We start from the raw sequence: 57671 nt of genomic DNA, 5'->3' as shown, positions 1-57671 counted from the left end.
AGCGTCGTCCGGCATTGGCCTGGATCGAGTCGATCCTGATAAGTTCCGGAGAAAAGGTTGATCTCAAGTGGAATGCCTAATTAAGGCGGAAAGACCAACACGATGACAAGCGAGTTCAAGTCTGAAGCCGTTCTCTCAGATTTCAAACGCAATAGCCAGACGGCTGTTATGACCGTACAGAAGGTTCCACCCGCGAGCCTCACGATGGCGGATTGGAAAAAGACGGGATGGGAGCCTCCGAAAAGCTTTGGGCCGTTCCCGCTTCGAGCGGTCAGCCCCGATGTCGTCGACTTCCTCGTGGCAGCCAAGCATTTCTCTGTGCGCGACCTGCGCTCTCTCGTCGACTACCTTCAGATAGACGTAGACCCCAAGGAACCTGCGGCCGTCTACGATGCGCTTCTCGACCGCGTCGAGCCCGCACCATGGACCTTGCCGATCATCGAGGTCGCGGTCAGCGAACGTCGCCTGAAAGCCAATGGGCTTCCGAGCCCCCGCCGTCGCGAAAAGGCAAAGCATATCCTTACCAAGCTCCCTCTCTCCAAGCTACGACTGAAGAACAACCCCACCCTACAGGATCGGGTTCTTGAGTTAAGAGCTGAGGGACAGATGGCGGCCGACATTGCTGTCGCCGCCTTCTGCGAATATGCGATCGAGGCCTATTTCCGCCGTGTCGACACGCATGACGGCGACAAAGTCGTCGCGATGGCCTACGCGCATCTGACCCAGGCGAATACCCGGCAGGAATCCGCCCAAGAGATACTTGGCGATCTCGATGACGTGGACAACTGGCCGGCTCACGGGCACAAACTCATTGCCACCGCCACGGAACATCCAGACCTGGCATCATCCTTGGTGCAACAGCACTTGGTCTCAACGCTTCACAGCCTGGCCGCCGACCTCGATATCTCCAGCGGACCGGACGAATTCGATCTCGTTTCCAATCTTGCTTTGCTTGCGTCCGACCAGGCTGCGAAAACTTCCCAAGTATCCATTGATGCTCTCCTATTTCAACTAAACGCGATCGGAATCGATGCTGAAGCGATTCAGGTCAACGATCAGACTGCGTCCATTCTTCGCAAATTGAATGCCAGCGGAGTGCTCAGAGAAATCGAGTACGTAGCGAAATACATCATCGATCTTGAGCAAGCATCGGGAGAGTTGCGGGGCCGGATCAAGGAAGCTAACGAAACTGAGAACTTCGAATTGCTGGCAGAACTCGCGACGCAGGCCCGCGAGACAAAGGCGAGGCTTTCGGAACTGCGCGACAACCACGAACGTCGCATGAGAGGGGTTCGATCGGTCGTTGAAGGAGAGATCGCGGCAATCGACGTCCTGCCCGAAGGCATGCGAATGGAGATCGAGTCAACCGCACACGACGCCGAAGACATCGAAGCGCCAATAGCCGAAAGGATCGACAGCCAAGTAAACCGAGTTGCGGACCAACCGACAGCTGAGGCGGCAATCGCAGCTCTGGAAGCGAGCTATAAGGCTGACAGCGACACAGACCACGAAGATGCCCAGCCGCAGGATAGCGGTGAGATAAATGAAGAAGCTCACGGGGTGCCGGTGAAAACTGGTGGCATTGACTGCGCAGCCTCTGAATCGACGGATGATGTCTCCGTTAAGAAGGAGGGAGTGCACGCAGACGCAGTGGGGCACGAAACGGAAACTGTGACGGTTGAGGCGCTGACCGAGGCACCCCAAACCCAGCAACAGGAGACCCTCGCATCCGGTCTCTCTCGCTATGTCATCGCGGAAAACGGCGATAGCCAACCTCCGCAAGGCGGCGCGTCGCCGGCTCCGGTCGGCTCGGACGTTCTCGCCGCCTTGATCTCGCGCGACTTGGTCGGTATTGCCGCGGATGCAGCTGAGGCCTTCGAGGCAGAAGGGTTCGTATGGCCGATCGAGGCTCCCGTTCTTCGCGCGGCGGCTGGCTGCCGAGGTCCTCATCGGGAATATGGCCAAGATTCGCAGCGCTTCCTGACGATCACCTCTCGCGCAACCTCGCTCCAACTTGGCGACCTCGGCTCGGTCATGCTACTGGGCGCGCTTGTCCGTCCTGCCATTCTCGAACAATCCTCGGCTTACCGGGCGGGACTGCTTCAGCGCGCGCGCGGGGCTTTGGGAAAACATCTCCAGGAAGCGGCCGGTGCGATTGCTGCGCTCGACTATGACTTCCCGCCCGCCGCCGACGAACTCGCCCGGATTTCCGGAGCACAGAGCGTTCCGCAGAGAAAACGGATCTCGGACCAGCTCGACGAGTGGTGCCTGCTATTCTCTCAAAAGACCTCTCGCTGGCATTTCGCGACGTATTTCTTGCATCATGTGGTTTCCGATAACGGGCTGATCGGAGCTGCGCGGGCCGCAATCGCAGCAAACTCCAAGGATGCAGTTCGCTTGGCCCGCAAAGCCATATCTCAGCTCAAGACGCAGTCCGAAATCGAGGCTCGCTCGATTGAATTCGCAACCGAAACCGGACACGGCGGTGCACGCCTTTATCCTAAGGGAATCGAGTACCTTGATCGTCAATTCGACGAACCCCTTGGGCTGCTCGACAGTTGGGTCAGGGCTGCCGAGCGCGAAGGCACGCATAGCCAAAAGTCCGAGGCCCGCCTACGCAGAACCATTAGTAATCTTCAATCCCGCTTCGAAAAGGCTGCGCGCGCGTTGCGCGAGGATGCAGACCAGGGGGGAGACCCGCTACGCTGCGCCGTCGCCCACTGGATTGCGCTCCAGATCGATGAGGCGCGTCACGCCCTGGAAGGAGCCGATACCGGCACCTTCACGACCCTCGAAGAGGCCCTCAGCGCCGAGCGCGACCTGCTCCCTGCAGCGACCCGCGGAGCACTGGACGACCCCGAGGAGCGCTTCGATGCACTCACCGAGGTTTTACTCGGCTCCGGAATTCCGGAGCCGGAAACAGCTCTTCTTCGCTCCCGGGAAGAAGCGGCTTTCGATACGGCGGCCCGCCTTGCGGCTAGGTTCGGCATCGATGCGAGCGAGGATATCCGGCAGGACATGGCTGCATTCTCCGATATCTGGCGCGTCGAGGTGGAACGGCGCGAACGCCGCCTCAAGACGCTCGCCAAAGTGGACCACAAGCATCAGGAGAAAATCGCGAGAAACCTGAATTGGTGCAGCATCGCTCTCGATCGCCTCACCGCGATCAGGGACGGGGCCGAGGTTCATGATCTTGCCGATATCCCCGCTCACATCCGCGAACTTGATGAGGTTTCGGGGGCGATTGAAGCCAACATCCGGCTCGATCAGGCTGAACGGATAAACCAATATTGCACGGAGCAAAACGTCGACGAGGCGAATGCGCTTCTCTCCGCCATCGACGATCTTACGATCGAAGCGGTCGAGGATCGCATCGCCCAGCTCCGCGATGGCCGTTCCGCGGCGACTTTCGAAACCGAACTGGAAGGGCTTTTGAAGGAATTCACTCCCGGTTTCGTCAGCCAGGCCATCGGACCGGATTGGCCAAAATCAATCGACGCCTACAAGGCGGCATTTGAGATCATGGGCCCGCTTTTCCTCGAAGAAGACCGTCGCGCTGCAGGTACCGATTTTGTCGGCCTGTACCTCGACATTGCGCGCTCGATACGTCTTAAAAAACCGTTGGTATCGAAAGTCCGCGAATTCTTCGAGGAAATTGGCTTCGAGAACTTCAAAACCCACAACCTGCAATCGCTTGGCCGCACTAATTCCTGGCATGCAACGATTTCCGCAAAGATCGAGTCCAAGTCGGGCAACTGGTTCCTCCCTCCGGTCTTCGGATCGAAGGCGACCGCAGGCTACCATCTTCTTATCATCGGACCCGAAACACTGCCTGAAGCCATCTTAAAAGCAGTCTCTTCCGAGATGCCGGCCATCCTGCTGTTCTTGGGCGTTGCGGATCTCGCCAGGCGTCACGAATATGCAAAACGCCTGCGCGCAAATGCCATCCCGGCGCTTCTGATCGACGAGGCCCTCGTTGCCTTTACTGCCACCCAGCGCGACACTCGGGCGAAAACGATCTTCGAGTGCGGCCTGCCCTACGGCCGTGTGGAGCCGTACGTCACCGACGCTGCGACCGTGCCGGAGGAGATGTTCTTCGGGCGCGAGGAAGAGATCCGTAATATCATGTCGAAGACCGCCGATGGTTGCCTGGTCTACGGTGGCCGCCAACTCGGCAAGTCAGCACTTCTCAACCACATTTCGACTACCTGCAACGCGCCCGCGCAGAGCCGCATTGTGCTCAAGCGCGAGGTCAAGTCTCTCGGCAACGCCGAAAGAACCTTCGAGATCTGGTCCCATCTCAGCGCGATGCTCTCGCCCTACGATGTGGTCAAACCCGCCAGCCGAACAGCCGATGCCATCAGCCACGATATCCGAGCATGGATTATGACCCATCCGCAGGGGCAAATCGTGTGCATGTTCGACGAGACCGATCATTTCATGGCCGCTGACACGAAGGACGACTATCCCGAGTTGAGCCGTCTCAAGGAGTTGATGGAAGACACCGGACGCGCGTTCAAGGTGGTCTTCGCAGGACTTCACAACGTGCAACGGATGGATAAGCAGCCGAACTCGCCGCTTGCTCACCTTGGTCAGCCTATCTGTATTGGCCCATTGAACCGGACGGAGGATGACAAGCGCGTGGCCCACGACCTCGTGGTGGAGCCGATGCGGGCAGCAGGTTTCCGCTTCGAGTCATTGGAGGCGGTCGAGGCGATCCTCGCCTGGGCGAATTACTACCCGAGCCTCGTCCAGGAATATTCCAAGGGGCTCCTCGCCACGCTCCACGGTGCGGGCAGTGGCAAGCCCTATCGCCTCTCCGATGACGGGCCGCTTTGGGTTATCCTGACCGAAAGCCTCTTCGCTCATCGCGGCTTCCATGCCATCGAGACCCGCATTCGGCAAAAGTTCCACTGGACACTCGAGCTCGATCCTCGCTACGCTCTTGTCGCATACACGCTGGCCCGCCTGAACATAGAAGGCAACGAACAGCAGTCACTGGTAACCGGCTTTAGGCCAAGCGAGCTTCTCCTTGAGACCCTGACGTTCTGGCCCAAAACCGCCGAGCATCCGTCTCAGGCGTCGTTCGACGCGCTGCTCCAGGAACTCTTCGACCTCGGTGTGCTTGGACGAGTGCCTATCCCGAACACAAACCGCCACACCTACCTGCTCCGCACCCGACAGGTTGCGGCGATGCTCGGCTCCGAGGAAGATATCGATCATGCGCTGCTCGAAATCGTAGAGCGTGACCCGACCATCTCCTACGATAGGGCGATCCACCGTCGGCGTTATGCGCCTGCCGGCCACCACGGGTACAACCAGCAGGAATGGCCCTATGCTCCGCTCACTGATCTCCAGATCGAACGCATTGTTGACCCTAATGCGGTCCCGATGCAAATCGTATGCGGGCTCGAAATTCTCGGCTTGTCAAAAGTCGGCGCGGCCCTGAAACAGATTGCCGCGATCGGCCGGCTACCCGGAGCGCCGAAGGACGATATCACCGTCCATGTCGTGACATCGCGCAAGGAGTTGGGCACGCTGATTGGTGGCCCGGCGGCTGTTGATCGATGCATGTCCCTAGTGGTTCACACACCTGCATCACCGCAGGAGGCGGCTGAGGAATTGGCTTGGATCGAACGCCAGCCCCGGGTTGTTGAAAACCAAGTCCGTCCGGTGGTCATTCTCGATGCCGCCGATGAGGACATGCGCGGGCTCGCCAGTCGCCGCAAGGACCAAGCCCAGTTCCTTTCGGCTTGGGGCGGGGAGATGGTCCGGGCTCATTTGCAGCAAATCGAAAAAACCGATCTTGACACTCCCGCTTTTCGAAAAGCCATCCTCGAAACCACCGGCGGGTTGCCGACCGAAACGATCAAGCTCATTCGGGCGATGTCTCTGGCGAGCGATCCTACCGAAGTTGTCAGGACCTGGGCCATCTCGGAGAAGCTCCCTGTTTCCTTCTTCAAAGGAGCGCTTGGTCAGGCGCTGCGCTTGATTGAGGTTGCGGAAAAAGATGATTATCAGGCGCTTGATGAACTCATGTGCGAGGAGATCGGGCAGGATCTGGAGACGATCGGCCCTGACCTTTTGGCGATCGGTCTCGTGGTCGATTGGAACGCAAAAGCACGCCGCATCCGTCGCTCTGCGCTGGGCGATCTCATCGCGCAGACCTTGGAGACACAATACCCATGAGTTCCAGCAACAAACCACCAGTATCGCTCATGATTGGCTCAGGCGCATCCGGTCCGTTTTGAGCTAATATCCCGGGAAATTTCTCAGCCCGGCGGTCCAAAAACGGGTTCAACGTCAACAAGTTGCCTGAGTCTGGCCTGCTGCCGGTTTTGAGGACACCGAGTTAAGGTGTTTTTGGAACTGGAGAGTTGGAATGCAGAGACGGAAGTTCAGCCGCGAGTTCAAGCTCGAAGCAGTGAATCTGGTCAAGGATCGGGGCGTTTCTGTCGCCCAGGCGGCGCGTGACCTGGACCTTCATGAGAACGTTTTGCGCAAATGGATCAGGGAGCAGGCTGCCGATCCGCAGCAGGCCTTCCCGGGCAACGGGCAGATGAAGCCCGAGCAATTGGAGATCAACCGGCTCCGCAAGGAGGTCGCCAAGCTCAAGGCAGAGCGCGACATCCTAAAAAACCATCCCGGGCAGGCGCCCGCCTGTGCGGGATAGAAACGGTGCGTGCTACGCTCGGCTCGCGAGGGCAGCGGCCGTCAGCTTATTGGTGGGTTCGACCCCGTTAAAAAACGTGGCCCATGGGTTCATGCGCACTTGAGAGTGGTGACGCCGGCTGTCCGCGCGATCCCGATTAGGAAGATGAAGAACTGGCATAACCCACGCCCTCCGCCCGAACGGAGGAGATGCCATGAAGAGAACGAAGACCGGCGACCACCCGGACATGAAGCTGGTCAACCCTGGCGCCGCCGTAGTCGACATCGGGTCTAGGTGACCGACTCATAAGTTCGCAACCATATGCGGATTGAAGCGAGTTGGACTGACGCGAGAAAATTGTCGTCGCGCTTGTCGTATCGTGTGGCAATGGCCCTGAAGTGTTTGAGTTTGCTAAAGAAGCGCTCGACGGCGTTGCGTTGCCGATAAACCCAGGCGCTGAAGGGGAAGGTTTTGACGCGGTTCGGCATGGCGCGGATGTTGGCCCATGCGCCCCGCGCGGCCATTTCGGCGCGCAAGGCATCGCTGTCGTAGGCGCGGTCGGCGAGCAGGATGTGACCGGCCTTGAGCGTTTCGAACATGTCGGCGGCCGAGCGTCCGTCGTGGGCCTGGCCCTCGGTCAGCTTGAGGCGGATCGGCCGGCCCTCGGCGTCGACGAGCGCATGGATCTTGGTGGTCAGGCCGCCGCGCGAGCGACCCATGCAACGGGATCGCTCCTCTTTTTTTGGCCGTTGGCGGCATGCTGGTGAACGCGGATCGATGACGAGTCGATCATCTGCACGTCACCGTCGTAAGCATCTGATACCGCTTCAAGAATGCGTGCCCAATGGCCAGCCTTGCGCCAGCGGTTGAAGCGGTTGATGCAGGTCGTGTACGGGCCATAGCGCGCCGGAATGTCGGCCCAAGGCGCTCCCGTGCGCAGCCGCCAGAAGATGCCGTTCAGCACCTTGCGGTCATCGGCGCGCGGGACCCCACGCACCTTTGTCGGCAGAAGCGGCTGTATCACAGACCACTCGAAATCCGTCAGATCGAAGCGAGCCATCCTGACCTCCATTGATGGTGGTCAGTGAATCAGAACCCTCGCGCCAAGGGAATCCCGTTTATGAGTATGTGACCTAGGATGCACATGGCAGCCGTCAATCCCGATATTTGCGACACGTCCGTGCGTGCATTTGGCACGTTCACGCAGGATTTGCACGGCTTGGCCGCGTGGTTCCGGTCCTGCGGCGTGACGAGCGTCGCAATGGAATCCACCGGTGTCTACTGGATACCCGCCTTCGAGGTCCTCGAGCAGTATGGGTTCGAGGTCATCCTGGTGAACGCGCGCTACGCCAAGAATGTGCCGGAACGGAAGACCGACGTGAGTGATGCCAGCTGGTTGCGGCAGCTTCACTCCTACGGCCTGCTGCGCGGCAGCTTCCGCCAGGAGGCGGAGATTGCCACACTGCGATCCTATCTCCGGCAACGGGAGCGGCTCGTAGAATACGCGGCGGCGCATATCCAGCACATGCAAAAGGCGCTCATGGAGATGAACCTCCAACTCCATCATGTCGTCTCCGACACCACCTGATAGCGCGAGCAATCGTCAATCGCGGTGTATTGATAGAGGCTTGGAGCAATCTTGCAGACGTCCATCTGCACACGATCGCCGGGGATGGGTCGAGAATAGCGCTTGCCGCCAGTCTTCCTGATCAGCCTGGGCCGTTTGAGGCGGTTGAGCCCATGTCGGCACAGGACCTTGTGTATTGTATCGACGGCAAGGTGCAGACCGTCGAGGCGGAGAAGCTCGTTCATGAGACGCTTGATCCCCAGCTTCCGGCTTCGTCGCAGCGAAATGATGCGCTCCTCCTCAGCCTGACCCACCTTCATGGCCGGTGAGCACAGGGGCCGTCGGCTACGGTCGAGCAATCCAGATTCACCCTCGCTCAGATAGCGCCGCCACCATTTCCGGAGCGTCGGCCGCGATACGCCGCATCGCCGGCATGTCAGCCCGGCATCCCCCGTCCGCTCGTACGTCGTCACCCAGATCAAACGCGCTGCCGGCGTCATCCCGTCCCTCCCTTCCTCAGAACCTCAGGGAAGGTTACCTACGCGCGACGTTGAAACGATGTCTCCGAACTTCACACATCATCGGCTGCAGCCTCCCAAATCGCTTGGAAACTGAATCAGTGTTGCCCCGTCATGGCAAGACGCGTTTTTCAACACAATCGGCCCGAAGCGGCCTAAACTTGAGTCAATCAAGTTGCGTCGCAACATCCCGTTAGCTGCCTTTTGGCTAGATGACTATTTTTCATTCTCCCACTTGGTAAGGATTTTCTCGTATTCGACGAGTCTGACGTAGTCGAATGTGAAGGGATCGATGGATCGTCTGCGCTCGGCGGCTATAGCCTGTTTCAAATAGGATGTTGATAATGTTATGTTGCCCATACGTCGGTACAGGACAGCAGCAGCATAAAAGGCATATGGATCGTCAACTGAGTTTTTAGATTCTGCAATAGCAAGCAAAACTGCTTTCTCCGCCTCATCCAATTCAGCTTTATCAGCAGAAGCCGAAAGAGTTGTGGCTTCCGCCAAACCGCTACCAACAAAAATAGTATCAGTCGTTTCTGTCTGTATTCTATGGAGTTTCTGAAATAGAACTTTCGAAGCCTCAATTTTGTCTTGTCGTGAATGGTACTTTCCAAACTCAAGCTTTATGGCGGCAAGGTCTTCTTTAGCTCTTTCGTATTTTGGATATTCAGCGACGATTTTATCTGCTGATGCTTCAGCTTCTGGATACCGTTCCCACTGCCAATATAGCGCCACGCGAGCGGATAGTGCATTTAGATATCGTTTGTTTTCAACTGATCTTTCGCCCGAAAGATTAATCATTGCATTGATATGTTCACGGGTTTTTTCAAACAAGGGTTGGGCTGCTTCTTCTCTGTCCGCTTCGAAGAGAAAGGCCGCTCGGCGGCGAGTAACATTCTGAAGGCCGTTTAGGACATCATAGTTATTTGGTGAAATTTTTAACGCTCTTTCATAAGCTTGTTCTGCCTCTTCATATTGATTAATTGCTCTCAGTGATCGTCCAAGTTTGGTTAGGACCTCAATATCAGCCTCCCCAACCTCATCGAAAATTCGGTATGCCACAGCAGCGCGCCCCCAGATTTTTCGGTCATAAGCCATATGGCCTCGCTCCCGAAAAACGTGCCGGATGTCCAGTGGCAACCCCTCAGTCGGAATCTTAAGTACTTTTGAAAATAACTCGTCTGCCTTCTCAATTTCCTTAGCGTCTTTGGCTCTCAAAGCTTCCTCAAAAGTAGCTCTAGCTTCCATGAAGTATTTCTGCTCCGGTGCCAAACCGCTTGTAAAAATGAAAAAACCTGATGCGACTATTTCAAGAATCAGCACAATAAACAACCGATCAAGGTATTTCTTATCGGCGATTTTAACGAGTCCAGCCAAAGCAAGAATAGTTAACGTAGTAGTTGCGATAAAAGCCACAACTATTGTCCACCCAATGAACTGAAACATAATATTTATTCCTTCAAAAAGTTTAGTTCTCTGATAAAATCAAAAATAATAAATTTAAATATAATTATATCTCAAATGAATTGGAGGCAAATCTCTCCGAGATTCTTTCTCGCGCCTCGTTCACAATATCTATTATTTTCTTACTGACTAAGCGCCTAATCACTCCCGAGCTTCAGTAGTCGAGGGGAGACCTTCAGGGCAAGCGCCGCAGCACCCAAAACACGAAAGGAAAAACCCGCCCCTTGACCGCCCCCGCGTCGCGGGAAACTATCGTCCAACCGGGTCAGTTCCTGGCGACAATCAACAGCAGCACGCCAAACTCATGCCGGAACACCTGCGATCCAAAGCGGCCATCACGCCGCCGGCGATCAGCCCGGCGCCACGGCCACGCGGAAGACCGCCAAAAAATCCGCAGCTCCCCGCGACGAGCTGAGCGGCCGAACTGGGGAATTTTACTTCGGCACTTTTGGGGAAAGTTCACGCGGCATTGACAATCGTAGCCTCCGAGCGGGTGCACCTATCGAATCACAGCATCGCCCACAAGGGAATCGCACAGCCTCCGAAATCGCAAGAAATCCACGCCTGATTGCCCAGTTTCTTGCAATTTCGAATACGTCCCCGCAGCAGAAATTAAAAGCCTTTCAGGGAGCTAGCGGCTTTAACGGGCGACAAATTAACTTATCGGAAAAATACAACTTTTTGATATCGTGTACCTTTCAAGCGATAGCTCAAAAAATGCGTTTGCGCGAGTCCTACTTGCGTAAAAGGGATAATCCCCCAATATTATATATGTATAGTAATATATAATTTGTTTTAAACTCATATGTATGCTTAACTAGACGAAATTTAGGCGCAACTCTTAATTGTATATAAAATTGAAATAAATGTATTGGCATACTAGGTGGTGAAATGATTTTTCATTCATTGATTCCGTCAAAATTTAGTACTCCCAGTATGGTTATGGCAATTTCTAATGTAACTCTGGCGATAGTTGCAATCACTCTGCTTTCAGTTTGCACGGGCAATGCGCAAAATGCCAGTGACCGAATCGAGAATCCAAGAGAATTGGTGTTGGCGCCCATCGTTCGACCCGTCGACACATTGATGTCCCTCGCGCCGACGGCGACCGCCCTGTCGCGCGAAGTTGAGCTCGAGATGAACATCCTTTACGCTGACCGGAAGATCTACAATCCGTCAAAAGGCGGCAAGGGCGGATACGATGCCGTCAGCCTACGCACCTATGAGGACGCCCGAGCGGGCAGCCGACCTGGCCCGGACGCGCCACTGGTCGGGCCGACCATCCCGGTTCATCCTGGCCAGACGGTGCGGTTGACGCTTAACAACCAGCTTCCCGCCGACTCAACCTGCGGCATTGGCTCCGGCGGCAGTGTCAACGTCCCGCACTGCTTCAACGGCACCAACATGCATACCCATGGTCTGTGGGTGAACCCGTCGGGTAATGGCGACAACGTGCTGATCTCGATTCGGCCGGGCGTTTCGTTCCAGTACGAATACAACATCCCGCCAGATCATCCCGCCGGCACCTTCTGGTATCACCCGCATCTACACGGCTCGACGGCGCTGCAGGTTTCCAACGGAATGGCGGGTGCGCTGATCATCCGGGCGGACCGCAAGCCGACCCTGGAGCAGAATGGAGACCTCGACAGCCTGCTGGTGGAAGACGGCGGGCAGCCGGTTCCTGAGCGCGTCCTGGTTCTGCAGCAGATCCAGTACGCCTGCCGGGGCGAAGACGGCAAGATCCAATACAAGGATCCGGAAAATGAGATCGGGTATGTCTGCGAGCCGGGCCAAGTCGGCACGATCGAGGGCTACGACCAGTTCGGTCCCGGTTCCTGGCCAAAATCCGGACGCTATACCAGCATCAACGGCGTGGTGCTGGGCGAAATGACCCCGGCACGGGTCGGCGTGCCCGAGCGCTGGCGCTGGATCCACGCCGGCGTGCGCGACACCATCAACGTCGAATTGCGCCACAAGACCGGCGGCGAGGCCTACCGCACGCTCGCCGCCGAAGACAGTGACAGCTGGATCGAGCGCAACTGCGGCGAGGCGATCGACTACAATGTGGTTGCCCAGGACGGCCTGACCATGGCGGCGGTCCAGCGCCGTTCCCAGGCGGTGCTGCAGCCGGGTTACAGGGTCGATGCGCTGGTGGTGCTGCCCGAGGCCGGTGAATATTGCGTCGTCGACGCTGCCGCACCGTCCGCCGGCACCGTCAACCAGGCGGTGCCCAGCCGTAAGCTGCTCGGCGTGGTCACGGCGGCCGGCGGCGGACCGGCCGATTCCGGTTCCGAGGATTATATCAAAGACTGGCTGATTGAGGCCGCGCAGCGGACCATGCCGGCCGGCATCGTTGACGAGGTCGTCCGCGATCTGGAGGACGGCCTTCAGCTGTCCCGGTTCGTGCCGCACCCGAGCGTCGAGGAAGGCGAGGTGACGGGCACGCAGACGCTGGTCTTCAATATCGACGTCTCTCAGCCGGACGGTGTCTTCTTCGAGATCGACGGCAAGCCCTACGATCCCAACCGGATCGACCGAACGCTGCCGGTGGGCGGCGTGGACGAATGGACGCTGACCTCCGATTTCGTCAGTCATCCGTACCATATCCACGTCAATCCGTTCCAGATCGTCTCGATCATCGGGCCCGACGGCGTCGACGTCAGTGAACTCGATGCGAAGGATCCATCCCCCGACGGGCCACCCGATCAGCAGTATCCGGGTCTCAAGGGTGTGTGGAAGGACACGCTCTGGGTGAAGAATTCGGGCAGCGCGCCGGGCGGCAAGTACACGATCACCATGCGCACGCGGTACCAGCGCTACATCGGCGACTTCGTCCTGCACTGCCACATCCTGGACCATGAGGACCAGGGCATGATGCAGAACATCCGTATCGCGCTGCCGGACGGCGCGGGAGGCACCGCCTATGGTCACCACTAAGCGGGCGCCGGCTGTGGCCGACGCGGTTGCGGACTATGCGACCATCCAGACGTTGCTGCGCCGGCTCGCCGCTGGAAGCCGGTCGGATCAGGGCGGCGCAGGCGCATTCTGGAACCTGCCGCTCGACCAGTTCCTCAAGGTGGAGATCGCCGGAGAACCGCTGGTCGCGCCGGATGGCGGGACCCGCTGCTGCGGCGGCGGGTCGGCTGTGCCGCCCGGCGGGCGCGCGGAGCGCTCGGGTCTCGTGAAGGGGGTGCGCGGGCTGCCGCCATTCGACGGAAGGCGGTATCCGCGCCTGCCGTTTGGTGGCAAGGCGGCGTCGGCGGAGGACATCGCCGTGGTCGAAGGCTGGATCGAGGCCGGCTGTCCGGGCGACAGCCTCGCCGAGCTTGAGGTTTCTGGCAAGCTCGAGGCACTGGGCACGATCGAGGTCGGCGGCGCGGCGGGACCGGTCTTCGATGTGCTGGCCGATGCGAGCGGCTATTCATACGCGGCAGGCGAAATGCGCCAGCGCATGGACATCGACTGCATGACAGCGGGGCAGCTGGACCGCCTGCGCCTGGCCTTCCGCGAGCTCTACGCGCTCAACAAGTGGCCGGAGGATGCGCGCAGCTACAACAACATGGCGCTGATCCACCAGAACCATTGCCAGCACGGCTGGGAGCGGTTCCTGCCGTGGCACCGGGTCTATCTCTATGAATTCGAGCAGCAGCTGCAGAGCTTCTGCCCGGATGTCACCATGCCTTACTGGGCGTTCTCGTCCGAACCCTATGGTCCGGGTCCCGACGGCAAGATGGACGAGACGCGCAAGGCGATGCCCGAGGCGCTCAACGCCTTCCTGACCCGGGACAGCCTGGAAACGCTTCTGGCGAGCGGTGTCCCGGCAAACGAAGTGAAAAAGCTCGAACCGCTGGTCGGCATGCCATTCGCCGCCCAGACCGCCTTCTTCGCCGCCGTCCGCGAGGCGCTCGGCATCGACAAGGATGCGGTCTTCAAGGCCTATCTGGCCAGGTACCGCAGCCGCTACATCGACGCGCTGCTGCAGTCCAATTCGCTGTGGTACCCGCTTCGCTATCCCGGGCAGTTCGGCAAAGGCACGATCAATTCGACCATCAATTATCACTACCCCGCGCCGCAGGACATCGAGCAGATCCAGGCCCTGCGGACGTTCCGCGATTTCGGCGGAGGCAGCCTCTACAACGACAGTTTCGGCTTCCTCGACCAGAATCCGCACAACACGATGCATATCTGGACGGGCGGCGTGAACCCGGACCACACGTCGCTTCCGGCACCTCAGGATCGCAACGCCGCTGTCAACGTGTCGGGACGCCGCTTCCATCGCCGCGACGACTTGCACAGCCAGCCGAAGTTCGGCGACATGTTCTCCAACCTGACGGCGAGCTACGATCCGGTGTTCTGGCCGGTGCACGCCAATGTCGACCGGCTCTGGTGGACCTGGCAACAGGCCAATCCGCACGGGTTGCCGGCCGGTCTGGACGGCGTGCTGACGCCCTGGGCCTACGCCGTGCGCGACACGCTCGACATGCACCGCTTCGGCTACGAATACGTGAAGAAGACCTACGTAGCGCCGGTTCCCGGTACCGCGGCGGTGGGCCGGTTCGCGTCCCGGCCGATCGATCTTCCGGCGCGGGTGCGCAAGCGTTTCGCCAAGGCGGAGGTCCGCCTGCACCGCGTGCCCCAGCTGATGCGCTCGTGCTTCATCCGCGTGTTTCTCAATGAGCCGAAGGCCGACGCCGACACGCCGCTCGACCGCGAGACCTACGCCGGCTACGCGGCCATATTCGGCCATGGTCCCTGCATCGGCGGTCCCGGCCATTGCGAGCCGCAAGCCGCCCGGCTGGGCAAGCCTCGCGACATGAACGCGCCGCGCAATCACCGTGTCGACGTGACGGCGTGCGCCCGGCGGCTGATCGATCAGGGCGCCAAGGCGCTGTCGGTCACGCTTGTCGTCATCGGTGCCGACTACAGGGAGGATACGGAGCTGCTTCGGCTCGACGGTGTCTCCCTGAATTTCCTCGACTGAGCGTACAACCCGCCCGCCAATCGACTGGGGGACTGCAATGGCATCGACACCGCGCTATCGCATTCATCCGGGCATCGGAATCGCCCGTGTCGGCGACAGTCCCGACAGCTTTTACCTCTCGCCAGAAACGCCGGGCGCCTTGCCGGTCGACTGCGATGCGAGCGGCAATCCGCGACTGTCTGCGGACGGCGAGAGCGAAGTGCCGATCCGGACGTTCAAGGATGGCGAGGGGCGCATTCGCCGCCAGGCCGCGCGATTCCAGATCTATGTCTATGATGAGCAAAGCTCCGAGGGGCGGGTCTTGCGCCGCGGTGATCCCGTCGAAGGCGGCGGCAACCGAGGTGTGCTCGTCGACATGCAGTGGCGGGTTCATCTCGCCAACAAGAAGGCGGCCTGGTTCGCCTTCGATCAGCTCGAGGGCGAGCACGGCTATTCCGCGAGCCATCCGCTGCGCAACCCCGACGTCACCGGATCGCAGGCGCGGCAGCAGTTGATCATCGATCCCGGCCCGCAGGTGGTGAACGGCACGGACCGCCGCCGCGCCGCGTTCAGCCGGGACGGCAACCCGATGTATGCGGCGACCTTCCCGCCGAAGGGGCTGGTGCCGCATGACGTCGACACCCTTGGCGAGATCCTCACCGATGACGCGGGCCGCCTGGTGGTCCTTGGCGGTCACGGCCGCTCGGGAAGCTGCAACAGCGGGCTCGGCCAGCCGCGCATCGACACATACGCCAACAACGACGGCTGGTTCGACGACATCTCGGACGGGCCTGTCATGGCGCGCCTGGTGATGTATTCGGAAGAAGTCGGCCGGCTCCGCTTCATCGACGTCGACTACCCGGCCTGGGCGCTCGTCGGCTATCCCCGCTATGCTCCGCAGGTCCTCGACATGGTGACGCTCGACGACGTGGTCGCGGACCTTGCCATCCGGGAACAGGCGGACCGGACCGACCTCTACGGCACGGCCGGCACGTTCGACGATCCCGAAAAGGTCGATACCGCCGATGAAGGCGCCTTGCTGCACTGGAAAGCGGGACGCCTGCGCTACAATCCCGATTACTGGCCCTGGTTCTGGCGCGACATTTGGCCGATCCTCTTCCGGCCCGACGAATTCACCTATTTCACCAACGTGCTGCAGCAATCCAATTTTCCACACAATCAGCAGCCGCGCGGCAATTTCGATCCGCTGAAGCTCTGCGTGCCACCACGCACCGCGCCGCGTCTGCTTCGCGCCAAGCGCCTGGAGGCTATCGAGCGCAACGGCTCGGGCGCGCTCGTCGCTCAGGCGCTGGAACCCGCGGTGATGATGCTTGACGACAGCGAGCGGCGAACGGGCGACGGCATCGATGCTGCGATTGCGCAGCTGGCGGCGGCGGCGTCGAATTTTGCCGAAACCGTCTGTCCGCGCGTGGACGGCGAGTCACCGGAAGACTACGCCAGCCGCTGGCGTGAGATCGCCGGGACGAATAAATCAGCGCCGTCAAATGACTACGCCGCGGCCGAGGCTGAGTTGCGCGATGCGGCGGATACGGCCGCGGCACGCCTCAGCGACGTGGAGAGCGACGGCTACGAGGAGGCGGACGCGAGACTGCTTCAACTTGTTGCCGCGCGCAGGCCGGGTCAGGGCGAGGCGGAGCCGCCGCGCAACATCGATCCCGACACGCCGGTCTCGGCGACGGTGGACCGGATCATCGGCGACTTCGTCGACGGCGTGTTGCTCGACAGGGCACTGAAGGCGGCATCGAAGCGTGCGACTACCGATCCCTATGGCCCCAACCGGCGCTACCTTTACGACCTCCTGCGGTTGCCGGGGGAGGAAAACACCCTCCAGATGACAGGAAGCCCGACGGCGCGCACCTATCATCTGCCACTGATGCCTCTGCTGGCGGGCGACAACCCGCTCAGCAACGTTGTGCCGTCGAAATTCCTCCGCCTCACCGACACGCAACTCTTCCTGTTGCGGCAATGGGCGGAGGGGCGCTTTTACAACGAAGTGCAGGAGGGATGGGTCGATGCCAAGGCGATCGATCCCTGGCAGCCCTACAAGTCCTGGGTGGCGGGAGATGGCCGGGCGCTTGATCGCGGCGTGCTTAGCAACCTGCTCGGCGGCGCCTTTTGTCCCGGCGGTGAAGTCTGCTGGATCATCCGCAACCCGGCGATCTGGCACGAACCCTATCGGCTCAAGGCGGATCCGGCCTTCTACACCTTCCGCCAGACCGCGGCGCAGGCAAACGCCGGCAGCGGCAGCACCACGACCAGTGCCGAGGATTACGTCTCCTATGCCGCCCAACCGCTGGCGCAGGACAGCGACTATGGTCTGGGACTGCAACCAGGCGATCTGACCAAGCAATCGGGCCTGCCGTGGCAGGCGGATTTCAACGAGTGTTCGACCCAGCAGATCAACGTCACCTATGACGAGTGGAACTCCATTGATCCGACGAACCCGAATGATCCCCTGATGGCCAGGGAAGCGCGGGTCTGGGAAACGCTGTGGTGGCCTGCGCACCGGCCGATGCAGGCGTGGGAAATTGTGTCCATGACGGGCGGTTCGCCCGGCTATCAGTTCCTCAATTGGGCGCGCGGCGTCCCGCAGACCAATACGGGCGACTACAAGATGGTCACCGAATGGTCCCGGCTCGGGTTCATCATACGAAATCCCTATGCGTCGGCTCCAAGTCTGGACCAGCCATCGCCGGACCAGAAATACATCAGTGTCGAACGTGCGGAGGATTGAGCAATGGCGAAAAGCGGACAGAACGCGAATTCCTTCGTCGGCAGGTGGAGCTATCGGAGCTTCCTCAACAATGCCGACTTGAAAGCGGAGCCGAACGATTTGCTTTTCGGTTCCGGAACAATCCACCTCAAGGAGGAGGCCCAGGACCGGATGGGCGGGACCATTGGCGGTCCAGGCTGGTCTCTCGATCTGCACGGCTCACTCGCCTACGGTTCTCCGATGGAGGCGCGGTTTCAGGGACAGGGTATCGTCAGCGGCGCGGAATGGATTTACGCCTACGTTGGATGGCTGGTTCCGGTCTGGCCAAACAGCACCAATGCGCTGCAGACCGCGGCGATGGTCGGTTCGGTGACCCGTGTCATCGCGCACCCGTCGGGAAATGGCGGCGCGTCGCCAGCCGGCGTCGTGGCGTCCTTCTATGCCGTTCGTCAATCCTGACGCGTGGCTCCCTTGAGCACGGTTGCGACATCATGTGATGTAGCTATCGTTGGCGGCGGACCGGCGGGGAGCGCGGCGGCATTAGCGTTACGCCGGCATGCCCCAGATCTGGGCGTCGCGCTCTTTGAGGCCGGCACCTATGACTGCTATCGCGCCGGCGAGATCGTCGCCTCCACCGCGGGTGCGATCTTTAGCGAACTCAGCGTGCTGTCCGCCATTGGGGAGGCCGGATTTCCCTCGCTACCGACCGTACGGGCAGCCTGGGAGAGGCCGCAAGCCCTCGAAGAACATGCCCTGTTCTCTGCGCGAGGCTCTGGCTGGATTGTCGAGCGGAGCTACTTCGATCAGCTGTTGTCCTCCCTCGCGGCCGAGCGCGGCGCGTCGGTCGCAGTCGGCTGCCGGGTCGCGACGCTCGCCCGCTCAAGCAAGGGCTGGCTGCTCCGTTTGCGCGGCGGGGCCAGATGCGAAGCGCGTTTTCTCATCCTGGCGACCGGCCGCGATTGGGGGCTGATACGGAATCTGGGCGGCCGGCTGCAGGTCAGCGACAGGCTGGTTGGCCGGGTACGGGTGCTGCGCGGCGATGAAGGGGCGGATCGCGGCTTGATGATCGAGGCCGCCGAGGACGGTTGGTGGTATTCGGCGCCAATCGGGCGCGGAGTGCGCGTGATGGCATGGATGACCGATGCCGACCTCTCCGACCCGAGCGACGAGGCGGACTGGGCGATGGCGCTAGCAAAGACCCAGCTGATGCGCGAAATGGCCAAATCGGTTGGGGCGTGCGCCCACGCAGCCCTTTTCCCCGCCATGACCACGAGGATGAGATCGGCGGCTGGTGCTGGCTGGGTCGCTGCGGGGGATGTGGCTGCGGCCTTCGACCCACTGTCGGCTCAGGGCGTGACGAAAGCGCTCCGCGCCGGCCTTTTCGCGGCCTATGCGGCGGCGGATGCGCTGGCGGGCCGCGCGGAGGCCTGTGACCGTTTCGCATTCCTCGTCGAGCGCGAGTGCGAAGCCTATGCGAAAGCATATCGCGCGGCCTACCAGAGCGTCTACCGGTGGCCGGAAAGCCCATTCTGGAGCAGGCGCGCCCAGTAACCCCGTCTTCGCGATCCCGGCGCGGGTCGAGAGCCAGCCCTTGCCGCGGAGCGGATTTTGACCCGCCGCGCCGATTGCCGCAGCGGCCGGGCAGCGTTCCGGGGCGTGCCTGCGGCGTTCACCGAATGCCGAGATGGCAACGATCGTCGCGGCGGCGGAGACAGAAAGCCGCGTCCATGGCCCCGACGCATATCACCCCAATCCGACATGCGGACCGATTAGTGGCGTTAAAAAATTGCTAAACTTTCTCGAGATTTTCAGAGCGTTGCGTTCGAGCCAAGCGCCGATACACGTCTACTGAAATCCAGCGGAAAAGTGCCCCTCGAAGTCCGTCTCCGCGTGTTGGACGCATGAACGCAAATAGCGGAAGTTCTTACAAGGTATTGCCGTGTCCCGCTGCAGTATTCTGATGAATGGATGGCAATCAAGCCGCCGATCTGGTTCTGCGCGACAAATACGCGGGTTCGTGAAAACGCCACAGGCGCGTCTGCAATCATGCGGTTCCACCACCCAACAGAGCAGACAGAACGCCGGAACCGAACTCACAACTGGATAAAACTTGGGGGCAACGTCAATGCCGTCACCTGCGGGAATTTGCTGTGCTCGCGGCCGGCGAACAAGACCGGACGTCCGCCCGGATGCCGCCCGGACACCTCGGAACAAACCGGCATGTTCCCGCGCTGTTCCGAATTAAAATCGGCTGTTTTCTGCGAAATTTGATGCGGCAAAGCTCGTTCTGGACAAAGCGGCAAGCCCCCACAAATCGGGGTGTGAAAGGTTGCAGTTGGCTTTCTAACTTTTTGAAATTTTTGATGCTTGTTTCGGGGAAAATTGCAGCCAAGCTGTTGATATTGCTCAGTTGCCAGCTGATCAAAAGTCAGTCGCCAATATGGCTTGTTTGGTACCTTGGAACCAAGGTGCACTTTACTGCACGAATGCCGACCATTGATCTTAAAGAGAAAAATGGTCGGAGCGGCGGGATTCGAACCCACGACCCCTTGACCCCCAGTCAAGTGCGCTACCAGGCTGCGCTACGCTCCGACACAGCCGGTTTCCTAGCCCGTTCGCGGGTCCTGCGCAAGGACGTTCGCGCCATGTGGATGAATTTCGCATCGTCCAGCATTTCCCCGCGATGCGCCTCCAGCGCGATCAGCCCCCAGGCGAGGCCGTAGAGCAGAAAAAGGTGGCGCCAGTGGTCCATGTCGATCACCAGCCCCATGATGTCGTGGCCGAACAGGGTGACGAAGGTGGCGATGGCGATGGGTGTCCAGGGGCGCGGCTTGAAGATCAGCGGAAACAGCGCCGCCAGCGTCCAGAACGTCAAGACGATGAAGCTGATGCCGCCCAGCCAGCCGTAGGCGATGAACGCCTTCAGATAGACGTTGTGCGGATCCTCGGTAAAAATCTTGTAGAACTCCAGCGGCCCGATGCCGAGCGGGTGTTTCGCCGCCAGCAGGAAGCCGGCCGCGTGCCGCGCGAAGCGGCCCATGCGCGAACTGTCGTAATCCTGCAGCAGCGAGGCGCGCTCGGTGAACAGGCTGCTGACGCTGTCCAGCGACAGGGCGGCGGCGAGCGCCAGCGCCAGCACGAAGATGCCGGTCATGGCGAGGCCGGTCAGGCGCAGGCGTTTCAGAGCACTGCGTTCGTTGATGAAGACGATCAAACCGGTGGCCGCCATGACGAAGGCGGCCAGCGCCCAGGTGGCGCGCGAGAACGACAGCAGCACGCCGATCAGCAGCACCAGCAGGATCATGGCCGCAGCGGCCCTGGTCGCCATCCGCGCGGTCAGGACCGTGTAGGTGAGGGTGGCGAGGGGAAAGACCAGGAACGGACCGAATACGTTGGGATCCTCGAAGGTGCCGCGGGCGCGGCCGTAGAGCGTGAAGGTTTCCGCGCCCGGAAGCAGTCCGAAATAGCCGATGATGCCGGCAAGCGCCGCGATCACCGCGGCCGCGGTGTAGCCGCGCACGATGGGGCGCAGGTGGTCGGGCGACTGGGCGACGACGCCGGCGTAAAACACCGCGCCGGATGCGAGAAAGAACGACACGGCCATGTACATCGGTCCGCGGTCGTAGGTGGTGAGCTGCGTGATCGACAGCAGCCCGCCGGCCATGAACAGCAGGATCAGCAGGACCAGGGGCGAGAATCCCTGCTTCAGCTCCAGCCCGAAAATGCCCCAGCCGACCATCGCACAGACGAGCAGGATATCGTAAGGCGCCGGTTCGCTGGTGACAAAGAAGCCGGAGAAGGCGCACAACCACAGCATCGCCCGCGCAAACGTTCGCACGGGCAACAGCACAGGTGTCTGAGACGACGTTTGGGCCGGCGACTCGCTCAATACGCATGCTCCGTGTTGAGCAGGCGGAAGGGGGTGAGAAACAGGATGTAGAGGTCGAGCGGCAACGACCAGTTCTCGATGTAGTAGAGGTCGTTTTCGATGCGGTTGCGGATCTTGTCCGGCGTGTCGCATTCGCCGCGCCAGCCGTTGATCTGCGCCCAGCCGGTCACGCCCGGTTTGACCTTATGACGGGCGAAATAGCCGTCAATCACCTGGTCCCACAGCTTGTTGTCGGTGTTGGCGCCCAGCGCGTGCGGACGCGGGCCGACCAACGACAGTTCGCCGCGCAGCACGTTGAACAGCTGCGGCAGTTCGTCGATCGACGACTTGCGGATGAAGCGACCGATCGGCGTGACGCGCGGATCGCCGCGGGTGACGGCCACCCGGGCATCCGCGTCGGACATCTCGTTGTACATCGAGCGGAATTTCAGCACGTCGATGACTTCATTGTTGAAGCCGTAGCGCTTCTGGCGGAACAAGGCAGGGCCCGGGCTGGTGGCGCGGATGGCGATTGCCGTGCCGATCATCAGCGGTGACAGGACCACAAGCGCCAGCGTGGCGAAGAACAGATCGAACACCCGCTTGGCGATGGAATCCCAGTCGGCGATCGGGCGCTTGAACATGTCGAGCAACGGCACCGAACCGATGTAGGAATACGACCGCGGCCGGAAGCGCATCTTGTCCGCATGCGCGGACAGGCGGATGTCGAGCGGCAGCACCCAGAGTTTTTTCAGCAGCTGCAGCAGGCGCTTTTCCGCCCTGAGCGGAATCGAGACGATCAGCAGTTCGAGCTTGGTCAGGCGGGCGAATTCGACGAGTTCGTTGATGGTGCCGAGCTTGGGGTACCCCGCGACCACGGGCGGCGAACGCTCGTCGTCGCGGTCATCAAAGATGCCGCAGATGCGGATGTCGTTGTCGCGCTGGGCTTCCAGTTCGATGATCAGCTCGGCCGCCGCCATGCCGCCGCCGACGATGACCGCGCGCCGCTCCAGCCGGCCTTCCGCCGTCCAGCGCTGGACAAAACGCGCAAGGATGACGCGGAACAGGGTGAAGAACGCCAGCCCGCCCGCGTACCAGCTTGCGAACCAGACGCGGGAGAACTGATCTCCGATCTTGGCGAAGAAAATCGCCAGGGCGAAGAACCCGAAGACGATCGTCCAGGCGGTAAAGATGCGCCCGAGCTGGGAGACATAGGTGCGGAAGGCCGCGACCTGGTAGCCGTCGGAAGCCTGAATCAGGGCAACTGCCAGGATCGGGGCCAGCACGAGCGCCGCCGCGTAGTGCAGGTCGAAGGCCTCGCTGGGAAAGACATAGATGTAGAAGGTCGCCAGCCCGATGACGATGATGGCCGCGGCATCGGCAAGGCGCACGAAGCCCGAAAGGACCGCGCGCGACATGGGACGGCTCGACAGGCGCGCGGCGATCTCGAGCGCGCGTTCGCCAAGCTTGGTGCCGCCGTGCGACATGGCGCCGTCCTGCGCCATGTCGCCGACTCCGGCGTGCAGCGCATCGCGAAAGCGGGACTGAAACTCAGCATCCAGGTTGGTCATGATGGAACCGTCGGTTTCCGTCTTGGTGTCACTGTCGCGATTGGCTTTCAGGACCATGGGTTACCCATTGATCCGGCGATTGGTGCGGTTTCCCGTATGCGCCTCGCTCAGTTCGTGAAGCGGGTGGATGTGGGAGATATCCTCGACTTGCTGCGGCCGATCTTCGGCAGCGGGACGTGAGGCGCCACCGTAGAAGGCGAAAACGGCGCGTGCCATGTGGTCGAGCGAGAAGCCGGCGCTGAGGATGTTCTGATGCAGCACCGCGATCGCGCGCGCGTGCTCCGGCGCCTGCATTTTCTCGCGCATGGCGGCGGCGAGCGCGAAATCGTCGTCCGGCTCCACGAGGTCTCCTTCGCGGCCTTCGAAAATCTCCGGAATGCCTCCCACGCGTGTGGTGATCAGCGGCATGGCGGCGGCCACCGTTTCCAGGACGATGTAGGGCATGGATTCCGCGCGCGACGGGATCGCCACGCAGCGGGCCATGGCAAAGGCCTGACGGGCGGGCATTGGCGGATGGAAGGACACATGCTCGCCGAGCCCGAGCTGGTCCGCCTGTTCCTTGTACTCGCCCACCTGCGCGCCGGGGCCGACCAGATGGGCGGTCGGACAACGGCCGGTCTGCTCATGAATCATCGCCAGCGCCCGCAGGAACACATCAGGTCCCTTCAAATGGCGCATTTCGCCGATGAACAGGAAATCGGCGGCATCCGCGGCCGGGATGACGGGCTGAAACTCGTCGGGACGCAGGCCGTTGTGGATCACGCGGTTGGGCACCTTTGGCGCGTGGATTTTCTCGCGGTACTGCGTTTCCTCGTAGCGGGACACGAAAATCAGTCCGTCGGTCATCCGCTCCATGGTGCGTTCCAGCGTGAAGAATACCTTGCCTGCGGCGCTGTCCTTGGCGAAATGCAAGCTGCCGCCGTGCGGGCTGTAGAAGCGTTTCACCGACGCGCCGCGCGCCCGCATGGCGGTGCCGATCAGCCGCGCGTAGGCGCCGCCCTTGGCGCCATGCCCATGCAGGATGTCCGGCGCCAGGCCATGCAACTGGCGCAGCACCCGCCAGATGGCGGAAAGATCGCCGAGTGACAGGCTGCGGCGCATCGGCATGCGGATCAGGCCGAGCTTGAGGTCGCTTTCCAGGCGGGCGAGCTTTTCCTCGGCAAAAGCGTCGTCGGTGTCGCTCGCGCAGATCAAGCCGACGCTGTGTCCGGCGGCGTTCTGTGCGCGCACCAGGTCACAGACGTGGCGAAAGGCGCCTCCGACAGGCGCACGAATGCAGTGCACGATCCTGTATGGCGTCGTGTTCATTGGGGGTCGGCTCCCGCTTGCTTGACAGCGCCGCCTTGCCGGTCTTTGCGCTGTCTGACGTGTTTCCCTTGTGCGGAAAACCTACGGGAAAGAGATGAGTCCTCAGTTAATACGGCGGCTTGTGCGGAGCGCGCCCATGTTCACGATTGTGTGGGGCGGGCGCGCCGCGTGCCATTCTAAAAGAGCCGTTCGCGCACGTAGATGGTGTCGCCGGGGCGCAGCGGGTCGCTCAATGGCACGCGGGCGTTGAGGATCTCGCCGTTGATCTGCCGGGTGATGTCGACATTGCCCTGCTTGGCGCGGGCGTTGAATCCGCCCGCGATGGCGATCGCCGTCTGCGCCGTCATGCCGGCCACGTAGGGGTACTGACCGGCGTTGCGAACCTCGCCCATGACAAAGAACGGACGGTACTGCTCGACTTCCACAGATACGTCGGGATCCCGCAAAAAGCCTTGGGAAAGCTGCGTTTCCAGGGTTGTCTGCAACTGCTTTGTGGTGCTGCCGCGGGCCGCGACTTCGCCAATCAACGGAACGGAAATGAAGCCGGCCTGGTCGACCGTGTAGGAGTTGGTGATGTTGTCCTGGCCATAGACGACGATGCGCAGCCGGTCGCCGGAATCCAGGTGGTACGGCTGGGTGAGCACTTCGTGAAATGCGGTCGGCGGACGGCGGTATCCACTGCAGCCAGCCATCAGCAGGGACAGCAGTATCGAGGCGACGATTGTCGTGCGCATCGGGTTTACTCCAAACTCTTCGTTGCGGCGATAATCTCCAAACAGGGTTAAGACGGTGTAAATTTGCCAAGGACATTGCCTTAATTTTAAACTTCGCAGAAATAAGTATTTACATGTTGTTAATGTCTTGATCGCGGTTTGCGCGGCTATTAACGGTCTGCTTACCTTAATGAATTACATACAATGCGAGTTTCGTACGGCGTATTGGATGGGTATGGTCATGAACAGCACGATGGACGACGATGTGGCGCTGGACCTTGTTGCACTGGGGCGGGCGCTCTGGCGCGCCAAATTCCGGATTGCGATTTTGGTGATCGGCGCCGCCGTGCTGACGTTCGCGGGATTGCAATTCGTTTCGCCCAAATACAAGGGAGAGGCGAAGCTCCTCATCGAGAGCCGGCATTCGCTCTATCCGGGCGCCGAACGCGCCGTGGAGTCAGAGCGCGCATTGCTGGACCAGGAGGGTGTCGCCAGCCAGGTGCAACTGTTGCGCTCTTATGATCTCGGCCGCCGGGTGGCGGTGAAGCTGAAGCTTGCGGAACGCAAGGAGTTCAACAGTGCCGCGGGTGGTGGATCGCTGTTGTCGCGAGTCCCGGTCATGTTGGGCTTTGCCTCCGACCCGTCGCGCGCCTCAGTGGAAGAGAAGGTGCTGGACACCTACTTCAAGCGACTGAAGGTCTATCAGGTTGAAAAGACCCGGGTGATTACCGTCGAGTTTTCCTCCGTTGACCGCGAACTGGCGGCTCTCGCGGCCAACACCGTTGTCGAGGAGTATCTGGAGCAGCAGGCGTCGGCCAAGCGCGATGTGACGGCGGATGCCGCGGATCAGCTCGAGCCGGAAATCGCCCGGGTGCGCGCCGATGTGGAAGCGGCGGAACGTAAGGTCGAGGAGTACCGCGGCGGCGCCGATCTGCTGCTGGGCGCCAACAATGTGACGCTGGTGCAGCAGCAATTGGTGGAATTGAACACGCAGCTTGCGGTCGCGCGGGCCGCGCGCTCCGAAATTCAGGCGAAGGCGACGCTGCTGCGCAAGCTGCTGGATTCCGGCGGCTCGCTGGAATCCGTCTCCGATGTTCTCAATTCGCCGCTGATCCAGCGTTTGCGCGAGAGCCAGGTGGCGCTTCAGGCGCGCATCGCGGAGCTGTCGACCTCGCTTCTGCCGAACCATCCGCAGTTCCGGGCGCTGCGGCGCCAGCTTGCCAATCTCGACAGTCAGATTCGCGGCGAGGCGGGCAAGATCCTCTCCGGCATGGAAAGCGACGCCCGGATTTCCCAGGCGCGTGTGGAATCACTGCTCGCCAGCCTGAACGAACTGAAGGCCGCGGTCACCCAGAGCAACGAGAAGCGCATCGCGCTGCGCGATCTGGAGCGCGATTCCAAGATCAAGACGGCGCAGCTTGAATCGCTTCTGACGCGGTATCGCGATCAGGGCGTGCGCGGCAGTGCGGGCAATCTGCCCGATGCCCGGGTGATCTCACGCGCCAGCATGCCGCTTGATCCCTATACCCCAAGGTCATGGCGATCACGGTCATCGTGGCCATCGTCACCTTCATCCTGTCGCTGGGCTTCGTGCTGTTGCGCGCGTTCATCTCCGGGGATGCCTTGTCGCGGACCTCGAGCGTGACGGCTGCGAGCGTCGGCAGGGTTCGCGCATCCGCGCCGATGGCGCAGCCCGAGGTCCCTGTGCTGCCGGTCTCCACCCTCATGATGTCCCCGGCGGCCCTGTGGCGGGACCTGCTGGCCTCCGACGTGCCGGCGCGCTGCATCGCGGTTGTCACCATGGACGATGATACGGTTGCCCAGGACGTGGCGCTGGCCTTGTTGCGCACGGCCGTCCACGGCGACATCTGCCCGATTCTCATCGATACGCTGGCGCATCATTCGATCGTCGGCGACGATCCGGAAATCAAGGGCTTGAGTGAGTTGCTCAGCGGTGAGGCGTCGTTCTCGCAGGTGATCCAGCGCGACCCGGCGTCCCGTGCCCATGTAATCGAGGCTGGCCGCATCGGGCTTTCCGAGGATCTGGTGTCGCAGTCCGCCTTCGACACGATCATGGAAGCGCTCAACCACACCTATGATCATGTGGTGGTGGATTTGGGCAAGCTTGATGGGTCCGCCGTTTCCGAACGTTTTCTCGAACACGCGGATCATGTCGTCATCGCCAGCGGCGGCAGCAGCGATGGTCCGTCGATCGACCGTGCGCGGAGCATGCTCGCCCGGCACGACCTGAAGGGCGTTTCGGTTCTGGGGCGCGAGAAATCCGCCGATGCGGCCGCTCATGCCATGAGCGACATGGCAGCCTGAACCTGGCCGCTCCGCTTCATCCACACGAATGAAAACACCCGCTTTCGGTTCTGATCCGAAAGCGGGTGTTCGTTTGATGGTCTCCGAACCAGGGGAGTGCGGAACCGCAGGCCGTGGAAGCGGTTCTATCCCCGCTTGGCGCGCAGTTTGCGCAGGCGCAACACCATTTGCCACAGCACGGGATTGCCCTTGATGAGGCGTTTGGCGGTCTGGACCCAGGATCGGGCTGTGGCGTGGAACCGGCCGGCGAGGGTCACGGGCACGAAGCAGTCGATCAGCGGATCGGCTTCGCACCAGGCGGTCTTGTATCGCATCTCGCCGATGCCGAGATCGAGCTGTGTCAGGCCGCGCTCGCAGCAGTTGCGGATGACTTCCGTCAACAGCAGGTCGCCGGGGCTCATGGCAGTGAGGTCGTCGTCCCGGAACGAGTTTAGCGAACAGGAGTAGCGGCCGTTCTTCACGCCGCCGACATAGGTGGCGCGGACGATGCCGTCGACCGCGAGATAATGTGTGTCGAGTACGGGCTCTGCTTGGCCGGCAGCGCTTATCGCGGTGTCACGGATCAGGTCCGCGACGCCCGAATTCGCGAAAACGCTTGGAATGCCGGCTTCGAGCGCGCGTTCGTTGCGCAGTTCGATCGTGGCGTCGGCAGCGATCCGCGCTTGTTCGGGGGTGATCGCATGAACGATGTCCACGTGCCCGGCTTCCTGCAGCCGGTCATATTTCTTGCGCAGGCTGCGGCGGCTCTTGGAGCTGCGCGCCTTCCCATACAGGGTGTCGAAATCGCTCTCGAGATCCATCACGTAGGAGGCACTCGGGCTCGGTGTGTGGGCGAGGCCGAGGAACGGCGACCGCAGACCGGACCAGATTTCCGGAATGTTGTGCAGTTCGAAGGAATCGATGCGCGCCTGCGCGGCGACGTCCTTCAGGCTCTTGCGCAGGGTGTCAGGGGCGAGGGTCGTATAGACGTCCGCTCGCCAGAGCCCGAAATTGTAGTTGTTGAGTTTGCCGCCGAGCCAGCTTGCGACCCGAAGCGGTCCGCTGCGCCAGATGCCAAGCGGAAGGATGAAGGCGGTGGCGCCGTCGATTTCGCCGACGACCAGGGCCAGGTCCGCGCATTCGTGCCGGCCAACGTGGGCGTGCCAGTTCTTCAGCCAGTCGAAACAATGATAGACCGACATGACACAATCGGCTTCCAGTGCGCGCCATTCCGCTTCGATGACGTCAAAGTCCGATACGACGCGGATGCGTGCCGCGACCGTACGGGGGAGGCTCGACGGGACGGTGCTCGCGCCATCCGAGAGGGCGTAACGGGGATCGGAAAGGGCATTCGCCATGAGGTGCCGGTCACTTTGGTGAAATGAGATTGTCACGCTAGCAACAAGTTCTAAAGAAACCGTACCTACACTATCGAGAATCTTACCGAGGGGACGACCCTGGATGCCGCGCACAAACGCGGCCACGCAAGGGCGGCAACGGGGAGCGTCGGGACCATATTGGCTGTCTGCTGGAAAACATTGGGATTTCGTACCGCGCTGGACGCGTTGTCGTTCACCGGCGCCTACCGGTTGCTGGAGCCATTCGGACGTGGCGTCGGGCTCGTCTACATGCTGCATCGGGTCATGCCAGCGCACGACGAGGCGTTCCAACCCAACAGTTTTCTCGAGATCACGCCCGAATTCCTCGAACTGGTGATCGAGCGGACGCGTGCTGCCGGAATTGAATTCGTTTCCATTGACACGGCCTGTGAGCGGCTGAAGAGCCGTGAATTCGGACGCCGGTTCGCGGTGCTGACGTTCGACGACGGTTACCGCGACAACATGGAGCATGCACTTCCGGTTCTGAAGAAGCACGGCGTGCCCTTCACCATCTATGCGTCCAGCGGCATTACCGACGGGACCTGCGAACTGTGGTGGATCGCCGCGGAAAGGATCGTTGCCGGCACGGATGTGGTGGAGATCGATTTCGAGGGCCACCGCGAGACGCTGCCCTCCGCCAGCCTGTCCGAGAAGGTGGCGGCGAACAAGCGGCTGGTCGAGTGGCTGGGTCTTGGCCTTGACGAGCATTCCCAGCGCCGGGCTATCCGGCAGCTCGCGGGGGAGGCGGGCATCGATCTGGATGCGATGTGCCGTTCCCTGGCGATGGATTGGGCCGAATTGCGGCGCATGGCGTCCGAACCCCTCGCGACAATCGGCAGCCATACCCTGAACCACCATGCAGTCGGGCGGCTGGATCACCGTGAGGCGGCCCGGCAGATCAGTGAGGACGCCGACAGGTTGGAGGCGGAACTGGGCAGCCGCCCGCAGCATTTCGCCTATCCCTACGGCTGGCCGGAGGCTGCGGGCATGCGCGATTTCGGAATCGCGGCGCGGCTGGGCTTCAAGAGCGCGGTGACCACACGGCCAGGTCACCTGTTCGCCGGCCACGCCGATCACATGACCGCGCTGCCGCGGGTGTCGCTCAACGGCAACTATCAGAAGAAGCGCTACCTGAAGCTGCTGATTAGCGGCGCGCCGTTTGTCCTGTACAATCGCTTCCGGCGGATCAACGTGACCTGATCTCGTCGCGCTCACGGTTCAAATCCCTGAAATAACGCTGTTTTATTGACCGGAGGCATGGCTTCTCCAGCCTTATTGACACGCGCGTTTTAATGCGGATATTTTATATCCTTAAGGATATTATATATCCGTATATGCACGGCGAGATCCGCCGCGCGAAGTCAGCAAAGGAAACGATCATGTCCGCACATGCCATCTCCGAACGGGCCAAAACGAATGCTTCCGCACGTGCCGATTACAATGCGCTGTCGGGTGCCATCGCGGAAAAATTCCTCGCCTTCAGCATGGCGCTCAAGGACAGCTCGATCGATGCGAACCTGCGTGAACTGGTATACCTGCGCGCCTCTCAGATGAACGGCTGCGGCTTCTGCGTCGATATGCACGTGAAGCAGGCGCGGATTCATGGTGAGCGTGAACTGCGCCTTCACCACGTGGCGGTGTGGCGGGAGTCACCGCTGTTCGATGCGCGTGAGCGCGCGGCACTGGAGTGGACCGAGGTTTTGACCCGACTGCCGGTGCATGGTGTCTCAGACAGGGTTTATGAGCACGTCAGGGCGAACCTCGGTGAGAAGGAATTGTCGGATCTGACCTTTTCGGTGATGGCGATCAATGGATGGAATCGTATCAGTATCGCCTTTCAAAGCGTTCCAGGCTCTGCTGATGCGATGTTGGGGCTGACAAAGGCGGGCATGAGCTGATGCAACTGAAAAGTCAGGTGGAATGGGCGCTGCACTGCTGCGCGATTCTGGCCGGCCTTCCGGCGGGCCGCTACCTGGCGACAAAGGCCCTGGCGGAGCTCCATGGTGTGCCCAAGGAGTATTTGTCCAAAGCCCTGCAGGGCGTGTCCCAGGCGGGGCTCGTGGAGAGCACTCTGGGGTCGTCCGGCGGCTATCGGCTGGCGAGACCCGCGGATGAGATCACGTTCCTTGATATTGTGGAGGCGGTTGAGGGAAAGTCCTCGACGTTTGTTTGCACAGAGATCCGCAAGAACAACCCGTGCCGCGCCCGCGGCAGGGCCGAGCCGCGACCCTGCGCAATCGCCCGCGTCATGTGGGCGGCGGATCAGGCATGGCGCGAGCGGCTTGCCGCCGTCCGCCTGTCCGACCTGATCGGAACCCTGCAGGACGAGATTCCCCCGACCAGATGTCCGCGACCATCGAATGGGTTCTCGCGCGGACTTGAGAATTGTCTGGATGAGAGGCCGGTCCCGGACCCGGTTTCGGGAAGGCGTGGATTTCGTCCGATGGGTAGGGGGTTCGGTTTTCCGTGCGGCGGGTCCTGAGCGGATTTCGATTTGGGAGGCAAAAACACCCAAAGTGTGTGGTAATATAATACCATAATTTCAAGCTATTGTTTTTGCTTATGTTTTTAAAAACATTTCTCTTGACGGTGAATTAGGCTCTCTGTATCACCACTCCCGACCCGGTCAGGCATTCTCGAATGCGTGGGGCTTGTCCTGCGCTTTCCGGCTTGGCCGCTCGTTTCACGTTCAACTATGGAACGACACTATGAAAACCTATTCTGCCAAGACGGCGGAAGTCGAGAAGAAGTGGCTGCTGATTGATGCCCAAGGGCTCGTCGTCGGTCGCCTTGCCTCGCTGATCGCCATGCGGCTGCGCGGCAAGCACAAGCCGACTTTCACCCCTCATATCGATTGCGGCGACAACATCGTCGTGATCAATGCCGACAAGGTCGTCCTGACCGGCAACAAGTATGAGAACAAGAAGTACTACTGGCACACCGGGTTTCCCGGCGGCATCAAGGAGCGCACGGCGCGCGCGATCATGGAGGGCAAGTTCCCCGAGCGCGTGCTTGAAAAGGCCGTGCAGCGCATGATGCCGGGCGGTCCGCTGACCAATGCCCAGCTGAAGAACCTCCGGATCTATGCCGGTTCCGAACATCCGCATGAAGCCCAGCAGCCGGAAACGGTCGATGTCGCGAGCTTCAACGCCAAGAACACCAGGAAGGGCTGAGCATGGCTGAAGAGCTGCAATCCCTCGAGGACCTGGGCGAGGCGCTTGGCGGCGTCGCGACCGAAGAGACCACCCCTGCGATCGTCTACGAAAAGAAGATCGACGCACAGGGCCGTGCCTATGCCACCGGCAAGCGCAAGGACGCCATCGCGCGCGTCTGGATCAAGCCGGGCACCGGCAAGATCACCATCAACAAGAAGGACTTCGGCACCTACTTCGGTCGCCCGGTTCTTCGGATGATCGTGCGCCAGCCGATCGTCGCTGCTGACCGCGACGGCCAGTTCGACATCGTCGCGACCGTCTCCGGCGGTGGCCTGTCGGGCCAGGCCGGCGCCATCCGTCACGGCATCTCCAAGGCCCTGACGCATTACGAGCCGGGCCTGCGCGGCGTGCTGAAGAAGGGCGGTTTCCTCACCCGCGACAGCCGTGTCGTCGAGCGCAAGAAGTACGGCCGGGCCAAGGCCCGCAAGAGCTTCCAGTTCTCCAAGCGCTAATCCGCTGCACCGGACTGCAACAATCCAAAACCCGCCGGCTCGCACCGGCGGGTTTTTTGTATTTCAGGTGTGTTTGCCGCGCGCCGCTTCGGCCCGCACGAGGCGTCTAGCGGTCGCGCCCGCGCCGGATGAGGGTGTTGCCGAACCATGTCCGTCCGGTTGCCGATGTGACAGGAACGCGGGCGGCGGCGCGCGTGACGGTGCTGCGGCGGCCGGATCGCGCGGGTGCGCCCTGCCGCGCGAGCCTGAACAGCGACATGTGCTTTACGCGGGGAAAGTCTCGCCGGTCGAAGGCGTCGTGCTGGCGGTTGCAGGCGCGGTCGCTTTCGCGCAGGAGACGTTGCACGTCCCGCCGCAGTCGCGAACAGCGGTGTGGCGACGACATGCGGCCGGCCTCGTGCAGGAAGCGCTGCGCGCATGAGAGATAGATCCGTCGATGGACTTCCTCGTGGCGGCGGGCGAACCGCTTGAATCCTTGCCAGGCACGCCGGGTGTGGTTGTCAAACTGTCGTTCGTGCACGGCATGGGGCAGGGTCATGGTGAAGCGGATGGACAACGTCAGGCGATGGATGTGGCAGGCGGCCGCGTCTCCCCGCCGCCGCGTTCCGGGTTTCGTGAGGATTCGCAGATCGTAGCGGGGGCGGATGTTGGCCATCGCGGGGCCGTTGTCGCCGGCAAAGGGGCGCCGGTGCATGTAGTTCACCAGCGCCGGGGCGTCGCGGCCGCGCACGCGGTAGTCGCGCTGGACGGTGCGGCTGCTGATATCGGCGAAAGCCGGCGGTCTTGTGTTGACGGGAAACACGACAAGGGCCACCAGCACGGCGAGCGAATTTTTCAAGAGATGCTGTCTGCACGCCATTGCCGGGCCTCTCGCTAGAGCGTTTCCTTGTTAAATGGAATCAATTCTGTTGGTCCAAACCGGTTCGATCCGCGAGGAAACGGGCGAACGGCGTAGCCCATGCTACGGCGGAGGCCGTTGACGCGGCGGACGGCCGGTTTGGACCAACCCTTTGGGCGGGATGAATTTTCCCGATTATCGGCGAGGCCCGTCTCGGCCATATCCGCGATATGCCCGTCGCCAATCCTCTTGATCCTCGACAAAATTCATCTCCGCAGAATGGGTCCATTTGACAAGGAAACGCTCTAGGCGAATATGCCGATCAATTCATGCGGGCCGTCACGCGGACGGGTCGAGCACTGTGCGTCTTGCGGACAGGCGGGAGACCCCGATCAGCGGTTGCGAAACTCCCGTCGCAGCAAGAGCGCCGACACCGAATGACCCATTTGAACGGAATCGGCGTGGAAAGCCTTGATGTCGCTGCTGCTGAGCCCCGCCAGCCGGAAAATCGGCAATGTCGGAGCGCGGCGGGTGTCGCGCCTGTCCAGCGCGGTATGCTTGGCGAAGGCGCGCTTGATGGCGCGATCGATGATCGGGTCGAAACGCGCGCCCAGCCTCCGGCAAGAGCCGGTGGTGGAGAGTTTTCGGATCTCGCGATCGATCGTGCGGTAGAGCTCGAGATTGATCGCCAGATGCGTCTGCTCGTGCTTGCGCGCGGTCACCACGAAGGCCCGCCAGGCCTTGCGGGTCTTGCGGTCGAGGCGCCTTTCATCCACCGCTTTGGGCAGAGTGATGGTGAAACGCGCCTTCATCCCGAAGGCGCTGATGTGGCAGCCCGCGGCGTTCGCCGGCTGTCCCGGCTTTGTGCCGGCGGCGACGTCCAGCGCGGTGATCCGCATTTGCGACAGCAGCGACGCCAGCCGCGCTTCTTCGCCGTCGACCGGGTTGCGGAACAGATACGCGAGCATGGCGACGGCATCGCGGCCACGCACGGGATGGTAGACGGTTTTGGTCGCATGGGTGACCCCGGCCAAGGCCGGTTCCGCACCCACGCCGGCGCAGATCAGTGCCGCGGCAACAACAACGGAGCGAAAATGCGTGTTCACCATTGCCCCAGCGTATCACAATGGTCCAGCATGCACCGATGGTCCTGTATTGGCCAGCCCCGGCGGAGCGGCGAGCGGTTGATCCGGCCGCCAGATCGGGTCTAATGGAGTGCGGCCAATTTCGACACGCGGGGAGATTTTCGTGAGCCATTCAGACGATCCGTTGCGGCCTGTGCCGATGGACAACGCGGTGTTCGGTGAGAGCCTTCTTGGCGGATCACATGAGCCGGCCTACGGCGGCGTGCTGTCGTTCATGCGGCGGCGCTATTCGCGAGACCTGCAGGGCGTGGATGCGGCTGTATGGGGCATTCCGTTTGACGCGTCTGTCTCCAATCGCCCGGGTGCGCGGTTCGGGCCGCAGGGTGTGCGCCGCGCCTCGGCGATCTTCTGCGGCGACCCGCAGTATCCGTTCCATCAGGATCCGTTCGAGGGCATGACGGTCATCGACTATGGCGATTGCGCCTTCGACTACGGCCGCAACGCCGACGTGCCGGCCTGCATCGAGGCGCAGGCGCGGGTGATCCTGGATGCGGGCGTGCATCTGTTTTCCATCGGCGGCGATCATTTCGTCACCTATCCGCTGCTCAAGGCCCATGCGGCGCGGCACGGTCCGATGGCGCTGGTGCAGTTCGACGCGCATCAGGATACCTGGGACGATCAGGGCGACCGCATCGACCATGGCACCTTCGTGGGCCGTGCCGTGCGTGAGGGGCTGATCGATGCCGACCGCTCGATCCAGATCGGTATCCGTACCCATGCGCCTGAGGATTGCGGCATTGAGATCGTCTATGGTGAGGAGGTGCAGCGGCTGGGTGTGGACGGCGTGATCGGCCGGATTCGCGAACGCGTGGGTGCCGCCACCGCCTACATGACCTTCGATATCGACTGCCTGGATCCGGCCTTCGCCCCGGGTACCGGCACGCCGGTGGCGGGCGGGCTTTCGTCGCGCGAGGCGCTGATGGTGCTGCACGGGCTGGGGGAGATAAACTTCGTCGGCGGCGACGTGGTCGAGGTGGCGCCCGCCTACGACCATGCGGACATCACCTCGATTGCAGGCGCGACGGTGGCGCAGCACTATCTGGGACTGCTTGCAAAGCGGCGATGAGGGCAGGTTCCCACAGGGCCTGCACAGGGATTTGCACAGGATGACCGGATGGTTTTTCACCGGATTTGCACAGGTTTTGCGGGAAGGGTGAGAGACGCGGTTCTCCCGGATTGTCATCCCGAGAGAGGATTGCGAGGCCCGGTAACCGGCAGCGTGAGCGGCGATCCTGTGTTTCTTCCTGGCCCGGCGGGTTCTCAAAACGAGCGGAATCCCAGACGATTACCGGGCCCCGGTTCTCCACTTCGCCGCGGCAGGGATGACATCAGAGGTTGGGGCTGCATTTCGCAGCCCACCCCTACGTCGGAACCTTGACGTAGGAGCCCGGCGCGTCCTCGAGTTCCTTGCGGCGGTGGGCGCCGGGCTTGCGGGGCTTGGCCTCGCGGTCGTCAAGGCTGCGGATCCACTCGTGCCAGTGCTGCCACCAGGAGCCGGGTGTCTCTTCGGCCGCCTCAACCCAATCCTCGAATTCGCCCTTCACGGGCCGCCGGTCCAGTACTGGTACTTGTTGCGCGCCGGGGGATTGACCACGCCGGCAATGTGGCCGGAGCCGGACAGCACGTAGTGCACGTCGCCGCCAAAACACTTGGAGCCCTCGAAGACCGATTTCGGCGGGGCGATGTGGTCCTCGCGCGCGGCCAGGTTGAAGATCGGGATCTTGACCTTGGAGAGATCCAGCCGCACGCCGCCGACCTCCATTTCGCCCTTCGACAGGCTGTTGGCGAGGTAACAGTTGCGCAGGTAGAAGGAATGGTTGGCCGCCGGCATTCGCGAGCTGTCGGAGTTCCAGAACAGCAGGTCGAAGGGGAAGGGGTCCTTGCCCTTGAGGTAATTGTTGACGACATAGGGCCAGACCAGGTCGTTGGAACGCAGCATGTTGAAGGCGGATGCCATCTTGGTTCCGTCAAGATAGCCCTTCTGCTTCATGCGGCGTTCGAGGGTTTCAAGCTGCTCCTCGTCCACAAATACCTTCAGATCACCGGCGTGGGTGAAATCCACCTGTGTGGTGAACAGGGTGGCGGACTTGATGCGCTCGTCGCCCTTCTCCGCCATATAGGCAAGTGCGACGGACAGCAGGGTGCCGCCGACGCAATAGCCGATGGCGTTGACCTCGGTCTCCCGTGTCGCCTTGCGGATCGTTTCGAGCGCGAAGAAGATGCCTTCCTCCATATAGTGCTCGAAGCTTTTCTGCGCCTGGCGCTCGTCGGGGTTGACCCAGGAGATCACGAACACGGTGTGACCCTGGTCAACCGCCCACTTGATGAAGGATTTTTCCGGCGTCAGGTCGAGAATGTAGAACTTGTTGATCCACGGCGGCACGATCAGCAGCGGCCGCTTGAGCACGGTGTCGGTGGTCGGCGTGTACTGAAGGATCTGGCAGAGATCGTTCTCGGCGACAACCTTGCCCGGCGTGGTGGCGAGATTCTTGCCGACCTCGAACGCGCTGCCGTCGGACTGACGAATGCGCAGCTCGCCCCCGCCGCGAATGATGTCCTCGGCCAGCATGTGCATGCCGCGCACCAGGTTTTCGGCGTTGGAATTCACCGTCTCGCGCAGCAACTCGGGATTGGTGAAGATGAAATTCGATGGCGACACCGCGTTGGCGATCTGGCGAACGTAAAAATCGGCCTTGTGGCGGGTGTGGTCGTCCACCTCCTGCGCCTCGGCGACCATGGTCTCGGCCCAGCGCGAAGTGACAAGGTAGAACTGCTTGAGGAAGTTGAAGAACTGGTTCTCACTCCACTCTGGATCCTCGAAGCGGCGGTCGCGGGGCTCCGGTTCGGCGGTGGCGGGGCTTTCTTCGCCGGCCATGCGTTTTAGCGTGCCGCTCCACAAGTCCATGTAGCCCGTCAGCAGGCGACTTTGCGCGTCCATGCTGCGCTGGGGATCCTTCATCCAGTACTCGCCGACGCGCGCAAGCGTCTTCATCACCTCGGCGATTTCCGTGCCCAGTTCGTCATCGGTCTCACCGGTCTCGCGCGGCTTCACGTAGGCCGCGACCGCCTTGCCGCCTTCCTCGACGACTCGGGCGATGTTGTGCGCGAAAGTTTCCGGATTCTCGACGATGTAGCGCAACAACGGACTGTCGTTGTGATCCGTCATGAAAGAGCGTTTCCCTTCGCCTTGTCTTTTGTATCGTTATTCAGCGTTTGTTTTGGGCTGAACAGTACCATATTAGGCGTCTGGAAAGTTGTACCCGACCGGGCCGTTTTCTCCCTCCACCTCATGGTGCGGCACCGCTTCCCGGGACGCCTCATGCCTGTGATTTTGGCTGATCCCGCAGCAAACCTCTAGTGACTATTTGGTTGATGCCGTGGGAAAATTCAAACTTGGCGACGTTGCGTCAACGATTATGGGCGTAACTGTTCGCGCGCGGCTCTTCTTGGGACTTGCGCCGAAGACGCCGGTGCGGGCAAAATGCGGCCGACGGCGAGCGATTGCCGGGTCTTGCGATGGGCCGGCAGGCGCAGAACCGCCGCAGCGGGTGCGATCTGGACGATTTGCCGCCGGCACGTGGTGATTGATCGTTGTATTGAGTGTATGGATCGGCGGTCGGGAATCCGGTTCGCGAAAAGGCCCGTGTACGGGTGGGGATGCCGATGAAGCTGAGTGTGTTCTGTCTTTTTTGCCTGCCAATTCTCGCCGGGTGCGCTGCTGGCCCTGACGTGACGCTTTTGGGCGGCATGGCGACAGCCGGCGCGCCGCCCGCTGCCATGCAGCCGCCGGTGGCCTCCAACGGAAATCAGGTGCAGGTTGCACGCGCCGACATTCCGCGAAGCGGCGTCGCGGGGCATACGGGTCCGTTGGCCATGGCCGATGAGGCCGGGTTGAACCAGGCACCCGGCACGCCCATCGGAGCACTGGGCGCCAACGCGCCGCGCCGCGAGGCGCGTCTGGACGGCTCTCCGCTCGTCGCCGCGCCGGCAAGCCAGAGGTACGGCGAAGCGGCGCCGAGGTTGAAGACGGCTGCGGAGGTCGCAGCCGACGAGGCCGAATTGCGCCGCCTTGCGGGGCGCGCGCCGGAACAGCGATCGAGCGGCCTGTGGAGCGCCTCGGTGGACTTCCTCAAAAAGCTGCGCAATTCGCATGGCGAAGAGGCGATCGGCAAGATCGAGGCGGAGCCGCGGACCTGAATTTCCGCGTCTGCCCGCAGCCTCTCAAGGCGCGCATTTGCCAGTCGCGCCCTTTAGCGAATTCCTGTATATCCGCACGCGAAGCGCCGCTGGCGCCCGAATGTGCTAGGATTCCCGCGAGACCGCTGAATTTCCAGAGGCATCCGCGGCCGCATGCCGCGGATTGGCCGCAACCGAAATCGATTGAGAGAGAAGAGGCAAGAGCGTCATGGGCGAATTTCACAAGACACGCCGGCTGCCGCCGTATGTGTTCGAACAGGTGAACCGTCTCAAGGCCAAGGCCCGCGCCGGTGGCGCCGACATCGTCGATCTCGGTATGGGCAATCCGGACCTGCCGACGCCGCAGCACATTGTCGACAAACTGGTGGAGACCGCACGCGATCCGCGCGCCCACCGCTATTCCGCCTCCAAGGGAATCGCCGGGCTTCGCAAGGCGCAGGCCTCCTACTATGGCCGCCGGTTCGGCGTGAAGCTGGATCCCGAGACCCAGGTCGTGGCCACGCTGGGCTCCAAGGAGGGTTTCGCCAACATGGCGCAGGCGATCACCGCGCCTGGCGACGTGGTGCTGGTGCCAAATCCGAGCTATCCGATCCATGCCTTCGGCTTCCTGATGGCCGGCGGCGCGCTGCGCTACGTTCCGGCATCTCCGGGACCGGAGTTCTTCCACGCACTGGAACGTGCCGTGGTGCATTCCGTGCCCAAGCCGATCGCCGTAATCCTGTGTTACCCCTCGAATCCGACGGCCTATGTGGCGGAGCTGGACTTCTATCGCGACGTGATCGCGTTCGCGAAGAAGCATGACATCTTCGTGCTGTCGGACCTGGCGTATTCGGAAATCTATTTTGACGGAACGCCGCCGCCATCCGTGCTGGAAGTTCCCGGCGCGATGGATGTGGCGGTGGAATTCACCTCGCTGTCCAAGACCTTTTCCATGCCCGGCTGGCGCATGGGATTTGCGGTGGGTAACGAGCGTCTGATCGCGGCGCTTGCGCGGGTGAAATCCTATCTTGATTACGGCGCGTTTACGCCGATCCAGGTGGCGGCCACCGCGGCACTGAACGGCCCGGAAGACTGCATCGACGAGATCCGCGGCGTCTACAAGAAGCGCCGCGACGTGCTGGTCGACAGCTTCGCCAAGGCTGGCTTCGAGGTGCCGGCGCCGCGCGCGTCCATGTTCGCCTGGGCACCGATCCCGGAAAAGTTCCGCTCATTGGGTAGCCTTGAGTTTTCCAAGCTTCTGGTGGAGAAGGCCGATGTGGCCGTGGCGCCCGGCATCGGCTTTGGCGAGTATGGCGACGACTACGTCCGCATAGCGCTTGTGGAGAACGAGCAGCGGATTCGGCAGGCGGCGCGGAATATTCGCCGGTTTCTTGAAACCTCCGACGAAACATTGCACAACGTGATCCCAATCGGCGCCCTCCGCTAATCCCTGAACAAAACTGGATCACGTATTCGCATGGCAGATGCACTGAGACTCGGCGTAGCCGGCCTTGGAACGGTCGGAGCTTCGGTCATTCGGCTCCTTGAAAGCAATGGCGCGCAGATCGCGCTGCGGTGCCGGCGTCCGGTGCAGGTGACTGCCGTCAGCGCCCGCGACCGTGCGCGCGACCGCGGCGTCGATATCTCGGCCATGACCTGGCACGATGACCCTTGCGCGTTGGCGGCAAGCGACGCGATCGATGTCTTCGTCGAGTTGATCGGCGGCGACAACGGCCCCGCGGAAGCGAGCGTGCGCGCTGCGCTCAGCCACGGCAAGCATGTCGTCACCGCCAACAAGGCGCTTCTGGCGCGGCACGGCGTGTCGCTGGCGCAGCTTGCGGAAGAAAATGGCGTCAGCCTGAATTTCGAAGCGGCGATCGCCGGCGGCATTCCCATCGTCAAGACGCTGCGCGAGGCGCTGGTGGGCAATCGCGTGACCCGGGTGGCCGGTATTCTCAACGGCACCTGCAACTACATCCTCACGCGGATGGAAACCGAGGGCATCTCGTTTGAGGCGTGTCTGGCGGACGCGCAGCGGCTTGGCTACGCGGAGGCCGATCCGAGTTTCGACATCGAGGGCAATGATACCGCACACAAGCTGGCCCTGCTGACCAGCCTGGCGTTTGGCTGTGAGATCGACGTGGATTCCATCTATCTTGAAGGCATCACCTCGATCACCACCGCGGACATCGAGGCGGCGGATGAACTGGGTTACCGGATCAAGCTTCTGGGGATCGCCCAGCGCACCGATACCGGCATCGAGCAGCGCGTGCACCCGACCATGGTCCCCAAATCCTCGGCGATCGCGCGCATTGACGGCGTGCTGAACGCGGTTGCGGTGGATGCCGACTATGTCGGCGAGATCGTGCTGGTGGGCCCGGGCGCGGGCGGCAACGCCACGGCGTCGTCGGTGGTCGCCGACATTGCCGACATCGCGCGCGGCGATCTGATGTCCACTCTCGGCAGTCCGGCCGAAAAACTGGTTCCCTACAAGCGCGCCCGCATGCGCCGGCACGAGGGCGGCTATTTCATCCGCCTGGCCGTCGAGGACCGCCCCGGGGCCTTCGCGGCGATCGCGCGCTGCATGGCCGAGCAGGGCATCTCGCTGGAATCGATCGTGCAGCGCCGCCGCGCGCCGCGCAGCGCCGCTCCGGAGACGCCTGACTCGCCGGCGCCGTCACAGGCGCAGCCGGTCATCCTGATCACCTATGAAACCACGGAAGCGGACATCAAGGCGGCGCTTGAGGCGATTGCCAACGAGCACGTCATTGCAGGCGCGCCGCAGATGATCCGCATTGAACGCACGCCCGACGTGGCGTAACGCAAAGGTATGGCAATGGTCTCCAAGGACGCTAAATCACCGGTCTCGCTGGATCGTATCCTGACGCTGGAACTGGTACGCGTCACCGAACGGGCCGCCGTCTCGGCCGCGCGGCTGCGTGGCCGCGGCGACGAGAAGGCCGCCGATCAGGCCGCCGTCGACGCGATGCGCCGCGAACTCAACCAGCTGCCGATCGACGGCACGGTGGTGATCGGCGAAGGTGAGCGCGACGAGGCGCCGATGCTGTTCATCGGCGAAAAGGTCGGCACCAAGATCGGCCCGAAGGTCGACATCGCACTGGACCCGCTGGAAGGCACCACGATCTGCGCAAAGAACCTGTCCAACTCGCTGGCGGTAATCGCCATGGCCGAGGAGGGCGGGTTGCTCAACGCGCCGGACAGCTACATGGAAAAGATCGCCATCGGCCCGGGCTATCCCGCCGGTACGGTCAATCTGGACGCGACGCCGACGGAAAACATCAACGCCGTGGCCAAGGCCAAGGGCGTGCCGGTGAACGAGATCACCGCCTGCATTCTCGACCGGCCGCGGCATGCGCGCCTGATCGAGGAAGTGCGCGCCACCGGCGCCGCGATCCGGTTGATCGGTGACGGCGATGTGGCCGGCGTGATCCACACCACAAACCCGGACGAGACCGGCATCGACATCTACATGGGCATTGGCGGCGCGCCGGAAGGCGTGCTGGCGGCGGCGGCCCTGCGCTGCATCGGCGGCCAGATGCAGGGCCGGCTGGTGATCACCCGCGAAGAGCAGAAGGAACGCGCGGTGAAGATGGGCGCGGACGAGAACCGCGTCTACACCATGGAAGAAATGGCGTCCGGCGACGTCTACTTCGCGGCCACCGGCGTGACCGACGGAAATTTCCTGCAGGGCGTGAAGTTCGGCAAGAATTCGATCGAGACGCACACCTGCGTGATGCGTTCGTCGACTGGAACCGTGCGCTGGATCAAGGCGACGCACACCCAGATGGACAAGTTCTACCTCGATTGAGCGGCTTGGGCGGGTCGTGACCAGGATCGGGTCCATGCTGTTGCAATAGCGTGGTTCCTGTCGGACAGCCGGTGTCCTTTCGCATCGGGCTACGCGCGGGTCCTGGGCAGATGAGCCCTGGACCTGCGCTGGCGGTTCGTCGAACGGCCCGGGGCGTTTCCCTCTTTTTTAACCAAAGCAAAATTCATGCGAGCCGGGCCAACTGAAACCGTTGGCTATTCCAAATTGTGTGCGCCAGTGCCCACGATCGAGCAGTCTTCGAAGACTGTATTCAGCAACCTGGCAGAGCACTGGAACTAAACTTGTTACCAACTATTGTGTCGGACGTTCCAGACGAAAATTTCAATAACAAATCACTATTATTTGCCGTCGTTTAACAATTCTAAATTAGTTCAATTCATTGTTCAGGGTCACTCATCTGGGAGGAAGCCCGATGCGCTTGATATTGGTGCGATGGCTGTTCGTGGCACTTACGCTGACGCCTGTCCTCGCGAACGCAGCCGAGTTCGGCACGAAGCAGGAAGCGGTCGCCATGGTGAATCGCGTCATAGAGCTTTTTCAAAGGGAAGGGCCGGATGCGACATTCAAAGCCGTCAACGATCCGACGACGCCGGCCTTCCATGACCGCGACCTGTATCCATTCATCTATGATCTGCAGGGCGTGAATGTCGCGCATGGCGCGCGCCCGGTTCTGGTTGGCAAGAACCTTTTGAATCTCAAGGATCAAGATGGAAAATATCTGATCCGGGAAATGATCGACATCGCCAATGGCAATGGAACGGGCTGGGTCGACTACAAGTGGCCCAATCCCATCAATAACAAGATTGAAGATAAATCTAGTTATATCGAAAAGATGGGAGAATACTTCGTAGGTGTCGGAATCTATAATCTGTAGGTTGGCGATTGCACCCGTTCCTGAAAGAGTGGCATGGTAGATCTATTTAAAAATAGTTCGATCAGACTGAAGACATTGGTGGCCTCCTTTGTTCTTTTGATCTGCATGCTGCTCCCTGGAATAAGCGCTTACCTGACATTTTCCAAAACGGACACGGGCCTCAAGAGCCTGTCCACCGTGACCCTTCCCAAACAACTCGCTGTGTCAAAGCTCAAGGACGACATCGTCGACACGCACGTGAGCATATTCCGGTATGTCTCGTGGGCGAGCAACGGCGTCAGTCCAATCTTGCTTGACGCATTGCGTGCCGAGGTCTTCGCCGGCGTCAACTCCACCACGCAGCGCTTTTCGGAATTTGCCGATCGGCCGGACCTGAGCGACATCGGGCGGGAGAAGATTCACGCGCTTCAGACAGAATGGAAGCGCTATGAAGATGTCGCCAAGGACACGCTTGACGTTGGCGGCGTAGACGCGCCGATGGCCACGATGATGCTGGGCATGGTCGACGACGAGTTCAAGAACGTCGACCGCGATTTGAAGGCATTCCTGTTCGACGTGACAGAGAAGACGCGATCCTTTGCCGAAGACCTCGCATACGAGGCCAGCGCGAACAAAAGGGTCCTCGCGATTGGCGGCATGATTGCGATGGCCGTCAGCCTCGTCACGGCCTTGATGGTCGCGCGGTCGATCGTTCATCCGATCCAATCGATCACGAACCTGATGCAGCAGGTGTCGTCGGGCAAGCTCGATGTCGAGATCAGCGACCCGCAGCGACGGGATGAAATTGGCAGGATGGTCCGGGCTGTTGCGGCCTTCCGGGAGAAAATCGAACACGACAATCAGTTGCTGAAAAATCGAGAAGAGGAACTGCGGCTGAAAAACATGCAGTTCGACGCGGCCTTGCGGAACATGTCGCAGGGTCTCGTCATGTTTGATTCCAACGCCCGGCTGGTCCTGTTCAATCAGCAGTATTCCGACATGTACGAACTGTCGAGCGACCGCATCGAGATCGGCTGGTCATTCAACAAGCTTCTCGCGTATCGCAGGACCTTGACCAACGATTACGGCAATTACAACGAATCCACCGACACGATTCCGTCCGCAATGCGGCGCGGAGAGACGACACATCATGTCATCACCACGAGTGATGGGAGAATTATGAATGTCATCAACCGGCCGTTGCCCGAAGGCGGCTGGGTCGCGACGCATGAGGATATCACCGAGCGACATCGGGCGGAGAAAAAGATCGCGAGCCTGGCGCGCCAGGACACCTTGACCGGGCTGAGCAACCGGGCATCGTTTCTGGAAGCAATTGAAAAGGCCCTGACGCAGCTGAACCGGGAGAAGGCGTCGTTCGCGATCTTTGTGCTGGACCTCGACCAGTTCAAGGCGGTGAACGATTCCATGGGGCACCCGGTTGGCGATGCCCTGCTTAAGGAGTTCGGCGATCGGCTGCGCGCAATGGTCGGCAAAGGCGATACGGTGGCACGGCTGGGCGGCGATGAGTTCGCGGTTCTGCAGGCAACCGCGGCCGGAGATCAAAAGCAGGCCGCATTGGCTTTGGCGGAGGATCTTCTGGACATCACGACCGCTCCTTACATGATCGAGGGCGCTGAACTGGTTATCGGCGCCAGCATCGGCATTGCACTTGCGCCCGAGGATGGCATCGACGCGGATCAATTGCTCAAAAGTGCGGATCTGGCGCTCTACAAGACAAAATCGGATGGGCGCAACGGCTATCGCTTCTTCGACCGCGTGATGGCGGAGGAAACACGCTCGCGCCGAACCCTTGCGCTGGATATGCGCAAGGCGCTCGCGCGGGACGAATTCGAACTGCACTACCAGACCATCGTCGATACAGCCACGATGGAAACCTGTGGCGTCGAGGCTTTGGCGCGCTGGCAGCATCCGCGTCGCGGCATGATTCCTCCGGACATGTTCATTGCGATCGCGGAAGAAACCGGCCTGATCATCCCGCTGGGTGAGCGCTTGCTGCGCAAGGCATGCAGGGACGCGTCGCGGTGGCCGGCTCACATCAAGATCGCGGTCAACCTGTCTCCGGTGCAATTCAGGGCCGGCAATCTGACGCAAACGGTTGTGACGGCACTGGCGGACTCGGGTCTTGCGCCAGAGCGGCTCGAAATCGAAATCACCGAGTCCGTTCTGTTGCAGCAGAATTCCGAGAACCTCGCGTTCCTGCATGACTTGAGAGAGCTCGGCGTCTCTGTCGTCCTTGACGATTTCGGAACCGGCTATTCGTCGCTGAGCTATCTGCAGGTGTTTCCATTCGACAAGATCAAGATCGATCGCTCGTTCGTCAACGAAATGCAGAAGCGGAGCGATTGCGCTGCCATTGTCGGCGCCATCATCGGATTGGGCCGATCGCTCGACATCACCACCACGGCGGAAGGGATCGAGACCCGGGAGCAGTTCGACATGCTGCGCGCCGCCGGCTGCCATCAGGTGCAGGGATATCTGTTCAGTCGTCCCGTCGCGCTGTCGAAGCTCGACCTAGGCGCCACTGGAAACAAGACTGCTGGGGAACTCCGGCGCGGCGCCGGCTGACGCGCCGGACGCCGTGATGGACACTGAGCGTCGCGCCCGCGTAATTTGCTCAAGCATCGGCCGCGATACCGGTTCACGGTTTCGGTCCTCTCCAGGGCGTAGCGCTGGCAAAATGCCCCTCGGGGAAAAGGGTGTTCGTACCCTCCGAATGGCGCATTGGGCCACATTTTCCAGTTTGTCCCTTGTCAATCAGATGATTCTGCCGGACCTGATTGCTTACCAGAGCGAGCTTCGGTGACAGGCAGGCGTTTGTCCGGTTTGGATCGTCCCAACGCATTGAACCGGGGGCTGCTTGATGGCGCGGGAACCCCGGTTGTTGTCGCGCGAGACATGCCGGATGCCGATTTGAACATCATGGACGCGTCGTGCATCGTGGGGCGCGCCACAACCAATGGTCATGCATCGCGATGGCCGGCACGCATATGGGAGCAAGCTTGAGGTGACCATGCTCGGCGGATTTCGCGAAGATCCTGCGACCCGCGCCTTTCTCGGCGTCGAGAAATCCGTGTCGGGGCGGGTGTGGCGTGAGCGTCTGGACGCGCCGCGCGCCGCGCAGGCGCAGCTGATCGCCCAGCGCTACGGCCTGCCCGATGTGGTGGCTCGTGTTCTGGCGGGCCGTGACGTGGACGCCGATCACGCCGAACAGTTCCTCGATCCCAGCCTGCGCGACCTGATGCCGGACCCGTCGACGCTCGTCGACATGGACGCCGCGGCGCACCGTCTGGCGGACGCGGTGGAGCGCGGCGAGAACGTCGCGATCTTCGGCGATTACGACGTGGACGGCGCGACGTCGTCGGCGCTGTTGACGCGGTATCTCCGCTCCGTCGGGCTGGACCCCGTCATCTATATTCCCGACCGGATCATTGAGGGTTACGGACCGAACCCTGTGGCGATCCAGCACTTGCGCGAGGGCGGCGCCTCGCTGCTGGTGACCGTGGATTGCGGCAGCGTGAGTTTCGACTCCCTTGAAGAAGCCAAACGGCTGGGGCTCGACGTGGTGGTTGCCGATCACCACCAGGTGGGTGAAACGCTGCCGCCGGCGGTGGCGCTGGTCAATCCCAACCGGCAGGACGATCTGTCGGGGCAGGGGCATCTGGCGGCCGTCGGCGTGACGTTTCTGCTCTGCGTGGCGCTCAATCGCGAGTTGCGCCGGCGCGGCCGTTTCAAGGGACAGGAACCGGACCTGCTGTCGTGGCTGGATCTGGTGGCGCTGGGCACCGTGTGCGACGTGGTGCCGCTCATCGGCCTCAACCGGGCTTATGTGAACAAGGGGCTGGTGGCGATGCGCCGCCGCGTCAATGCGGGGCTTGCCGCGCTTGCCGATCTGGCGCGCGTCAACGGTCCGCTGACGCCGTATCACCTGGGATTCCTGATCGGTCCGCGCATCAACGCCGGCGGGCGCATTGGCGACGCGGCGCTGGGGCACGGCTGCTGAGCAGCGAGGACCGCGAGGAAGCGGCCAGAATCGCCGTGGAGCTGGACCGGCTGAACACCGAGCGCCAGGCCATCGAGGCGGCCATGCTGGAGGACGGCGAGGGCCAGGCGGCGATCAGGATGCTGGATGGCGAGGGGCCGAGCGTGCTGGTCACCGGGTCCGACGACTGGCATCCCGGTATCGTCGGGCTGATCGCCTCGCGGCTGAAGGAGCGGCACCGGCGCCCGGCCTTCGCGATCGCCTTCAATGACGACGGCTTCGGCACCGGATCGGGGCGCTCGATTCCGGGCGTCGATCTGGGGGCAGTGGTACGCGCTGGCGTCGACGCTGGCCTGCTGGTCAAGGGCGGCGGCCACGCCATGGCGGCGGGACTGACAGTGGCGCGCGACAAGGTGCCCGAGCTGGAGGCGTTTCTCGAGGAACGGCTGGGCGCGGCCGTCGACGGCGCGCGCGAGAGCAATATCCTGAAACTCGACGGAGCGGTCACCGCCTCGGGCGCGACGCTCAAGCTGATGGAACTTTTGGAAAAGGCCGGGCCCTATGGCGCGGGCCATTCCGAGCCGCTGTTCGCGCTGCCCTCGCACATCGTCAAGTTCGCCGATGTGGTGGGCAAGGGGCACGTGCGCGCCACGCTGGGATCGGCCGACGGCGCCAGCATCAAGGCGATCGCATTTCGCGCGGCGGATCAGCCGCTGGGCAATCTGCTTTTGTCCAAGCGCGGCGGCGCGCTGCATCTGGCCGGCGCCCTGTCGCTCGACCACTGGCAGGGTCAGGCCAAGGTGCAGTTGCGCATTCTCGACGCCGCCGATCCGGCCACCACGCGCCGCTGAGGCAGTCTCTCCGTCTTCCCCTGTTCCGTTGCGTCATTATGGCAACGCGCTGTAGGGTGCCTTTGGCTCTCAACGTTTCGTTAACCATACCGAAAGGTCTGGCCGCCTAGAAACGATGCGAGGGTTGGACAGGGGACGTGAGCGATGGTGGGCAAGGTCGAGGCGCGCGCAAGTCTGGTCGAGGTGCAACGCGCCTGCGATCGTGCCCACGCGGCGCTGAAGACGGTCCGGCTCGACTACGCTCCGATGAACCGTCCGGTTCGGGGGCTTGAGCAGGTTACCCGCGTGGCCGCCGCCGGCGCCGCTACCCTGTTCATCGCCTGTCTGGCGCATATGGCGGATTAGGCGGGCTACTCCGCGATCCAGTATTTGGCGGCCGCCGCGCCTTTTTCGATGACCACGTGGGAATTGGCGAAGGTGCGGTAGGCGTGGCTCCAGGAGCCGTCGGGCCAGCGCACCCGCACCTGGGCGCGTTCGGCGACGCCGAGGCCGATGTGAACGGGGCCCGCCTGTCCCGAGGCGTGGCCCGCGCCTGAGAGCACGTCGCGCACCAAGGTGCGGTTGCCGATCTTCACCGAGATTTTCGCGCCCACCGCGTTGCGGTTCGCGCCCGCCTGCGCCAGTTCCACCTTCAGCCAGTTGCCCATGGCTGCGGTGCGGTGCTGTCCTGCGCTGTCCGGAATGGTCTGGCCGAGATTGCGGAACAGGCTGACGGGTCCGGCGCGGTTGACGACCACAAGGTCGAGCAGGCCGTCGTTGTTGAAATCCGCCAATCCCGCGCCGCGGCCGCGCCGGTCGAGCGCGATGCCGGCCTGCGCGCCAGTCTCGACAAAACCGCCGTCCCAGGCGCCGAGCAGCAGGTTGTCGGGATCGAAGCTGGCGAATTCGGGCATCTGTTCGACGTTGCCCTTGGCAATGAACAGGTCTTCCAGCGTGTCGTTGTTGATGTCGGCGAACTCCGCGTGCCAGCCGGTTGAGGGGCGCAGGTCCTCGCCGGTGTAGGGCCTGTGCGCCGTCGCGCGCTTTTCCAGCGCGATGTCGCGATAGACCGGTCGGCCCTCTTCGGCCTCCTCGTCGAGCGTTTGCAGCTTGGTGTCGCCCATCGACGTGAGGGCGAATTCCGGAAAACCGTCGGCGTCGAGATCGGCGGTGGCGATCCCCATGCCCCAGATCTTCAGATGCCGCCAGCCATCGGCGCGGCGATAGGCGCGCGGCGGCCGGTCCGGGGAGACGGCCCAGAGCTGTTCCTCGCCGCCGCGGTAGTAGTGGCGGTCGTTCGAGATGCGCAAGGAAGGCTCGCCGGAGCGGTTCCAGTCGGTGAAGACCATCGACAGGGCGCAATAGCCCGGCCGCAGCGGCACTTCAATGGAATAGTCGGGCCTGTCGGAGGCTTGCGGGCGGAACAACGCGTTGTCGTGGCAGGTGCCCCAGGGCGAGCCGGGGCGGAGCGGTCGACGTAGTTGCCGAACGCCAGCGTGGGGTAGGCGTTTTCCGGCTCCCATTGTGCCGCAAACGCCGTGGTCCAGGCGCGGCCGCCGTCAAAGCCCCAGGCCTTGTTGGCGAGTTCGAACGTGCAGTCCGGACCGCCCTTGAGCAAAAGATTCTCGCCGACGCGCAGGATCGCCAGATCCAGATGGCCATCGTTGTCGATGTCCAGCGGATAGGCTCCGGTGACCTTTGTCAGGTGACGCGCGTCGAGCCCGGTGGGCTGGTCGTGGAAGGCCAGTGCGCCGCCGGGGCGGCTGTCGTTGACGAAGAGCTTTGCGTCGTTCGTGCCGCCGGCGAGAAACAGATCGGGTTTGCGGTCGCCGTTGCAGTCGAGAACCGCCACGCCGCCGCCGACGAAATACTCCCACGGACCGTCGTAGGTATGCGTGATGCCGGCTGCCTCCGCCTCCTCGTGCAGGATGGGTATGGGCATGGTGGGCTCATCGGCGTGGGCGGGGAGGGCGATGAATGTGAGGAGCAAGAAGGCGCCAAGTGACCAGCAGCCCCCTTTCCCGTGGTGCGCACTCCCTCTCCCGGGGGAGAGGTGAAGGAGGAGGCGGCGATGACGATGCGGAGGGCTTGGAGGGGCGGCCCATCCTTCGAGACAGCCCTGCGGGCTTCCTCAGGATGAGGGAGTGCTTGTTGCTGGACCGCACGGAACCATCCCAAAACGCCTCCTCATCCTGAGGAGCGGCATCGCCGCGTCTCGAAGGATGAGCTGCAGACGAGAGGCCTTCGAAGAAAGTTGGGGCATGGGGCGGGTCATCGCGCGGTCTCCACGATCTCGGGCCCTGCGATCGTCAGGCTTTTCAGAAACGCGATGATGGCGGAACGGTCGTCCGCCGGCAGATCCACGAAGGCGTCGCGTGTCTCCAGCGCCTCGCCGCCATGCGCCTCGATGACCTCGCTGAGCGTGGTGATGTCGCCGCGATGGCCGTAGGGCGCGGTGGATCCGATGCCCCAGAGCTCCGAGGTGAGGAAGGCGTTGCGCTCGACGAAGCGCTGGGCGAGCAGCTCGCGGCCGAGGGTGTCGACGCGCTTGCCGGCGATCACGTGGCGTTTGAGATCACCGAACAGCGGCACCAGCCAGCGGCCCTGCGCGTCGCGCTCCAGCGCCTGCGCCCAGGGTTCGTTGGAGAGATCCAGCCGGATCGGATCCGCGACCTCACCGCCGCGCAGGGTTCCGGCAACCTCGCGCGGACCGGGATCCTCGAAGATCAGCGAGTCCAGCGGCAGCGTGGGGCGGTGGCACGACGCGCAGCCGATGTCCGCAAACAGCGTCTCGCCATGCGCCGCTGCGCGGGTCCAGTCCGTGGAAAGGTCCGTTTCGCGGATGGGCGGCGGCAGGGTCGCCTGGAAGGCGACGAGCGCCGAGATGTCGCCGCGCGTCAGTTCGTCGGTCTTGCCGTCCTCGTCGAAATCATCCGTGCCGGTCCAAAGCGCGCCGAAGCGTTCCGCCGCCTGCATGCCGAGGTGATCGTTCATGGCGTTGACGGTGAACTGGCGCAGCGAGGCGAAGACGCCCTTCTGGCTGAAGGGGCGCAGCGTGAGATCGGAGTCGATGCCTTCGAGCGCGGCGGTGTCGACAAGGCCGTCGGGGGCGACGGTGAGGGAACCGAAGGAGACGCCTTTCGTTTCCATTGAAACGGAGACTGGTGCGCCGGATTGTCTTGCTTGTGCAAGGGCTTGCGCGCGCAGGGCCAGGAGGTCACGGGTCATTTCGCGCGCCAGAAGTTCGATCAGGCCGCTGCCGTGGAGCGCCACGCTGCCGCGTTCGTTGGAGAACTGCGGGTCGGTCGTGTCGAAATCGGCGCTCTCGAATCCTTCGGAGACGAAGGCGTTGGCGGTGAAATCTCCGGCCGCACCGGCGATCGGATCGTTGTGGCACGACCGGCAGGTGCTGGCGTCGGGACCCGACAGGCGCTGGAAATCGGTCGCGGGCGGCCGGCGGCGCTTGGTGGGGATGATCGCCTGGGTGGCCATGGGGCGGCCGGCGCCGTCGGCCCGGGTGAATTTCGCGATGAAAAGGGCGCGGCCGGCGGCGACAAGGTCCGCGTGATCGGGCGCGCGGCTTGCTGTCTCGAAATCCACATGCGCGGGCAGGGCGCGCTCGGCCCATTCCGGTTCGGCGGACTGGGCGGGCAGGGGAGGAAAGCGAGAAAAGCGAGGAGGGGGATGAGCGCGGCGCGCATCCTTCGAGACGGCCCTTCGGGCGTCCTCAGGGGAGGAGGAGCGCGGGGCTTGCCGGCGTCACGATTTTCAGCAGCGCACACACATTCCTCGCGCCATCCCCGCCTCGAGCGGGGATCCATTCTGGCCGCCGCTTGTCCTGAGGCGTGCGTGCTGCGCTGGCGGTGCCACGAACCCGGGGCCGGTGGGCGCCGATGGGCATAGTTGGCCCCGGGTCGAGCCCGGGGTGACATTGAGGGTGGGCGGGCCGACGGTCGCGTGGTGGCTCGATCACGGATCCGCTCATTCGCCCGCCTCCAGTTCCGGGGTGCGGCGGCGGGCGAAGGTGACGCGGTCGAGACGGGCCAGCGCGCCGGCGATCATGCCGGCGGCGATGAGATCCTCGTTCCAGGGATGCGGGTCGATGGTGACATTGCGGCGCAAATCGGCGACGAGCGCCTCCTCGAGGCCCGCGTCCAGTCCTTCACGCATGTGCGCGAAGGCGCGCATGCCGGCGCCGGTGAGCGCGATGTGACCGGGATCGATGGTGGCGACGAGTCGTGCGACGCCATAACCCAGTGCGTGGCCTGCCTTGAAAAACACCGCGCGGGCTTCCGCGTCGCCGGTGTCCGCGCGTGCGACAAGGGCCGCGATGTCCTCCGCTTCGAAATCGATTTGCCATGGGTCATGGGCGTCCGGCAATCCCCGGGCCATGCGCACCAGTGCATAGTCGCCGAGAAACGCTTCCAGGCAGCCGCGACGGCCGCAGCGGCACAGCGGACCCCCGGGGACATGGTTGGTATGGCCGAACTCTCCCGCGGCGCCAGTCTCTCCGGTGTAGACCCTGTTGTCGAAGAACATGCCCATGCCGACGCCATAGTCGATGAAGACAACCGCGAAGGTGCCACTGTAGCGCGCGGGATCGGCGTCATGCAAAGCTTCGGCGATCATGTTCGCGTCGTTGGCGAGGCTGCAATTGATGCCGAAGGCGTGGCGCAGCGGCTCAAGAAGCGGGATGTCGCGGACCTTGAACGCGGGGCTCCAGACGATGGAGCCGCTGCGCGTGTCGACCACGCCCTGAGAGGCGACGAGGATCTCGGCAAGGCGCGATGGCGCAACGGTCAGGCGTTGGAGAAACCGCGTGATCGCCGCAATCAGCGTCTCGGAGACGCCGCCGCGCGTCGCGGTGTAGGTCTCCACCGCGTGTGTTTCGGATGCAACCCGATGGCCGGAGAAATCGGTCAGGATCAGCTCGATCTTGCCGAGCGAGATCTTGACACCGAGGAGGACGGCGGCGCTGGGATCGAGCGCCAGCAGGGTGCGCGGCCGCCCACGTCCACTCGCCGGCCGCTCGTCGTCGCTGGCCGCTTCGCGCAGCAGGCCCTCGTCGATCAGGTCGGAGGTAATGGCTGTGACGGTCGCCGGGCTGAGATGGGTGCGTTCGCCAAGCTCGATGCGCGCGAGTGGTCCCTCGCGACGCAGCGTCTGAAGGATGACGCTCCGGTTCTGGCGCCGAACCTGATCGCGGTCCGCCTTTTTCGTCATCGGGTAAAGACAATCCCGTGTTTCGCGGAAAACAGCGTGTGACAGACCACTCCCGGGCTGTGCCGCTTCCGAACTCCCCGTCTGGCAGTCACCCCCGCGCGGGCCTGCCGTTGATTGCGGCTCTTGGCGGCCGCCGCGCATTTCTTATCCGTAGGTCTGAGATGACGGATGCGGAAACCATGTTGACAGCGGCGGTGGTTTCGATCAACATTTTTTTCGGACGTCGAATTAAATAACAAGCCGCGATCAAAAGCATCGGCGGCGTCCGCCCGGGACGGGACAGCACGCGTGCGATGAACGCCGCGGAACCCTGTCCGGGTGAGGAAACGCGACGACATTCAAGGAGGGAGTCCCGCTATGAGAAAATTTGCAATCTTCGCCGCCGGTGCGGCGGTGTCCGTCATGACGCTCGGCGCCGCCGTGGCGCAGGAAATCACAGTCGGCGTGAGCTGGTCGAATTTCCAGGAAGAACGCTGGCAGACCGACGCGGCCGCCATCAAGGGCGCGCTGGAAGCCGCGGGCGCCAAGTATATTTCGACCGACGCACAGTCTTCGGCCGCCAAGCAGTTGACCGACGTGGAGACACTGATCTCGCGCGGCGCCGATGCGCTGATCATTCTGGCGCAGGATTCCGACGCCATCCGTCCGGCGGTCGAAAAGGCCACCAACGAAGGCATCCCGGTGGTCGGCTATGACCGGTTGATCGAGAACAAGGACGCTTTCTACCTGACGTTCGACAACAAGGAAGTCGGACGCATGCAGGCGCGCGAAGTGTTCAAGGTGCAGCCGGAAGGCAATTACGTCTTTATCAAGGGGTCGTCGGCCGATCCCAACGCCGACTTCCTGTTCTCCGGACAAATGGAAGTGCTCAAGGAGGCGATGGACGCCGGCAAGATCAAGAACGTGGGCGAGGCCTACACCGACGCCTGGTTGCCGGCCAATGCGCAGCGCAACATGGAGCAGATCCTGACCGCCAACGACAACAAGGTCGACGCGGTGGTGGCGTCCAATGACGGCACCGCGGGTGGCGTTGTCGCCGCGCTTGAGGCGCAGGGCCTGGCCGGTGTCGTGCCGGTGTCGGGTCAGGATGGCGATCACGCCGCTCTGAATCGCGTTGCACTGGGAACCCAGACCGTCTCGGTTTGGAAAGACGCCCGCGCGTTGGGCAAGGCTGCCGGCGAGATCGCCGTGGCGCTCGCCAAGGGCACCGCGATGGACGCCGTCGAGGGTGCCGAAAAGTGGTCCGGCGGCCCGAACGGCGTTGAGATGAACGCCATCTTCCTGAAGCCGGTGCCGATCACGGCGGACAATCTCGACGTGGTGATCGAAGCCGGTTGGGTGCCCGCGGACGTCGTCTGCAAGGGCGTGAAGCCCGGCAGCGTCGCGGCTTGCAAGTAACCCGATAAGTCCTGTCCTCCCAGGCAAAGAGACCCGGGGCGGCGGCCTGTGCCGCCGTCCCGGCTCGCGGGGGATGGACGAAGGGCTATACTCCTCAAATTCAAGATCAGGCGGATGTGATCCCGATGGCTTCGGAACAATCTGCAACCGGCGTTCATGCGACATCGCAAGCGGCCGCGCACCCTCCGCGTTCGCCGCTCGCCGCGATGGAAGTCGACACGCGGCTCGTGGGCATGGTTGCCGCACTCATCATCATCTGGACGGGATTTCACCTGTTTTCCGACGGTGCTTTTCTGACCCCGCGCAATCTTTGGAACCTGTCGGTCCAGACCTCGTCGATCGCGGTGATGTCGACCGGGATGGTGCTGATCATCGTCACCCGCAACATCGATCTGTCGGTGGGCTCCGTGCTGGGTTTCATCGGCATGATGATGGGGGTGATGCAGGCCGACGTCCTGCCGCACTTTCTGGGCTTCGAGCATCCCGCCACCTGGGTTGTCACGCTCGCCTTCGGGCTGGTGATCGGCGCTGTGATCGGCGCGCTGCACGGGTTCGTGATCGCTTACATGGGTGTTCCTGCCTTTATCGTGACGCTGGGCGGTCTGCTGGTCTGGCGTGGCGCGGCGTGGTGGGTCACGTCGGGCCGCACGGTTGCGCCCATGGACGACACATTCCGGCTGATGGGCGGCGGCGTCAACGGCGCCATTGGTGACACGGCCTCGTGGGTCGTCGCCGCGCTCGCCTGCGTGGCGATCGTCTGGGCGACGCTGCACGGACGCACCCAACGCAAGCGGTTCGGCTTCCCGCTGAAGCCCGTCTGGGCGGAGTTCGTCGTTGCCGGGATCGCGTCGGCCGCGGTCATCGGCGCGGTTTGGATCGCCAACAGCTACTATCTGCCCTCGCGGGTCGCGGCGCGCTACGCGGAGACGCACGGGCTGGAAATTCCGGAAGGCGGGTCACTGCTGATCGCGCACGGGCTGCCGATTCCGGTGCTGATCGCCATGGGCGTGGGCATCGTGATGACCTTCATCACCACGCGCACGCGGTTCGGCCGTTACGTCTTCGCCATTGGCGGCAACCCGGAAGCGGCCGAGCTGGCAGGTATCAACACCAAGCGGGTGAGGGTGCTGATCTTCACGACGATGGGCGCGCTCTGCGCAATCGCCGGCGCCATTTCCACAGCTCGGCTGAACGCTGCGACCAATTCGCAAGGCACGCTGGACGAGCTTTATGTCATCGCGGCGGCCGTCATCGGGGGCACCTCGCTGGGCGGCGGCATCGGCACGGTCGCCGGAGCCATGCTGGGGGCCGTGGTCATGCAGTCGCTGCAGACCGGCATGGTGCTGATGGAAGTCGACACCCCGCTGCAGAACATCGTCGTCGGCATCGTTCTCGTGCTCGCGGTATGGGTCGACACCGTCTATCGCAAGCGCGCGAAGTAAGGGGGATGGCATGAACACGCAAAGTGCTGACACGGCGCATTCCGGAACCACACCTCTCGTCGAGATGCGCAACATGTCGATTGCCTTCGGCGGCGTGCGCGCTGTCGACAACGTCGATGTGGATCTCTATCCGGGCGAGGTGGTCGGGCTGCTCGGTCACAACGGCGCCGGAAAATCGACGCTGATCAAGATGCTGTCGGGGGCCTATCGCGCCGACGAGGGCAAGATCCGCGTCAACGGCGAGGATGTCGAGATCCACAATCCGCGCGACGCCAAGCGCTGCGGCATCGAGACGATCTACCAGACGCTGGCGCTGGCCGACAATATCGACGCGGCCGGAAATCTGTTTCTCGGCCGCGAGCTGCGCACCCCCTGGGGCACGCTCGACGACGTGGCCATGGAGGCGGCGGCGCGCGAGGTGATGTTCCGGCTCAATCCGAATTTCAGGAAATTCAAGGATCCGGTTCACGCGCTGTCGGGCGGGCAGCGGCAGTCCATCGCCATTGCGCGGGCCATCCATTTCAACGCCCGTATCTTGATCATGGATGAGCCCACAGCGGCGCTGGGGCCACAGGAAACCAAGCAGGTCGCGGATCTGGTGCTCAAGCTGAAGGCCGAGGGCATTGGCATCTTCCTGATCAGCCACGACATTCACGACGTCTTCGATCTCGCCGACCGGGTGGCGGTGATGAAGAACGGCCATCTCGTGGGCACGGCGAAGACCTCCGAGGTGACTGCCGACGAGGTTCTGGGGATGATTATCCTTGGCAAGTGTCCGCCCGCCGCCACTCCAGGTCCCGGTGCGATGGCCAGCGGTGAATTGGCCGAGGCGGGTTGATACCGCACCGCATCCGGTGACATGATGGCCGTGAGGTGACCGCGGGTTGGTCGCATGCCGTTTGGGGACGGTATTGCGGGCACGGTGTGCGGCGCGTGCCGGTCCCTTTGGCCGAAGGTGGAGCCGGGACCCGATCTGGCGCCAGACGGATGTCGCAGTGATGCTCAAGAGGGATCGCCGCAACGGCCCCGCGCCCAGGCCGAAAATTCAGAGCATTGATGGTGCAGGCTGGCTGCAGGTTGAAACGGCGCTGGTTTTGGAATACATGAATAGGGTGCTCAACATTTTTCGGTGCCGGCCTAACGGAAGACGGATTCAGTTATGAGACTGACTTTACAAGCAAATTATGCCGTTCGCGCATTGATGTATT

The 57671-nt window shown here is 62.3% G+C and carries 38 protein-coding genes, 1 tRNA gene and 7 pseudogenes (2 of these 46 running past the window's edge); 29 read left to right on the top strand and 17 right to left on the bottom strand.

Translation table 11 applies throughout. The features are described from left to right. From D1F64_RS14285 to D1F64_RS14275, 3 genes and pseudogenes are all read left to right on the top strand, one after another. Window positions 1–80, top strand: partial view of a DEAD/DEAH box helicase gene (locus D1F64_RS14285; RefSeq protein ID WP_117412971.1) — the end only. 4861 nt of this gene lie to the left of the window's left edge; the window shows 80 of its 4941 coding nt (coding positions 4862–4941); its start codon lies off the left edge, out of view; its stop codon occupies window positions 78–80. A 22-nt stretch (window positions 81–102) separates the two neighbouring features. After that, window positions 103–6189: an ATP-binding protein gene (locus D1F64_RS14280; protein ID WP_117412970.1), complete on the top strand. Its 6087-nt coding sequence runs from the start codon at window positions 103–105 to the stop codon at window positions 6187–6189. A gap of 193 nt (window positions 6190–6382) precedes the next feature. After that, a pseudogene (locus D1F64_RS14275) lies at window positions 6383–6637 on the top strand (transposase); the annotation flags it as partial. A gap of 305 nt (window positions 6638–6942) precedes the next feature. Here D1F64_RS14275 and D1F64_RS14270 read toward each other — a convergent pair. Beyond that, window positions 6943–7712, bottom strand: a pseudogene (locus D1F64_RS14270) (IS5 family transposase). Window positions 7713–7790: 78 nt separating this feature from the next. Between D1F64_RS14270 and D1F64_RS14265 the strand changes: the two are divergent. Then, window positions 7791–8237: pseudogene (locus D1F64_RS14265) on the top strand (transposase); the annotation flags it as partial. Here D1F64_RS14265 and D1F64_RS14260 read toward each other — a convergent pair. After that, window positions 8231–8719 (bottom strand): annotated as a pseudogene (locus tag D1F64_RS14260) (helix-turn-helix domain-containing protein); the annotation flags it as partial. The pseudogenes D1F64_RS14265 and D1F64_RS14260 overlap by 7 nt on opposite strands. A 234-nt stretch (window positions 8720–8953) precedes the next feature. After that, window positions 8954–10156, bottom strand: coding sequence for a tetratricopeptide repeat protein (locus tag D1F64_RS14255; protein ID WP_162901562.1), 1203 nt, complete (start codon window positions 10154–10156; stop codon window positions 8954–8956). A gap of 1134 nt (window positions 10157–11290) precedes the next feature. Between D1F64_RS14255 and D1F64_RS14245 the strand changes: the two genes are divergently transcribed. The 5 genes from D1F64_RS14245 to D1F64_RS14225 are packed head-to-tail and all read left to right on the top strand — an operon-like array spanning window position 11291 to window position 19449. Further along, a complete protein-coding gene (locus tag D1F64_RS14245) occupies window positions 11291–13141 on the top strand; it encodes a multicopper oxidase domain-containing protein (protein ID WP_248304471.1) in 1851 nt (616 codons plus the stop codon). Beyond that, complete coding sequence (locus tag D1F64_RS14240) at window positions 13128–15185, top strand: tyrosinase family protein (RefSeq protein WP_117412965.1); 2058 nt, start codon at window positions 13128–13130, stop codon at window positions 15183–15185. Before D1F64_RS14245 ends, D1F64_RS14240 begins: the two co-directional genes overlap by 14 nt. Before the next feature lie 37 nt (window positions 15186–15222). After that, window positions 15223–17919 (top strand): LodA/GoxA family CTQ-dependent oxidase, encoded by a 2697-nt coding sequence (locus D1F64_RS14235; protein ID WP_117412964.1) that lies wholly within the window; start codon window positions 15223–15225, stop codon window positions 17917–17919. Between the two features lie 3 nt (window positions 17920–17922). Next, the gene (locus tag D1F64_RS14230; protein ID WP_117412963.1) at window positions 17923–18357 is read left to right on the top strand and encodes a hypothetical protein; all 435 of its coding nucleotides are present in this window, start codon (window positions 17923–17925) and stop codon (window positions 18355–18357) included. A gap of 12 nt (window positions 18358–18369) precedes the next feature. After that, a complete protein-coding gene (locus D1F64_RS14225; protein WP_162901561.1) occupies window positions 18370–19449 on the top strand; it encodes an FAD-dependent monooxygenase in 1080 nt (359 codons plus the stop codon). Between the two features lie 542 nt (window positions 19450–19991). Here D1F64_RS14225 and D1F64_RS23445 read toward each other — a convergent pair. The 6 genes from D1F64_RS23445 to D1F64_RS14200 form a co-directional block, all read right to left on the bottom strand. Further along, window positions 19992–20441, bottom strand: a complete 450-nt coding sequence (locus tag D1F64_RS23445; RefSeq protein ID WP_162901560.1) for a hypothetical protein — start codon at window positions 20439–20441, stop codon at window positions 19992–19994. After that, window positions 20414–20490, bottom strand: a tRNA-Pro gene (locus D1F64_RS14220). The genes D1F64_RS23445 and D1F64_RS14220 overlap by 28 nt, the downstream gene beginning before the upstream one ends. Then, the gene (locus tag D1F64_RS14215; protein WP_117412961.1) at window positions 20468–21715 is read right to left on the bottom strand and encodes an O-antigen ligase family protein; all 1248 of its coding nucleotides are present in this window, start codon (window positions 21713–21715) and stop codon (window positions 20468–20470) included. Before D1F64_RS14215 ends, D1F64_RS14220 begins: the two co-directional genes overlap by 23 nt. Window positions 21716–21783: 68 nt before the next feature. Further along, window positions 21784–23394 carry an undecaprenyl-phosphate glucose phosphotransferase gene (locus tag D1F64_RS14210; RefSeq protein WP_248304470.1) on the bottom strand — a complete coding sequence of 537 codons (1611 nt, stop codon included), beginning with the start codon at window positions 23392–23394 and terminating at the stop codon, window positions 21784–21786. 3 nt (window positions 23395–23397) lie between these two features. After that, complete coding sequence (locus D1F64_RS14205) at window positions 23398–24645, bottom strand: glycosyltransferase family 4 protein (RefSeq protein ID WP_117412960.1); 1248 nt, start codon at window positions 24643–24645, stop codon at window positions 23398–23400. A 176-nt stretch (window positions 24646–24821) separates the two neighbouring features. Then, window positions 24822–25379 (bottom strand): polysaccharide biosynthesis/export family protein, encoded by a 558-nt coding sequence (locus D1F64_RS14200; protein WP_117412959.1) that lies wholly within the window; start codon window positions 25377–25379, stop codon window positions 24822–24824. A 220-nt stretch (window positions 25380–25599) separates the two neighbouring features. On the opposite strand from D1F64_RS14200, the gene D1F64_RS14195 reads away from it, so the two are divergent. Both D1F64_RS14195 and D1F64_RS14190 read left to right on the top strand, forming a co-directional pair. Next, window positions 25600–27003 (top strand): GumC family protein, encoded by a 1404-nt coding sequence (locus tag D1F64_RS14195; protein ID WP_162901559.1) that lies wholly within the window; start codon window positions 25600–25602, stop codon window positions 27001–27003. After that, entirely contained in the window at window positions 26895–27683 is a 789-nt protein-coding gene (locus tag D1F64_RS14190; RefSeq protein WP_117412957.1) for a hypothetical protein, read from the top strand. The genes D1F64_RS14195 and D1F64_RS14190 overlap by 109 nt, the downstream gene beginning before the upstream one ends. A 125-nt stretch (window positions 27684–27808) precedes the next feature. On the opposite strand, the gene D1F64_RS14185 is transcribed toward D1F64_RS14190, so the two are convergent. Further along, window positions 27809–29146 (bottom strand): GNAT family N-acetyltransferase, encoded by a 1338-nt coding sequence (locus D1F64_RS14185; protein ID WP_162901558.1) that lies wholly within the window; start codon window positions 29144–29146, stop codon window positions 27809–27811. Window positions 29147–29200: 54 nt separating this feature from the next. Between D1F64_RS14185 and D1F64_RS14180 the strand changes: the two genes are divergently transcribed. The 5 genes and pseudogenes from D1F64_RS14180 to rpsI all read left to right on the top strand — a co-directional run bounded on the left by D1F64_RS14180 (window position 29201) and on the right by rpsI (window position 32708). Next, a complete protein-coding gene (locus D1F64_RS14180) occupies window positions 29201–30241 on the top strand; it encodes a polysaccharide deacetylase family protein (RefSeq protein ID WP_162901557.1) in 1041 nt (346 codons plus the stop codon). A 134-nt stretch (window positions 30242–30375) separates the two neighbouring features. Beyond that, entirely contained in the window at window positions 30376–30939 is a 564-nt protein-coding gene (locus tag D1F64_RS14175) for a carboxymuconolactone decarboxylase family protein (protein ID WP_248304469.1), read from the top strand. Continuing rightward, window positions 30939–31423, top strand: a pseudogene (locus D1F64_RS14170) (Rrf2 family transcriptional regulator). The gene D1F64_RS14175 and the pseudogene D1F64_RS14170 overlap by 1 nt, the downstream one beginning before the upstream one ends. Window positions 31424–31749: 326 nt before the next feature. Next, on the top strand, window positions 31750–32214 hold the full coding sequence (rplM, locus tag D1F64_RS14165; RefSeq protein WP_117412954.1) for a 50S ribosomal protein L13: 465 nt from the start codon (window positions 31750–31752) through the stop codon (window positions 32212–32214). 2 nt (window positions 32215–32216) lie between these two features. Continuing rightward, complete coding sequence (rpsI, locus tag D1F64_RS14160; protein WP_117412953.1) at window positions 32217–32708, top strand: 30S ribosomal protein S9; 492 nt, start codon at window positions 32217–32219, stop codon at window positions 32706–32708. Between the two features lie 106 nt (window positions 32709–32814). On the opposite strand, the gene D1F64_RS14155 is transcribed toward rpsI, so the two are convergent. Then, window positions 32815–33567: a DUF922 domain-containing protein gene (locus tag D1F64_RS14155; RefSeq protein ID WP_117412952.1), complete on the bottom strand. Its 753-nt coding sequence runs from the start codon at window positions 33565–33567 to the stop codon at window positions 32815–32817. A gap of 371 nt (window positions 33568–33938) precedes the next feature. Then, complete coding sequence (locus D1F64_RS14150) at window positions 33939–34655, bottom strand: DUF922 domain-containing protein (RefSeq protein ID WP_117412951.1); 717 nt, start codon at window positions 34653–34655, stop codon at window positions 33939–33941. 175 nt (window positions 34656–34830) lie between these two features. On the opposite strand from D1F64_RS14150, the gene speB reads away from it, so the two are divergent. Then, on the top strand, window positions 34831–35757 hold the full coding sequence (speB, locus tag D1F64_RS14145; protein ID WP_117412950.1) for an agmatinase: 927 nt from the start codon (window positions 34831–34833) through the stop codon (window positions 35755–35757). A gap of 295 nt (window positions 35758–36052) precedes the next feature. Here speB and phaC read toward each other — a convergent pair. After that, window positions 36053–37857: pseudogene (gene phaC, locus D1F64_RS14140) on the bottom strand (class I poly(R)-hydroxyalkanoic acid synthase). A 491-nt stretch (window positions 37858–38348) separates the two neighbouring features. Here phaC and D1F64_RS14135 point away from each other — a divergent pair. From D1F64_RS14135 to D1F64_RS14100, 8 genes and pseudogenes are all read left to right on the top strand, one after another. After that, on the top strand, window positions 38349–38888 hold the full coding sequence (locus D1F64_RS14135) for a hypothetical protein (RefSeq protein WP_162901556.1): 540 nt from the start codon (window positions 38349–38351) through the stop codon (window positions 38886–38888). Window positions 38889–39096: 208 nt separating this feature from the next. Further along, entirely contained in the window at window positions 39097–40314 is a 1218-nt protein-coding gene (locus D1F64_RS14130) for an LL-diaminopimelate aminotransferase (protein WP_117412948.1), read from the top strand. Between the two features lie 30 nt (window positions 40315–40344). Beyond that, entirely contained in the window at window positions 40345–41688 is a 1344-nt protein-coding gene (locus D1F64_RS14125) for a homoserine dehydrogenase (RefSeq protein ID WP_117412947.1), read from the top strand. A 15-nt stretch (window positions 41689–41703) separates the two neighbouring features. Next, the gene (glpX, locus tag D1F64_RS14120) at window positions 41704–42696 is read left to right on the top strand and encodes a class II fructose-bisphosphatase (RefSeq protein ID WP_117414615.1); all 993 of its coding nucleotides are present in this window, start codon (window positions 41704–41706) and stop codon (window positions 42694–42696) included. 463 nt (window positions 42697–43159) lie between these two features. Further along, the gene (locus tag D1F64_RS14115; protein WP_205470478.1) at window positions 43160–43591 is read left to right on the top strand and encodes a cache domain-containing protein; all 432 of its coding nucleotides are present in this window, start codon (window positions 43160–43162) and stop codon (window positions 43589–43591) included. A 33-nt stretch (window positions 43592–43624) separates the two neighbouring features. Then, window positions 43625–46156, top strand: coding sequence for an EAL domain-containing protein (locus D1F64_RS14110; protein WP_117412945.1), 2532 nt, complete (start codon window positions 43625–43627; stop codon window positions 46154–46156). A gap of 445 nt (window positions 46157–46601) precedes the next feature. Beyond that, a pseudogene (gene recJ / locus D1F64_RS14105) lies at window positions 46602–48421 on the top strand (single-stranded-DNA-specific exonuclease RecJ). A 144-nt stretch (window positions 48422–48565) separates the two neighbouring features. After that, complete coding sequence (locus D1F64_RS14100; RefSeq protein WP_117412944.1) at window positions 48566–48766, top strand: hypothetical protein; 201 nt, start codon at window positions 48566–48568, stop codon at window positions 48764–48766. A gap of 5 nt (window positions 48767–48771) precedes the next feature. Here D1F64_RS14100 and D1F64_RS24675 read toward each other — a convergent pair whose 3' ends face one another. The 4 genes from D1F64_RS24675 to D1F64_RS14085 form a co-directional block, all read right to left on the bottom strand. Continuing rightward, on the bottom strand, window positions 48772–49710 hold the full coding sequence (locus D1F64_RS24675) for a CRTAC1 family protein (protein ID WP_248304468.1): 939 nt from the start codon (window positions 49708–49710) through the stop codon (window positions 48772–48774). Next, window positions 49596–50342, bottom strand: coding sequence for a VCBS repeat-containing protein (locus D1F64_RS24670; protein WP_248304467.1), 747 nt, complete (start codon window positions 50340–50342; stop codon window positions 49596–49598). Before D1F64_RS24670 ends, D1F64_RS24675 begins: the two co-directional genes overlap by 115 nt. A gap of 329 nt (window positions 50343–50671) precedes the next feature. Then, complete coding sequence (locus tag D1F64_RS14090; RefSeq protein ID WP_248304466.1) at window positions 50672–52000, bottom strand: di-heme oxidoredictase family protein; 1329 nt, start codon at window positions 51998–52000, stop codon at window positions 50672–50674. A gap of 381 nt (window positions 52001–52381) precedes the next feature. Further along, window positions 52382–53623: an ROK family transcriptional regulator gene (locus tag D1F64_RS14085; RefSeq protein WP_117412943.1), complete on the bottom strand. Its 1242-nt coding sequence runs from the start codon at window positions 53621–53623 to the stop codon at window positions 52382–52384. A 357-nt stretch (window positions 53624–53980) separates the two neighbouring features. On the opposite strand from D1F64_RS14085, the gene xylF reads away from it, so the two are divergent. From xylF to rirA, 4 genes are all read left to right on the top strand, one after another. Next, entirely contained in the window at window positions 53981–55021 is a 1041-nt protein-coding gene (xylF, locus tag D1F64_RS14080) for a D-xylose ABC transporter substrate-binding protein (protein ID WP_117412942.1), read from the top strand. A gap of 125 nt (window positions 55022–55146) precedes the next feature. Then, window positions 55147–56463 carry a sugar ABC transporter permease gene (locus D1F64_RS14075; RefSeq protein WP_117412941.1) on the top strand — a complete coding sequence of 439 codons (1317 nt, stop codon included), beginning with the start codon at window positions 55147–55149 and terminating at the stop codon, window positions 56461–56463. 10 nt (window positions 56464–56473) lie between these two features. Beyond that, window positions 56474–57301 (top strand): ATP-binding cassette domain-containing protein, encoded by an 828-nt coding sequence (locus D1F64_RS14070; protein ID WP_117412940.1) that lies wholly within the window; start codon window positions 56474–56476, stop codon window positions 57299–57301. Window positions 57302–57622: 321 nt separating this feature from the next. Further along, on the top strand, window positions 57623–57671 hold the beginning of the coding sequence (rirA, locus tag D1F64_RS14065; protein ID WP_117412939.1) for an iron-responsive transcriptional regulator RirA. It continues 422 nt past the right edge of the window; 49 of the gene's 471 nt are visible here — the first part of the coding sequence; it begins with the start codon at window positions 57623–57625; the stop codon falls past the right edge of the window.

It is taken from the genome of Breoghania sp. L-A4, from assembly GCF_003432385.1.
Classification (GTDB): domain Bacteria; phylum Pseudomonadota; class Alphaproteobacteria; order Rhizobiales; family Stappiaceae; genus Breoghania.
This window is presented reverse-complemented; position numbering and strand designations above follow the sequence as displayed.

Excerpts from the sequence above, each read along its gene's own strand:
- D1F64_RS24670 (WP_248304467.1), bottom strand. The coding sequence starts at position 50,342 with ATGCCCATACCCATCCTGCACGAGGAGGCGGAGGCAGCCGGCATCACG.
- rpsI (WP_117412953.1), top strand. The coding sequence starts at position 32,217 with ATGGCTGAAGAGCTGCAATCCCTCGAGGACCTGGGCGAGGCGCTTGGC.
- D1F64_RS14150 (WP_117412951.1), bottom strand. The coding sequence starts at position 34,655 with ATGGTGAACACGCATTTTCGCTCCGTTGTTGTTGCCGCGGCACTGATC.
- D1F64_RS14235 (WP_117412964.1), top strand. The coding sequence starts at position 15,223 with ATGGCATCGACACCGCGCTATCGCATTCATCCGGGCATCGGAATCGCC.
- D1F64_RS14280 (WP_117412970.1), top strand. The coding sequence starts at position 103 with ATGACAAGCGAGTTCAAGTCTGAAGCCGTTCTCTCAGATTTCAAACGC.
- D1F64_RS14135 (WP_162901556.1), top strand. The coding sequence starts at position 38,349 with ATGCCGATGAAGCTGAGTGTGTTCTGTCTTTTTTGCCTGCCAATTCTC.
- D1F64_RS14190 (WP_117412957.1), top strand. The coding sequence starts at position 26,895 with ATGGCGATCACGGTCATCGTGGCCATCGTCACCTTCATCCTGTCGCTG.
- D1F64_RS14195 (WP_162901559.1), top strand. The coding sequence starts at position 25,600 with ATGAACAGCACGATGGACGACGATGTGGCGCTGGACCTTGTTGCACTG.
- D1F64_RS14130 (WP_117412948.1), top strand. The coding sequence starts at position 39,097 with ATGGGCGAATTTCACAAGACACGCCGGCTGCCGCCGTATGTGTTCGAA.
- xylF (WP_117412942.1), top strand. The coding sequence starts at position 53,981 with ATGAGAAAATTTGCAATCTTCGCCGCCGGTGCGGCGGTGTCCGTCATG.
- D1F64_RS14070 (WP_117412940.1), top strand. The coding sequence starts at position 56,474 with ATGAACACGCAAAGTGCTGACACGGCGCATTCCGGAACCACACCTCTC.
- speB (WP_117412950.1), top strand. The coding sequence starts at position 34,831 with ATGGACAACGCGGTGTTCGGTGAGAGCCTTCTTGGCGGATCACATGAG.
- D1F64_RS14210 (WP_248304470.1), bottom strand. The coding sequence starts at position 23,394 with ATGGTCCTGAAAGCCAATCGCGACAGTGACACCAAGACGGAAACCGAC.
- D1F64_RS14230 (WP_117412963.1), top strand. The coding sequence starts at position 17,923 with ATGGCGAAAAGCGGACAGAACGCGAATTCCTTCGTCGGCAGGTGGAGC.
- D1F64_RS14075 (WP_117412941.1), top strand. The coding sequence starts at position 55,147 with ATGGCTTCGGAACAATCTGCAACCGGCGTTCATGCGACATCGCAAGCG.
- D1F64_RS14200 (WP_117412959.1), bottom strand. The coding sequence starts at position 25,379 with ATGCGCACGACAATCGTCGCCTCGATACTGCTGTCCCTGCTGATGGCT.
- D1F64_RS14205 (WP_117412960.1), bottom strand. The coding sequence starts at position 24,645 with ATGAACACGACGCCATACAGGATCGTGCACTGCATTCGTGCGCCTGTC.
- D1F64_RS14175 (WP_248304469.1), top strand. The coding sequence starts at position 30,376 with ATGCACGGCGAGATCCGCCGCGCGAAGTCAGCAAAGGAAACGATCATG.
- glpX (WP_117414615.1), top strand. The coding sequence starts at position 41,704 with ATGGTCTCCAAGGACGCTAAATCACCGGTCTCGCTGGATCGTATCCTG.
- D1F64_RS14155 (WP_117412952.1), bottom strand. The coding sequence starts at position 33,567 with ATGGCGTGCAGACAGCATCTCTTGAAAAATTCGCTCGCCGTGCTGGTG.
- D1F64_RS14240 (WP_117412965.1), top strand. The coding sequence starts at position 13,128 with ATGGTCACCACTAAGCGGGCGCCGGCTGTGGCCGACGCGGTTGCGGAC.
- rplM (WP_117412954.1), top strand. The coding sequence starts at position 31,750 with ATGAAAACCTATTCTGCCAAGACGGCGGAAGTCGAGAAGAAGTGGCTG.
- D1F64_RS14085 (WP_117412943.1), bottom strand. The coding sequence starts at position 53,623 with ATGACGAAAAAGGCGGACCGCGATCAGGTTCGGCGCCAGAACCGGAGC.
- D1F64_RS14110 (WP_117412945.1), top strand. The coding sequence starts at position 43,625 with ATGGTAGATCTATTTAAAAATAGTTCGATCAGACTGAAGACATTGGTG.
- D1F64_RS14125 (WP_117412947.1), top strand. The coding sequence starts at position 40,345 with ATGGCAGATGCACTGAGACTCGGCGTAGCCGGCCTTGGAACGGTCGGA.
- D1F64_RS14245 (WP_248304471.1), top strand. The coding sequence starts at position 11,291 with ATGTCCCTCGCGCCGACGGCGACCGCCCTGTCGCGCGAAGTTGAGCTC.
- D1F64_RS14215 (WP_117412961.1), bottom strand. The coding sequence starts at position 21,715 with ATGCTGTGGTTGTGCGCCTTCTCCGGCTTCTTTGTCACCAGCGAACCG.
- D1F64_RS14100 (WP_117412944.1), top strand. The coding sequence starts at position 48,566 with ATGGTGGGCAAGGTCGAGGCGCGCGCAAGTCTGGTCGAGGTGCAACGC.